The organism is Nodosilinea sp. FACHB-131 (assembly GCF_014695395.1).
Taxonomy (GTDB): domain Bacteria; phylum Cyanobacteriota; class Cyanobacteriia; order Phormidesmidales; family Phormidesmidaceae; genus Nodosilinea.
In genome coordinates this window covers 1-57,527 of record NZ_JACJOF010000016.1, presented here as the reverse complement: position 1 = coordinate 57,527, position 57,527 = coordinate 1, and the positions used below count along the sequence as shown (strand labels likewise).

Genomic DNA, 57,527 nt, shown 5'->3' with positions numbered 1-57,527 from the left:
TTCATCTCATCGAGAATGAATAGATCGGCGTAATTGCTCAGGAACAGTGTGTCGTAGCGATCGTCATCGGTAAAGAAGCGATACACCAGCAAAATACTAGGCGACTGGGCGTTTACCGTTACCCCCAGCTGGCTCACCTCCGGCGGCAGCTGGGGCTCAGCCCGAGACACTCGGTTTTGCACATTCACCTGAGCAAAATCTTTATCCTGTCCCGGCTGAAACACAACGTTGATGCTGCTCTGGCCAGTGTTAGTACTGCTGGAGGTGATGAACTCCATCCCCTCCACGCCGTTGATCTCACGCTCCAGCACCGTAGTGACGTTGTTTTCTACGGTCTCAGCATCGGCTCCCGTGTAGTTGGCCGCTACCGAGATCTGTAGGGGCGCGATTTCGGGCAATTGCTCGATGGGCAGTAGCGGAATCGCGATCGCCCCTGCCATCACAATTAGCAGGGTGCACACGGTAGTGAGCACCGGGCGACGAATAAAGTTGTCAGCAATGGAGAACAGCGCCATGGGTGAAATACCGGGGGCTTAGGGGGTAGAAGAGCTTTGATTCCTGAGAAATCGCTTTGCAAATTGCGCCACGCAGACGCCGAGCAGTCGTCAAGCAGCAAATAGTTTCGTCAATCAGGCGAGGGCGTAGCTGAAGCCTGGGCCTTAGAGTCAATCGGCCTGCCGTCTTGCAGCTGTAGAATGTTGGTCACAATTACCTCGTCTCCGGCTTCTAGACCCTCAATCACCTGGTAGTTTCCTCCCTGGATTGGCCCAAGCTGTACCGGTCGCTGAGTGGCTACCCGCAGGGTTTGACCGTCTTCCTGAGGCTGATCGGTGGCCACAAACACAAAGCTCTGCCCGGCGATGCGGGTAACTGCCACCGTGGGTACCAGCAGCGTAGCGGTAGTACTCCAGATCAGTCGCGCTCGCACAAACTGACCATCGCGCAAATTGCCCGCCTCGTTAGGAAAGCGAGCTTTGACCAAAATCGATTGACCCTCGCCATCCACCTCAGGCGAGATAAAGCTGACGCTTCCCGTAGCCAGGGGTTCACCCGTGTCAGGGCTAAGCAGCTCTACCGGAATGCCCGTTCGCAACTGGCTGGCTCGGGTAGTCGGCACCTGAATGCGCAAAAGCAGGGCGCTGTTCTGAGTAATGGTGGCCAGGGTGTCCCCTGCCTGTACATAGTCACCGACCTTGAGTGACACATCACCCAAAAAGCCCGCCACCGGAGCCACTACTTGCTTGAAGCCAACATCTGCCTGGCTGACGTCCACCTGAGCCTGGGCCTGTTCAAAGGTTGAGAGCGCCTGCTGTAGCTGAGCCTGGGCAGCTCGCACATTGTCTGAGGCCTGGCGTTGGGCAGCCTGGGCAACGTTTAGCTGGTTTCGGGCATTGTCCAACTCTTGACGGCTCAGCGCTCCGGCCCCCACCAGGCGTTCGGTGCGGCCAAAGTCAGCTGTGGCTAGCTCGACATCAGCCTGGGCACGGGCTAACTCTGCCTGAGCCGCATCGACTTGGGCCTGAGCAGCATTGCGCCCAAAACCAGCTGCCTGAGCAGCCGCCTGATTCGCCGCCACCTCAGACTGCACCTGGTTAGTGCTGAGCTGCACTATGGGCTGCCCCTTGGCAACGGCACTGCCAGAGTCGGCTAGCACCTGAGTGACGCGGCCCTCAACCTCTGGTTTGAGCTCAATGCGCTGCTCAGCCTCCAAAGCCCCAACAAAATCAGAGCTTTCCTCGAAGGTACCGGGCTGAAGCTCCTGCACCTGCACCTGCACCGCCGGGGGGCCGGTCATAGCGTCTGGTGCCGGTCGACTACAGGCCGCTACAGCTAGCGACAGGGTGAGGGCGGCCCCCAAAACCTGCCGCGATCGACGAGTATTCACTGGCAGCATAGGATAACTAAACTTTGAGTGCTGGTTAGACATCGGATGCCATTGCTTAATAGTAATTCAGAGAACTTGGAGTCATGGCGTCGTCACCGCTTGGGCTCACAGACGACGTCCCGCCCTCTCCAATGTGTCGAAAAATCAGGGTTGCTCAATTCAGCGAGCGTAGCGAACCTCCGTCGGTAAGGTAGAGCTTTAACAGGTCAATTAGCAAACGGGCATGGTCACGAAACGAGCAGCTTTGCGGTTCGTAGATGCGGTGCAGCAAAATGCCGTCTACTACGCAGCTGAGAAAACCTACCAACTTTGGATCGTCTAGTCCTAGCAGGGCAGCTACCTGCTGCTCGCTCTCTTGCCAAACCTCATGAAATACATCGGTTGGGACACCGCTCTCTCGGTGCTGATGCTGATAAAACTCAATCCAAATCAGCGTCTTCTTTCTTAAGAAGTCTTCGTTTTGAGCGACATACTCTAGGGCGGCTTCTACGCGGCCCAAGACGCACTTTTCTTGGCTCGCAACGGCGATCGCGCTTTGAATGTCTTGTAGCGTAGTTTCACGCACCAGTTGTTCAAACAGCCCTTCTTTACTGGGAAAGTAGTGATAAAGCGTACCTGTTGACACCCCTAGGCCTTGAGCGATTTGGCGCATGGTCAGCGCAGCGTAGCCCTTTTCAGCAAATAGATCAAAGCATTGGTTCAACAGCTCCCTGCGGTACTCGTCATGGTCAACGATTTTGGGCATACACGCTCAGGCGCTGCGGCCTACCTCTAAGCAGCTTCAAAAGCCTATCCCATCACCGCAAATTTTATGTTGGACGATCGGTATAAAAACAATAGCCCCTTTATTCTGCCTTGTAAACCCTTTGGACCTGGTGACCTATGGGTGTTCTTGCAGTTTTGCCGGTGGCCTGCCGCCCCCTTAACTCCGGTGCAAAACAATTTCCATAAAGCTAGGCAGTTGTGGTAAGCGGACTAGGGCAAGGTCGCATTTTTTAATGCTTAGGTGTTGCTTTTCCTTATAAATGTGTGAATTTTGTTTAGAGCCTGGACATTGGTTCAGATTTCACCTTACATGGGCATGGATTAAGGACTTACTTAATCATTCGCACACCGCTAGCTGTAGGCCTTCTAGGCCTTTTCCCAAGATTGTTGGCGGACAGCCCATTCGCTGTAGAGCATTTCTGTAGGAAGGGCAAGCTTTTGAAAGGCAAGAGTAAGTGTAGGTTCGTTCGTTAATAAGTACGGGAAAACAGTACGGTGCAAAATCTGTTGGCAAGGTCAACATTTCGCTATCAGGTCTTTTGGTTGTCTTGTCTCGATACTTTGACTGTGAGTCGTCTAGCTAGCTCAGGTTTGCTAGGACGGCTTAAAATCCAACGCCCAAAACGAAGTCGCGAGGGGTTGTCCAGTTCGTCGGCGCTCTGGGCAGGCATTTGGCCTAAAGCATTTGATGATTATGTGGGTTATGGGGAGGCAAATTGAATATTCATAGTCTTAAGCTTCAACGACCAAAACCTCGCAATGTGAGACGAGAGTGGCTATCTAACCCCAAGGCAGACATTATGGCCGGGGCAGTGGTAGGACTGGCACTGATACCGGAGGCGATCGCGTTTTCGATCATTGCTGGAGTTGACCCTAAGGTAGGGCTTTACACCTCGTTTGTTATTGCGGTCACCACTGCGTTTCTAGGTGGACGCCCGGGGTCAATCTCAGCTGCCACTGGGGCTATGGCCCTGCTGATGATTGATCTAGTGCGGGACTGGGGACTAGAGTACCTGTTGGCGGCTACTCTCCTAACCGGCATTTTCCAGGTAATTTTTGGGGTGCTGAAACTGGGGCGCCAGATGCGCTATGTGCCTCGGGCAGTGATGGTAGGCTACATTAACGCCTTAGCAGTGCTAATTTTTTTGGCCCAGCTGCCCCAGCTCACCAATGTCCCGCCGGCAGTGTATGCGATCGCGGCCCTTTCTCTAGTCATTATCTATGGCCTGCCTCGGTTCACTAAGGCAGTGCCCTCGCCCCTAGTCGCCCTGTTTGTAATGACCACAGCAGTAATTGCCCTAGGCATCGAAGTGCCTACCGTAGGCGATATGGGCGAGTTGCCCACCACCCTACCCATTTTTGCCCTACCCAAAGTACCGTTTACACTCGAAACCTTACGTATTGTGCTGCCCTACTCCCTAACTATGGCAGTAGTAGGCTTGTTAGCCTCGTTTCTCACCGCATCACTTGTAGATGAGCTAACCGATACGTCAAGCGACAAGAATCGGGAGGCTAAGGGACAGGGTATTGCCAATATCATCACCAGCTTTTTCGGCGGCATGGCTGGCTGCGGCATGATCGGCCAATCAGTGATCAACGTACAGTCAGGCGGGCGAGGGCGATTGTCTACTCTGTGCGCTGGAGTGTTTTTACTGTTTGCTATTCTCGCCCTCAGTGGTTGGGTGCGTCAGATGCCCATGGCCGCCCTAGTGGCAGTAATGATTATGGTTTCAATTGGCACCTTTCGTTGGGCTTCGTTTCGCGACATGGCGCGCATTCCGCGCAGCGAAACAGCGGTAATGCTGACCACTATGTTAGTCACCATTTTTACCCGCAACTTTGCCTTGGGGGTAGCTACAGGCATTGTGATGAGCACAGTATTTTTCTCGCGCAAAATTGCCCGGCTAGTATTTGTTGACAAGGTGCTGCACGATGATAGTAGCCACAGAATCTATAGCGTATCGGGGCAGCTTTTTTTCGTGTCTGTCGATGAGTTTGTAGAAGCCTTTGACTTTAATGAATTTGTCGATCGCATCACCATTGACCTAACCCACGCTCACCTCTGGGATCAAGGAGCTGTGGCCGCCTTAGATAAAGTGGCAAACAAATTTCGCCGGACCGGAGCGGAGGTGGAGGTGGTAGGCCTAAACGAGGCCAGCGCTACCCTATTCGAAAAGCTAACTCCCCATAATCAACTCAATCAATCTCTACTCAAATCGCAACCCGAAAGCCATTTATGAAGCGCCTCCTACTGTGTACAGACGGCTCCCTGTTTGCCCAGAGCAGCTATCACTACGGAGCCTGGTTTGCCAATCAATTAGGAGCCAGCATAGACGTCCTATATGTTAGCGACAGTCGAGGCGAAGTCATCGCAGAAACCACTGATCTCAGCGGCAGTATTGGCCTGGGAGCTTCAGACAGCTTACTTAAAAAGCTAGTAGAAGTAGAACACGAACAGGCCAAGCGCAATCACCAACAGGCCAAACTAATTCTGGCCAATGCCGAACGGACCCTCACCAACCATGGGATTAAGTCAGTACAGCTACTCCATAAAACCGGTTTTTTAGTTGACTGCTTAGAAAGCTTAGAAGCCGACGCTGAACTAATTGTGATTGGTAAGCAAGGGGAATCAGCAAACTTTACCCCAGAACATCTAGGCACCAATGTCGATCGCATCGTGCGCAGCAGCACTAAACCCTGCTTAGTCACACCCTAGGAATTTGTGCCTGTAGAACGGCTGTTAATAACCTACGACGGCAGCCCTACTGGAAAGCGCATGCTCACCTTTTTGGCTAACATTCCCAGTCTCCACTTTCTTGGAATTCATCTGCTGATGGTTTCCAAGGCTGAGTCAGACATCACCACGACCGAGTGCATGGCCGAAGCAGTGTCGCTGCTACACCAAGCTGGCATTGAGCCCGTGATAAATATTCTTGTTGGGGAACCCGAAAAGTTGATTTCTCAGTACATTCAAGAGCAAAGCATTAGCCTATTACTGATAGGTGCCCATAGTCATCGTCAAATTCTTCACGCAGCTATTGGCAGCACTATAACTCAACTACTGAAAAACAGTCAAGTTCCAGTGCTGCTATTTAGGTGAGCTGAGCGGCGTTAATTCAACTTTTGACAGGCTATGCAAACTAAAAATTAGAACTGTAGCTATTCTAGGTTTTTGAATCTATCTTCAAAAAGAAATCTTCCTTCAGAGAAGGAGTGAATAGACGGCTTATAAGCAATTTTGCTCACCGCATCAGTCGCCGTCATGTTAGACGGTTTCTAAAGCAGGCACTTTCGCCGAGATAGAATAATACGAGTTGTCGTCTATCAACTGCATGAGGTAGGCACCATAATCGCTTTTGGTCAGTGGTTTCGCCAAGCGATAGAGCTGTTCGCCAGAAATATAGCCCTTCTGATAGGCAATTTCCTCCACACAAGCAATCTTTAGGCCCTGGCGTTCCTCTAAGGTTTGAATAAAACTAGACGCTTGGTGAAGAGATTCATGAGTGCCAGTATCTAACCACGCGTAACCTCGGCCCAATAGCTCAACCTGAAGCTCTCCCTGTTCAAGATAACAACGGTTTAGGTCAGTAATCTCTAGCTCTCCCCGTGCAGAAGGCGTTAGCGTAGCCGCTAGATCGCAGGCTTGAGAGTCATAGAAATAGATACCCGGGATAGCATAAGGCGATTTGGGAAACTGAGGTTTTTCTTCAAAGCCAAGCACTCGCCCACCTTGGTCAAACTCAATTACACCATAGTGCTGTGGATTCGCAACCTGGTACCCAAAGATTAAAGCTCCCTGTTGCAGTCGAGCGGCCTGCTGCAGCAGACCTCCCAAGCCATCGCCGTAGAGAATGTTGTCGCCCAAAACCAAACAAGCTGGCTCACCATCTAGAAATGAGCGACCAAGGATGAAAGCTTCGGCAACGCCTCCGGGATAGGGTTGCTCCATATAGCTAAACTGCAAACCCCATTGACTACCATCACCAAATAACTGTTGAAACAAAGGTAGCGAGCCAGGGGTAGAAATCACCAGAATTTCTCGAATGCCAGCTAGCATCAGCACCGATAAAGGATAATAAATCATCGGCTTGTTATAAACAGGCATAAGCTGCTTATTTACAGTCAGCGTGAGGGGGTAGAGACGAGTTCCAGTTCCACCAGCCAGGATGATACCCTTCATAAGAAGTACTCCAAAAGTTTATAAGATTATTGATGGAAGTTTTTGTCAGAATTTCTGTTAGTTTTTAACCAACCGACTGAAATAGTTCTTGTGAATCCAGTTATGGTAATCATCGGATTGCACTTGTTTAACCCAGTCAATGTTCTCGAGATACCATTTAATGGTCTTTAACAGACCACTATCAAAGCTCTCTTTGGGCCCCCAACCTAATTCAGCATGAATTTTTTTACAGTCAATGGCATAGCGCTTGTCATGTCCAGGGCGATCTTTGACAAAAGTAATCAATGAAGCATGTTTAATATTAGCTTTGGGTGCCAGCTCATCTAGCAAAGTGCAGATGGATTCAACTACGGAAAGATTAGTTTTCTCATTGAGACCACCAATGTTATAGGTTTCACCTACAGTTCCTTGTTGAATAACTTGATGAATCGCATCACAGTGGTCTTCAACATAAAGCCAATCCCTAATATTTTGGCCATTTCCATAAATCGGCAGTGGTTTACCCTTAAGAGCATTAAGAATAGTCAGAGGAATTAGCTTTTCTGGAAACTGATGGGGGCCATAGTTATTCGAGCAGTTAGTGGTAAGGGTAGGTAGCCCATAGGTGTGGTGATAAGCTCGAACTAAATGATCCGATGCTGCTTTACTCGCGGAGTAAGGACTATTAGGTGCGTAGGGAGTAGTTTCACAAAAAGGTGCATCTTCAGGGCCAAGAGAACCATAAACCTCATCGGTGGAAACGTGGAGGAAACGAAACGCTCTCTGGCTCTCTAGCGACAGTTCATTCCAATAGCTGCGAGTAGCTTCTAGTAGTCGAAAAGTGCCTAGAATATTAGTCTGAATGAACGCTTCAGGCCCAACGATAGAGCGATCAACGTGGCTCTCTGCAGCAAAATTCAAAATGGCGTCAGGACGATAACGAAGCAGAATACTGGAAACCAATTCAAGATTGCCAATATCTCCGTGAATAAACTGGTAGCCCGGATCATTCTTCAAGCCGTCCAGGCTATTTGGATTACTAGCATAGGTTAGCTGATCTAAATTGATAATGTTAGCCCATTGTTCTTGTCGGGCTTTAAGAACAAAGTTAGAACCAATAAAACCACATCCACCAGTAACTAAGAAAGTTTTCATACGCTATTCACTAGCATTAAAGAACAAGGGATTTTAAAGATTTGAAAGAGGACGCGATCGCCTATACTACGCTGAAGACTGATCTGCTCAAAGCAGTTACGACATCGCCAAAATCATACTATTGCCATCTGCTTGTTAATCTTAGCCAAACTGTGGCTAGCTAGCCATTGTTGAGTACTCGGAGTTTGACTAAGCCATTGATTAGCTAAATCAGCCCATTTCACAGGCAAGCGCAGTTGATGCCAAGTCTCGTGAGAATTCTTAGAAATACGTTCATAGAGTTCCGCGTTGGTCAACACCTCCTCAATACAGCTTGACAACGCTGGAACATTACCTTCAGGAAAAATCATAGCGTTGACACCATGCTGTAGGTACCCTTCAAACATTGGATGATCAGAGGCAACGATAGGAGTACAAGCCCTTAATGCATGATGAATAACCAAAGGAAATCCTTCCGGATATGTATGGTGACTGGGAACAATGACTAAATCAGCTTGGTTCATCAAAGGCTCAACCGTATGGTTGGGAACAAAACCCAACAAATTCACACAGTCTTGTATACCAAGTTTTGAAATAAGGTCTTTAGCAAAGTTTGAATGATCCGAACCTACTATATCAAGATGGATAGGTAGGGACTTTTCTTTCAATCTCTTAACTGCTTTAAGTAAATCACCAACCCCTTTGCTTTCGCAGATATTGCCGACGTAGCATAAATTCCAGTTTTTTCTATTAAAAGACAACGGCTTAGGTGAAAAGCTTCCAGGATCAGAATCAACCAAAAAGTCCCAAGGGATAATTTTTTCCGGCCTGACTCCTAATCGCTGGAGTCTGCGCGATGAATTAATGCCATAGCTGCCAATCCACTGAATAACGGGTTTGTTCAACAGCATGACAATTTTCTGATTTTTGATTCTACGGACTGCTCTGTGCAGAACACTGGTATTTCGGGTAGGAGCTGTTCCAAGGAATGTCGTAAGTGTTGGGATATTATGACTAACGGCCCAGTTCAAAACGTCCGTATCAAATAGAGACAGGATTAGATGAGTTGGATTATACTCTTCAATAAGCTGAATTATTGTTTTGACGTCAATATCGTGGTGCTCATGAAACCCGCAGCCAATTGTTTGAACACCGTTAGGTAATACCACGTTATAGGCTTCTTGCGTTATATAAACGAGGGTTGCAACTTTATCTGCATACTTTTTAAGCCCTGCGTAGGCCTCAAGAGAATACTTTTGAGCGTAATAAGTTTCGTCACCTCCAGAAGCAAGGCGGTGAAAATCCGTGCGAATATCTCCTGCAAAGTTAACGATTAAAAGTCGCATCTAAAAATCACTCTCTTAAAAAAATTTAAAGGGTTTTCATGCAGTGCTAAGTTAGCTTTATAGCTTTCAAAGCAACGTTTGATGAACTAAGGAAATAATGGAGTCTGCTTCTTCAAAGGTCATATCGGCGAAGAGAGGCAGTCGCACGATGCGATCGCAAATATCCTCCGTAACTGTTAACTCACCTGATTGCCGACCGTACTTCTGTCCTGCTGGAGCGCTATGCAAGGGAACATAATGGAAGGTCGCCTGCACACCATAGCGTTTTAGGTTGGTAAGGATTTTAGAACGAGTTTCTAAACTATCTACTAGGAGATAGTAGATATGGGCATTATGCTGACACAACTGAGGAACGGTAGGACGCCGTACCTTGTAGTCCTTCTCAAGCGCTTCGAAAGCGTGGTGGTATCGGTTCCAGATAGCTAACCGGCGCTGAATGATGCTATCAGCATGTTGAAGTTGTGACCACAAAAAGGCGGCAAGAATGTCGCTAGGCAGATAAGAAGAACCAATATCGACCCATGTGTATTTGTCCACATCACCTCGAAAAAACTGACTGCGATTAGTACCCTTCTCCCAAATTATTTCCGCTCGCTCTACTAGCGAAGAATCATTGACGACTAGTGCTCCCCCTTCCCCTGACACAATATTTTTTGTGCCATGAAAGCTAAAGGCAGCCATGTTTCCAAAGCTTCCAACTGGCTGATTATTATATTTAGAACAGATCCCTTGGGCCGCATCCTCAACGACTTGAAGCCCGTACTGATCAGCTAGTTTTAGGATCAAGTTCATTTCACAACTTAAACCAGCATAATGTACAGGCGCGATCGCTTTTGTCCTAGTTGTGATTGCAGCCTCAAGCTTAGTTTCGTCCAAGTTCAGAGTATCTGGTCGAATATCAACAAAGACTGGCACACCTCCCCTAAGAACGACAGCATTGGCAGTGGAAACAAATGTGTAAGATGGCATGATTACTTCATCACCTGGTTCAATACCAGCCAGAATAAAAGCCATCTCTAGGGCTGCTGTGCATGAATGAGTTAGCAACACTTTCTCTGCACCGATATGCTCTTTTAGCCATGTTTGGCACAGTTTTGTGTATTGGCCGTCCCCTATGATACAACCACTGAGAATTGCCTCTTTAATATGGAGAAGCTCTTCTCCATTGGTGCTCAGCTTGCTGAAAGGGATATTTTTAATTGCTTGCTCTTGAGGTAGAGATATCATTTTGTGTAAATTCACGAGTATTTATTGAATGAAATAGGTGCTGTGAAGGAAATACGTCAAAAGAGATCTACCCAAAAGCTCGTACCTAGAAAGTACCCAAAACAAAGCGTTGATAGCATCAATCTCAAAAAATAGTTGAGAATTTCACGTATCGTGACACAGATCACTATTTTAGTTTTGCTGATGAGATTAGATTAGTAGTTTGAACTTCAAGACATTTTTTAAATCTCAGCTTTGGCTCAAAGAGAAATTTTTAATGCTTAAAAAGGATGGCAGCTAGAAGTGTTGCAGAAAAGCGCTAGTTACTTTGAAAAGAATTGATGTACAAAGTTACCTCAGCTGAAGAGAGGAATCTCCTAATCGAGTTTTGCTAAAAATCGCTTTATGAAATATGCCTGACAATACTGAATATGCACTGCCAAAGCTTCGGCCAAACTGCTTACATGAGAAACAGACAGTTCATTTATATTTCTACTTCGGCAGATAAAAGCTTTATGAAGCCTAAGCAATTTCTAGCTACTTATTTTTGTTATTGCAATCAGGAATCATGAGTAGATTTCCCATTGCCATTACTTAAACTGTTTATAAACAAAAATTAATCAGTGTATACACTTACCGACCCTGAAGAGAAAAGAAAATATCAGCCATAATAGGAGAAGCAGGATTGCGAGTAAAAGATAGTCACTCTTGACTAGGTAGAAGTCCGCAGCATGTTTTGTGGCTAGCTAGTTATTCAAAAGCCCTACAATCCCAATCGGGCGCTAATGGTAGCCAGCACCGACTCGCTAAGCGCGTTGTAGTCATAGCCACCTTCAAGGCCAAACAAAATTTTGTCGGTGACGTTTAGGCACTGGCGGGTAAAGATGCCAAAGTCTTTGGGGGAGAGGTTAACACCGGCTAGGGGGTCAGCGGCGTTAGCGTCATACCCAGCACTGACGATGAGCAAGTCGGGGGCGAAGGACTTGAGGAAGGGAATCACCTTTTGGTCAAACTTCACCTGATAGTCGTCGCTGGCACTGCCGGGGGGCATGGGTAAGTTCAAAACGTTTTGGTGAAAACCGGTTTCGCTGCTGTGGCCCGTGCCGGGGTAAGCGGGAAGCTGATGGAGAGAGCAGTAGGCGATCGCCTTGTTCTCCTCCACCAAAGCTTGGGTGCCGTTGCCGTGGTGCACATCCCAATCGAGGATAGCAACGCGATCAATCGCAGGTTGGTCTAAAGCATAGCGGGCCGCGATCGCCGCATTGGAGAACAGACAAAAGCCCATACCGCGATCGCGTACTGCATGATGCCCTGGTGGCCGCGCCAGTACAAAGGCCGAGTGCCCTGTTTCAAGCACGTAGTCGACGCCATCGAGCCAGGCGCTTACCGCCAACCGCGCCACAGCGTAGCTAGTCTCAGATACCACGGTATCGCCGTCGATATAGCCACCGCCCGAGTGAGCAATTTCCCGCAGGGCCGTGACATAGCGGGGGTTATGAATCTGGGCAATCAGGGTATCCACATCCCGCTGGTTCACTGGGGTGGGCTCGCGCCAGTCGAGGTGGTCGGCCCAGGCGGCTGTCTCTAAAACAGCCACAATCGCTTTCAATCGACCCGCATTTTCAGGATGGAAACTGCCAGTATCGTGGGCCAAAAAATCGGGCGAATAGATAACGGCAAAATCGGCCAGGGTGAGAGCGTGGTGCACGGCAAACTCAGGGGTGGTGAACTACTACGAATTAAGGATTCAGCTAGGGCGGTGAAACGTCGCTAAATCAAGCCTCTTGCGCCCCTTCATCCACCATAGCGCCTGCTGATTTGAACCGGGGAATTCGTGCTAAAATATAACTCACATGAGTCCGCAAAAAACATGCTGATTAAGCGCTATTCAGCACCGCTCGGTGCGAGGGTCTGACTAGCGCTTTGTTGTTCGCAAATTCGGAGTTTTTTAGCCTATGGCAACCCCAGAAGAGCGTATCGTCCCCACGGATCTGCGCGTTGAAATGCAAAGCTCTTACCTGGAATACGCCATGAGCGTGATCGTGGGTCGGGCACTGCCAGATGCTAGGGACGGGCTCAAGCCAGTGCATCGTCGCATTCTCTATGCTATGCACGAGCTGGGTTTGGCTGCCGATCGCCCCTTTCGTAAATGCGCCCGCGTAGTTGGAGAAGTGCTGGGTAAGTATCATCCCCACGGCGACACAGCGGTGTATGACGCCCTGGTGCGCATGGCCCAAGACTTCTCCATGCGCATGCCGCTGATTAACGGCCACGGCAACTTTGGCTCTATCGACAACGACCCGCCAGCGGCGATGCGATACACCGAGTGTCGTCTGCAATCGTTGACCAGTGACTCGCTGCTGCAAGATATTGAGTCTGACACCGTCGATTTTGCCGACAACTTCGACGGCTCCCAGCAAGAGCCGGTGGTAATGCCGTCACGGCTGCCCCAGCTGCTGCTCAATGGCTCCTCGGGTATTGCCGTGGGGATGGCGACCAACATTCCGCCCCACAACCCCGGCGAGCTGATCGACGGCGTGATTGCGCTGATCAATAACCCCGACATTTCCACCGCTGAACTGATGGAAATCATTCCCGGCCCCGACTTCCCCACGGGTGGGCAGATTCTGGGCCGCAGCGGCATTCGCGATGCCTATATGACCGGGCGGGGCTCGGTCACTATGCGCGGTGTGGCTAGCATGGAAACCATTGAGCACCGGGGACGGCCCGACCGCGAAGCCATCATCATCACCGAGCTGCCCTACCAGACCAACAAGGCGGGGATGATCGAGCGCATCGCCGAAATGGTGAACGAGCGCCGCCTGGAAGGGATTTCGGATATTCGCGACGAGAGCGATCGCGACGGCATGCGCATCGTGATCGAGTTGAAGCGTGATGCTTACCCTCGGGTGGTGCTTAACAACCTCTATAAGCAGACGCCGCTGCAAAACAACTTTGGCGTCAACATGCTGGCCCTGGTTAACAGCGAACCCCAGCTCTTGGGCCTTAAGCGCATGCTGGAGGTCTTCCTTGAGTTCCGCGAAGAGACCATTGTGCGCCGTACCCAGTACGAGCTGCGCCGGGCCCAAGAAAAAGACCACATTCTCCAAGGCTATCTGATTGCTCTGACGAATTTAGACGCCATTATCGGGCTGATTCGTAGTGCGGCCGATACCCCTGCAGCCAAGCAAGAGCTGATGGATACCTATAGTCTGTCAGACTTGCAGGCCGACGCCATTCTGCAGATGCAGCTGCGTCGCCTCACCGCGCTGGAGGCCGACAAAATTCAGCAGGAGCACGAAGAGCTGGTCGCTAAAATCACCGACCTGGAAGATATTTTGGCCCGTCGCGAGCGGGTGCTCGAAATCATCACCACCGAGCTGGGTGAGCTCAAGGCCAAGCACAACAGCCCTCGCCGCACCATCATTGAAATGGATGATGCGGAACTGACCGACATCTCCCTGATTGCCAACGAGCAGGTAGTCATTTTGGTCACCGACCAGGGCTACATCAAGCGCATGCCGGTGGCCACCTTTGAGGCCCAGAGCCGCGCCACTCGAGGCAAAGCCGGGGCCAAGATGAAGGAAGACGACGGCGTGCAGCACTTCATTACCTGCTACACCCACGACTACCTGCTGTTCTTTAGCGATCGCGGCGTCACCTACGCCCTGCGGGCTTATCAGATTGCCGAAGGTTCTCGGACCTCGCGGGGTATGCCCATTGTGCAGATGTTGCCCATTCCTAAAGAAGAGGCAATTACCTCAGTGCTAGCGGTGCGCGAGTTTACCGACGAAGAATACCTGGTGATGCTCACCCAGGGCGGCTTTGTGAAGAAAACGGCCCTATCCGCCTTCAGCAATATTCGCACCAACGGGTTAATTGCCATTTCCCTCGAAGAGGGCGACCACCTCAGGTGGGTGCGCTTGGCCCGCAACACTGACAGCATCTTGATCGGCTCACGCCGGGGCATGACGATTCACTTTAAGGCTGATGACGACCAGCTGCGGCCCTTGGGCCGCCCCACGCGTGGGGTACGGGCTATGGCTCTGCGCAACGGTGATGAGCTGATCAGCATGGATATTCTGCCCAGCCAGGTGGTGGAAGCGGTGGTGCAGGCCACGGAGGCAGGCAGCAACAGCGACGATGACGATGATATCGTGACCAACGGCAGTGAGGGTGGCCCCTGGGTGCTGGTGATTACCGCGTCGGGTCTGGGCAAGCGGGTGCCGGTGGCCAAGTTCCGCCTGCAGAACCGGGCCGGTATGGGCCTGATGGCGATTAAGTTCCGCAAGCGCGACGACGCCTTGGCCTCGCTGCTGGTGGTGGGCGAGGGCGATGAGCTAATGTTGGTGACAAATCGAGGCATTATCATTCGCCAGCGGGTGAACGATATCTCGATTCAGTCGCGTCCGGCAACCGGTGTGCGGTTGCAGCGGCTCGATGCAGAGGATGCGATCGCCGCCGTCGCTGTCGTGCCCCCTGCCTTGCAAGAAGAACCCTTCGAGGACACGGTAGAAGCGATTGTGGAAGCGATCGAGGAGGCTACTGAGGTATCCACCGAAGTGATCCTTACCGAGGCATCTACCGAAGCCACTCTTGAGGAACCCATCTAACTACTGCCCCGCCTTTGGGAAAGGAAGTCGCCATGGTGGATCTGGGGTTAACCCACATTGCCCTGCCCGTTGCTGACGTAGAACGAAGCATTGCGTTCTATAAAGCCTATGCGGCGATGGAGGTGATTCATCACCGGGTCGATCAGGCGACCGGGGTCAGGGTTGTGTGGTTGTCTGATCAAACGCGCCCGTTTGCGATCGTGCTGATTGAGCAGGCTGCGGTGCAGCCTCTGCTGACGCCCCTGGCCCACTTAGGAGTTGGCTGCAAGAGCCGCGAGGCAGTGGATACGCTGTGCAACCTGGCTCGGCAGGAGGGTTGTCTGCTGCAAGACCCTGAGGATTCTGGCTACCCGGTGGGCTACTGGGCCTTTTTGCGCGACCCCGATGGTCACACACTAGAACTCTCCTATGGGCAAGAAATCGGGCTGGCCGTGAAGCAAGACCAAATTAATGGCCATTGCCCTTAAATTCCCACAGCTTGACGAGCGTACCAGCGATGGTAGGTGCTCTTGACGGCTGAGCGTTAAGTGTAACCGGCTGCCACCTTAGGCTGCCTGTTCTACCGCTTCGGCAGTTGTGGCGAGGGGAATAACAGGGGCAGACTGAGAAGTGAAGCTGTTCCACTGGTTGAGGTATGCAGTGAGGTGGCGATCGCCCTCAGTGATGCGATCGCCCACCACCTCCCGCACTCGCTCCTCCTCCTCCAGATATTGCTCTGCACTAAAGAAGCCGGCAAACCTCGCCGTTCGCAGCCATACCAGGTAGGTACTCAGCGCATCGTACTGGTTCTGCTCCACAATGGAGCGCAGATTCCCGTCAACCCACCAGTTCACCACATCATGGGGCTCTAGCCCCACCTGTCCAGGAATGCCCATTGCCGCCGCCAGCTCATGCAGGGTAGGGGTAGCAATTCCCCAGCCGCTGAGCACGCTTTTCAAATCGATATGGGCATCGCCGTGGCGGCTAAAGTAATCGCTGCCCCAGCCTTTGTCGGCCCGGCGGCAAAAATCTACCGCTGCAATGCCTGCCACTAGCCCGCGCTGAAGCAAAGTTGGCAGGTCAGCAGTTTGAGAATTAAAGCCCACCAGCTGAGGATGGTGTTGCCCCAGATAGCCCAGAAAAGTCGAGATGAGTTCTCCTTCATCCATGGGGCGATCGGGCTGTCTGGGTAGAGTAGTCAGACGCAAATTAATCTCACCGTTGGTTTGCTGCTCTCGCACCACCGCTGAGACAGCCACCACACGGCACAGTGCTGTTTTGAGATGGGGCCGAGGTTTTTCTGCAGTGGCCCCAGCCTTAGCCCACATCACCTCAAATACCTCAGCATCCGATAGCGTTGCTGGCAGGCCATACACACGCCGTCCCGATGTTGGGTCAGGCACCCATTCCAAGTCAAAGGCGCATACGTGCCGACCAACGGATTTGAACATGGCTACCCCCTGAAAGTGCTAAAAACTTACCCAGGCTGTTGCCCGGATGCTGTTTCTAATATTCCCAAGGTGCTTAGCCTAGGGAACCTGCCAGGCGCGCTGGTGATAATCGTCGGGTTCGGGAAAAAGATCAACGGGTTCGCCATGGTGATGCCCGTGGTCATGGCCGTGCCCGTGGTTATGGCCATGACCTTGTGCGTGAGCATGCCCGTGGTCATGCCCGTGACCGGGCTGACCACCCCCGGCGGCAAGGCGAAATTTGCACATTTCGCAGTTCATTGCCACCTGGCCTAGATGAGTTTCGACTTCGCGATCGCGCAAAATCTGCATCAGTTGAGGATGGCTTCCCATCTCTGGCAAATAGCTCACCATCTGCTCTGGATAGGCTACCTGCTCCTGCTCACAGATACCCATAATTTTCTTGATCAGTACCCCTGTAAAGAGGAAGTAAGGCAGCACAATAATGCGTTTCGGCTCATACATCCGAGCGCGGCGAAATCCCTCTTCTAAGCGGGGATGGGTAATGCCGATAAAGCAGATTTCAACAGTTTTATAGCGGCTGCCCTCCCATACAATGCGGGCTAGCTTATAGACATCGCCGTTGGCATCCGGGTCGCTGGCTCCCCGGCCCACAAACAGCAGCACCGTGTCTTCGCGGGCAATGCTATTTGGGTTAAATCTAGGACTGTCTAGCTCCGCCAACCGCTCCTGCCAAAGCTGAATGATGGCCGGGGTAATGCCGAAGTGGCGACCGTAGTGAAAGGTTACCTGGGGGTGGCGCTGGCGAGCCCGATCCAATTCGTTGGTGACATCAAACTTGTTGTGGCGAGCGGCAAACAGCAAAATTGGCAGTACCGAAATGTCGGTGTAGCCCTTCTCCACACACAGATCTACTCCGTCTTGAATCGTCGGTTCTGTTAACTCTAAAAAGCAGGGAATTACGGGACGAGAGGTGTCGAGTTCTTGGTAGGCGGCAGCAAATTCTAGAACGCGATCGCGCCCCTCCGTATCTCGGCTACCATGGCCCACCAGCAGCAGCGGTCGCTGAGTCGGCAGCGGCGACCAAGTACCCATAGCGCTGGGCGAAAAATCATTGGGGGTAGTGATAATCGGTGCGATCGCCATAGGTGCTCAAAATGCCGCAGTGATACTAAATCTAACCCTCAGTCCAGCCTAACGATATCACTAGTGAAAATTTGGCCCACAGCAGCCTAGGAGCAAACGCTAACCTAGACCCAGTTCAACCCTCAAAGCCAAATTGACCGTTGGATAATTCAAAGCCAGGGGCAAAATGACTATAAAATCGCAGCCAGATAAAATTCAGTCTGCTTGGTTATCTTAGCCCAGGCCAGAGCATAGAACCATCCTGGGGGTGGGCATTACCACTATGGAAGAACTTACCAACGAAAAGCAGGAAACCTGGCGCGATCGTCTGCGCGGCCACTTAGATACCACCGACACGATGCCTGGGCGGGTAGTCAATGGCGCGATCGTGCTGCTGATCTTTCTATCAGCCGCCATTTTTGTCATTAAAAGCTACCCCATCTCTTCGGCCTTAGATGAATGGCTGGACGTTCTCGACTGGCTAATCGTGCTGGCGTTTACCCTCGAGTACGGTCTGCGCCTTTGGACAGCCCCACGCCCATGGCAGTATGCCTTTAGCCTCTACGGCCTGATCGACCTAATCGCCATTCTGCCCTCTTGGGTTGGCGTCTTTGACGTTCGCTTTCTGCGCTTTTTTAGGTCACTGCGAATTTTGCGCTTAGTGCGCATCTTCAACGACCGGCTCTGGTTCGGCCAAGTAACCAGCACCGACAGCCTAATCTTGATTCGCATTTTGCTCACCCTGGGAGCAATTATTTTTATCTACTCCGGCCTAATTTTTCAGGTCGAGCACCCCAGCAACCCCGAAGCTTTTGGCACGTTTCTAGACGCGCTCTATTTCGCCGTGGTCACGATGACTACTGTAGGCTACGGCGACGTTACCCCGATCTCAGAAACCGGGCGAGGGCTCACAGTGATGATGATTCTGACCGGCATTGCCCTCATCCCCGCTCAAATCAGCAGCTTGATTCGGCAACTGGGCAAAGTTTCCCAACCGCAGCACTTGCCCTGCCCTGGCTGCGGCCTCACCCTCCACGATGACGATGCCCAATTTTGCAAACGTTGCGGTACTCTTCTAGAGCCCTAGTTAGTTAAAGACCTTCAGTCGCGCTGTTCGCTCAGTAACAAACCATAACGATTATTGAAAAAACAAATATGCCTTTTACCGGATACGGTCTTTCCGGTACAATGACCACCCAAAAGCCCCGTCAGCCCAGTCCTCGGTGCTGGCTGCGCAGTTCATACGTTTTTGTCAGCCTCAGCCCTGAGTCTGTCTAGCCCATCTCAGTTAGGACGTTCCATGACTTCTGTGCTCCATCGCCCCACCGACGACGCCAAACTGTCCGATCTTCCTGAAGATGTCAGGGCTAGGCTGCAAGACCGCTTCAAGCTTGTAGTGCCCGCCCGCTCCGCCGCCGACCCCTCTCCTGCCCCCGTGCTCGACGCCGCTCCCCCCAAAGACCCAAATGTTCAGCCGATCGTTTCCCTCAACAACGTTGAGAAGGTCTACGCCAACGGCAGCAAGGCTCTGGCAGGTGTAAATCTAACCGTCAATCCCGGCGACTTTCTCTTCGTCACTGGCCCCTCGGGCTCAGGCAAATCGACCCTGCTCAAACTGCTCTACGGCTACGAACGCCCCACAGGCGGCAACATTCTCGTGGGCGATGAACCCATTTCTGAGCTGCGGGGCAACCGCTTAGCCATGATGCGCCGCCGTATTGGCGTCGTATTTCAAGACTATAAGCTGATTCCTAAGCGCACTGTGGCCGAGAATGTGGCCTTTGTGCTGTGGGCCCAGGGCTTTACCCGCAAAGAAATTCACCGCCGCCTCTGGCCCACTCTCAAAATGGTTGGTCTCCAGGGCAAAGCCCAGTGCTTCCCCGACGAGCTCTCTGGCGGTGAGCAGCAGCGGGTCAGCATTGCCCGTGCCGTAGTCAGCACTCCCCCGCTGCTGCTGGCCGACGAGCCCACCGGCAACCTAGATGCGGAGAACTCCCTTCAGGTGATCAAGATCCTCAAAAAGCTCAACTCCATCGGCATTACTGTCATCGTCACCACCCACGATGAGCATCTAGTCCGCATCTCAAACCACCCAGTGGTGCAGATTAAGAACGGTCGCCTGCATCACCTGCGCCGGTAGTTTACGTTCCTTAACATCAACAGGTGCGCCTTATCCAATCAATAGGATAATGATCAGAGCTAACATTCAGGCGGTTTTCAACCTAGGCCGCTGAATGACTTTGGACTCTGAGAGGAACGTGCTTTGGTCAGTACAGCCCCGTTTAAAACAGCAAAATCACAAGAAATTTTCTCCGCTGCCCAAAACCTCATGCCGGGCGGCGTTAACTCTCCGGTACGAGCCTTCAAGTCGGTGGGCGGGCAGCCCATCGTATTTGACCGCGTCAAGGGCGCCTATATTTGGGATGTCGACGGTAACCAGTACATTGACTATGTCGGCACCTGGGGACCTGCTATCTGCGGTCATGCCCACCCCGAAGTGCTGGCGGCTCTGGCAGCGGCCTTAGAGAAGGGCACCAGTTTTGGCGCCCCCTGCTACCTTGAGAACGTGCTGGCTGAAATGGTGATTCAGGCGGTGCCCAGCATTGAGATGGTGCGCTTTGTCAACTCTGGCACCGAAGCCTGTATGGCCGTGCTGCGGCTAATGCGGGCCTACACCGGCCGCAACAAAATCATTAAGTTCTCAGGTTGTTATCACGGCCATGCCGATATGTTCTTGGTGCAGGCGGGCTCTGGGGTTGCAACCTTAGGCTTGCCTGACTCTCCAGGGGTGCCCAAATCAGCCACCAGCGACACTCTTACCGCTCCCTACAATGACCTTGAAGCGGTTAAGGCCCTCTTTGCCCAAAACCCTGGGGAAATTGCTGGGGTGATTCTAGAGCCGGTGGTGGGTAACGCTGGGTTTATCACCCCCGATGGCGGCTTTCTAGAAGGGCTGCGAGAAATCACCCGCGAAAACGATGCGCTGCTGGTGTTCGACGAAGTGATGACCGGCTTCCGCATTGCCTACGGTGGGGCTCAGGCCAAATTTAACGTCACTCCCGACCTCACTACTCTAGGTAAGGTGATTGGGGGCGGTTTGCCCGTAGGTGCCTACGGCGGTCGTCGCGACATTATGGAAATGATTGCCCCTGCTGGGCCGGTCTACCAAGCGGGCACCCTATCGGGCAACCCCCTGGCCATGACGGCAGGCATCAAAACCCTGGAGCTGCTCCAGCGGCCTGGTACCTACGACGAGCTCGATCGCCTGACGAAGAAGCTCATCGATGGTCTACTTCAGGTGGCGCGGGATGCGGGCCATGCTGTGTATGGTGGTCACATCAGCGCCATGTTTGGCATGTTCTTCCATGCGGGGCCGATCAGCAATTTTGAAGATGCCAAGGGGGCTGACCTGGAGAAGTTTAGCCGCTTCCACCGGGGCATGCTGGAGCGCGGAGTTTATCTAGCACCATCGCAGTTTGAAGCTGGGTTTACCTCCTTAGCCCATACCGATGCCGATATTGACGCTACGATCGCAGCCGCTCGCGACGTGCTGACAGCTCTGTAAGCTGTTCTGTCGGTTCGTCACTCTGAGCGGTGACGAACCCCAGGACAATGAGCCTACCTAAAACTAAACCCCGAACTCCTCAAGAGTCCGGGGTTTAGTTTTTTCTAGAAAGACTTTTCTAGGGCTATGACATCGCTTGGATGATGTAGTCGAAATAGGGCTGAGCTTCAGCAGCGTCTTCGTCAGACAGCAGATTGAGGGAAGCCTCTTTCAGACAGCGAATGGCTTCAGCCATACCGGGCACGGGCACGTCTAGAGCGTTGTACATTTCGCGGACGCCTACGATGCCAATGGCCTCAATGGGGGTCTGATCACCCGCTAGCACACCGTAGGTGACTAGGCGCAAATACCAGCCGTAGTCACGAATGCAGAGGGCGCGCTGCTTTTGGCCATAGGCATTGCCGCCGGGGGCGATGAAGTCGGGCCGTCGCCGCCATAGCTCTCTGCTGGCCTGGTCAACAATCTTTTTCTCGTTCTCAGACAAGGTAGCGGCAATGCGGGTGCGCTGCTCGCCAGTCTTCAAAAATTCTTCGATGGCCTTGAGCTCGCCGGTGGTTGGGTAGCGCAGCTCGTCGTCGGCATTCAAAATAACTTGGCTAACAACAGACATAGTTAAAAATGACGGGATGACCTTTTTCCATAGATAGTTTAACGACTTGGGGGTCATCAGGGAAAGTTAAATTCTCATTTAGTTGCCAATGTCAAAGGCGCTCCAGATGGGTTAACTGAGACGACAACCAAGCTAAAACGTCCATTCTATGGGGAATTTTTAGGGATTGCTCAGTGTTCTTCTGGTGAGAATGTAGGGCGTTTTCGTAACGCTTTTGCAACAATTGGCTAGGTGAAAAGGTCAGCACGGGGGCGGAAGCGTTCGGTTTGGCGGAGCTCTTCGTAGAGGGCTTTTTCGCGCTCGCTTAGCCCCGTCGGCACCACTACCTCTAGCTCCACAATTTGGTCGCCCCGGCCTTCTTTGCCAACGGGGTAGCCCCGCCCCGGCAGCTGAAGGACTTGCCCAGTCTGCGCCCCCTGGGGCAGAGTGGTGCGCACGGGGCCATCCAGCGTGGGGATATCGATGGTGCTGCCCAGGGCAGCCTCGCTAGGGGTGATAGGCAGCCGGCAGTACACATCGTTGCCCCGAAGGGTGTAGAACGGGTGCGGATCAACCTGAATGCGCAGGTACAGGTTGCCACCGCCTACGCCCTGGCCTCGCAGGCGAATGCGCTGCCCGGTGACCATACCAGCGGGCATATTGACCTCTAGCGATCGCCCATCCTCTAAACGAATGCGCTCTCGCCCGCCCCGAAAGGCTTTTTCGAGGGGCACGGTGAGGTCGGCCTCGGCATCGCGGCGGCCGGTGCTGGTGGGCGGGCTGTAGGTAGCGGTGTTGGCAGGGTAGCCATCGTCGTCGCTAGCACTACGACGGGGCGGGCGACGGTTGAGGAGCTGGTCGACAAAGACGTTGAAGTCGGGAAATTCGCCAAAGCCAAAGTCTTCTAAGGAAATCCGCCCGCCGAAAAGATCGCTGACGACCGATTTGCCCTGGCCTTTCTTAAAGCCCTCCTGCTGCCAGTACTCGCTAAATTTCTCGTACTGAGCGCGCTTTTCGTCGTCGGAGAGCACGGTGTAGGCTTCGCTGAGCAGCTTAAATTGATCCTCTGCCGCCTGGTCGCCGGGGTTGAGGTCGGGGTGGTACTGCCGGGCTAGCTTGCGGTAGGCCTGCTTGATGTCGCTAAAGGTTGATTCTCTGGAAACCCCCAGAATGTCGTAGTAGTTCCGAAAGTTCTCCATGCAGGGTGGATGGGTGGGCGGGGTAGAAGAGTGGGGTGGGCGGGTAGGGGGTGGATGGTCTTGTTTGCCGATTCATCCCCCTACTTGGCAGGGTGAGGTGAAGGGTGGTTTAGAGCCACTCGTCGCGATCGCTCCAGTTGTCGCCGTCATAGCGGGGGGCAGGGCGGCGATTGTCTTGGCGTGGGGGCTCCGGTCTAGCAGCATCAGTCCTTCGTTCGAGGGGTGCGGACCGGGAGCGATTCTCTGGCGCTGGATTTTCAGCAGGGCGGTTCGACGTGGGCGGCCCCCAGAGGTCATCCTCCCAGCTGTTGTCTTGGCGAGGGGCAGCAGGGGCGGTATTGGATCGAGCTTCTGGTCTAGGCTCTGGCGGAGACGGGTTGCGAGCGTAAGGGTCATAGCCCTGATTGTCGTAGCTACGGTTCCCAGAGCGCTCTGCTCTGGCATCGCGATCGCCGGCATCGCCGTAGCCTGGCTCAGGGGGGCTAGGTCGGTCGTAGCGTGGGTCATCGTAGCCCGCTTGACCGTAGTCAGCATCGCTATAGCTGGGGCGAGCAGGTTCAGGGTTTTGCGTTCTGGGGGCGTCCTCTGCGGGGAATCGACCGTAGTCTTGCCCATAGTCTTGACGGCCATAGCTGGACTGGTCGTAGCCACGATAGTCGCCGGCAGCGGATTGAGTATCGCCTGATGGTCTGTAGTCTTGGCGATCGTAATCCTGGCGATCGTAGCCAGGTTGCCCATAGTCTTGGCGACCGTAGTCCGAGGCGGGGGGCTGGGGACGGCTAGGTTCTTGAGGACGGTCGTAACCATTGCCATAGCCCTGGCTGTCATAACCAGAGTTGCCGTAGCTAGAGCCGCCGCTGGGGCGTTCACTATACCCCTGACTGCCATAGCCCTGATCGCTGTAGCCTGGGCTGCCGTAGTTTGGGTTGTTGTAGCCCTGGCCGTTGTAGCCGGTCGTACCATAGGCACGGTTGTCGTAGGCTGGGCTACCGTAGCGTTGGCCGCCCGCTCCACCACGATTGTCGTAGTCCCAATCTTCATCCCAATTGCCCCAAGAGGTGGAGCCCTGGTAGCCGTAGTTGGGCCGCGCATCCAGGTCATCGTCGAAGGAGAAGGTCTTCTTCAAGGTATTGCCGATCTGGCCTAAAATACCGCCTTCAGGAGCATCTTCAGCTTCGTAGAGGTAAGCCTCGCGGTTGAGGTCGTAGAGTTCGTCTTGCAATTCGGCCTGGGCAATATCGATGCCGCGCTCGTCGCTTTTCTCGAGGTAGTCGCGCAGCTCTTGCACTAACCCTTCGATACGGCGACGGCGATCGCGGGCAAACTGCATGCCAAAGTCGAGGGCCACCTCCCGCAGCAGTCGCTCGGCCTGGAAAGTCAGCGCTTCGGCTCGGTTGCGCTTTTCAACTCGCTCGCGCTGGAGGCGATCGGTTTCAGCGAACTCCTCCGCCTCGCGGATCATCCGCTGCACTTCGCCTTCTTCTAGATTAGAAGCGCCCTGCACGGTCAGACTCTGCTCGCGTCCAGTGGTCTTATCCATCGCCGACACCTGCAGAATGCCGTTGGCGTCGATGTCAAAGGACACCAACACCTGGGGCACGCCGCGCGGCGCGGGGGGAATGCCCATCAGCTTGAAGCGCCCCAGGGACTTGTTGTCAGCCCCCATCTCGCGCTCGCCCTGGAGCACGTGTACTTCCACTGAGGTTTGGTTGTTCTCAGAGGTAGAGAAAATATCCGATCGCCGCACCGGGATCGTGGTGTTGCGCGGAATCACCTTCTTCATCACGCCGCCGATGGTCTCTAGCCCCAGGGACAGCGACGTGACATCCAGCAGCATGATGTCCTGCACTTCCTGGGTGATGATGCCCGCCTGCACGGCAGCGCCCACAGCCACAGCTTCGTCAGGGTTCACATTCTGGCTGGGCTCGAGGCCAATCAGACCGCGCACCAGGTCCTGCACCATGGGCATGCGGCTGCCGCCCCCCACTAGCACTACCTCGTCAATGTCATTGGGAGTGAGGCCTGCATCGCTGAGCGCCTGCTTGAGGGGAGCGCGCAGAGCGCTGACCAGATCGCCACAGAGGCCTTCGAACTGCGATCGGCTCAGGCGTGTCTCGATGTGCTTAGGGCCTTCAGGGCTAGCGGTAATAAACGGCAGGCTAATCTCGGTGCTGGCCACGCCCGACAGCTCAATCTTCGCTTTCTCAGCCGCCTCAGTTAGTCGCTGTAGGGCCTGGCGATCTTTACGCAGGTCAATGCCTTCTTTTTCAAGAAACTCATCGGCCAGCCAGTCGACAATTTTGGTGTCGAAGTTGGTGCCCCCTAGCTGGGTATCGCCCGAGGTCGATCGCACCTCAAATACCCCATCGCCCACATCGAGAATCGACACGTCAAAGGTGCCACCCCCTAGGTCAAATACTAGGATGGTCTCGTTTTGCACCTGGTCGAGGCCGTAGGCCAACGCCGCTGCCGTCGGTTCATTCAAAATGCGCTTGACTTCCAGCCCAGCAATCCGCCCGGCGTTGCGGGTGGCCTGGCGCTGGGCGTCGTTAAAGTAGGCGGGCACGGTGATCACCGCCCCGGTCACCGGCTGGCCCAGGTAGCGGCTGGCCTCATCTGCCAACTTGCGCAACACAATGGCCGAAATTTCTTCAGGGGCAAAGTCTTTTTCGAGGCGGGGGCAGCGAATTTTAACGTTGCCCAGATCATCGCGGCGGATAGTGTAGGGCACTCGCTTAGACGATGGGTCAAGCTCAGCGTAGCGACGCCCCATATAGCGCTTAACGCTATAGAAGGTGTTTTGGGGATTGAGCACTGCCTGCCTACGGGCCATCTGCCCCACCAGCCGCTCGCCCTCCTTGCTAAAGGCCACCACCGAAGGCGTAGTCCGCATCCCTTCGGCGTTGGCAATAACTACCGGCTTGCCGCCCTCCATTACAGAGACCACGGAGTTGGTCGTACCCAGGTCGATGCCAACTACTTTTCCCATGCGCTCTGGCGTCTCCTTATCTGTCGGACTGCGTGCTCAATGAAGGTTAGCACCGAGGGGGCATCGCTTCTGCCAACCTACTTACATCAACTTTCTTAATGATAGTCTGTCACAGGCTGGCCTAGATTCTACCGCACGGCTTTTGGAGGCTTGGTTAGGGTAGAAAGGGAGCTGAGGGGAGTGATTGGATTATCGGTATCTCTGAGCCTGGGAATGGCCTAGACTGGAGCTATCTTGAGAGCGCTTAGCCTTCTTTGGTTTATGGTGCAGACGCGGCCCAGGTTCTATAGTTTTGAAGAGTATCTGGCCTACGACGACGGCACGGAACATCTTTACGAGCTATTTAATGGAGAACTGATCGAGGTGCCGCCAGAGTCGGGCTACAACACCAGCGTTGCTTTTTTTCTATCTATTCAGCTAGCGGCTCTGGTGGGACATTTGAGAGTAAGGCTTCACGGTCTAGAGCTTGAGGTCAGGGGCGAACCGAAGAATCGTTTTCCTGACCTGACGGTGATTCAGCCTGAACACATTGAGCTGTTGGCGAAGCGCAACACCATTCGCCTGACAATGCCACCCCCAGCGCTAGTGGTCGAGGTAGTCAGCCCTGGAGAATTGCAGTGGGAGCGCGACTATGTGGCCAAGCGTGCCCAGTACGAAGACTTAGGTATTTCTGAGTACTGGATTATCAACCCCCAAGATCGCACAGTGCTGGTGCTGGCGCAGCAGGATCAGGGGTTTGCCCCGGTAGGAACCTTTGCTAGAGAGCAACGGATAGAGTCAGCCCAGTTTGCCGTCACCCTAACCGCCGCTCAGCTTTTTGCGGCGGGGTTGCCAGAATAGGACGCCATAGTTAGAGGTGCAGTTGTAGTAATCGCCGATCGCGCCCTGCCCGCAGACTTTCAAAGACAATCCTTAGGGTAACCACCCTCTATGCGCATCAACCTGAATATTCCTGACGAAGTCGCCCAGTGTCCAACCTTTTCTAGGTCCGATTGGCTGCGGGAAATGGCAATTTCCCTGTTTGAGCAGGAGCGGGTTACCTTGGGCATCGCCAGCCAGATTGCAGGCATTCACCTGATGGAGTTTCAAAAAATCATCGGCAGTCGCGGCGTTTGTGCCCACTACGATGCCGAAGAATTTGCTGACGACATTAAAAACCTGCGCAGCCGGGGTTGGCTATGACCATTGTGAGCGATGCTTCATCCCTGGGCAGCTTGGCTCTGGTTGACTATCTCTGGCTGCTGGAGGCGCTCTACGGCACTGTGGTGATTTCAGAGGTGGTGGCGCAGGAGTTGGCAACGGCTAAAAATGCTCGCATTCAAGCGGTGCTGTCGGTCAATTGGGTTAAGGTGCAGGTGCCGACAGAGAGCGCGATCGCCCAGGTTCAGCAACAGGGCAAGCAGTTCGACCTGGGCGAAACCCAAACCCTGGCCCTAGCCCTCCAACTCCACGCCGACGAGTTGTTGATCAACGAGCGCAGAGGACGGCAGGTCGCCCAAGCGCTGGAGTTGTCAGCCATTGGCATCGTCGGCATTGTTATCGTCGCCAAGCAGCGGGCGCTGATTCCCAGCGTGCGGCGGGTGATGGATGCCCTAGTGGAGCTAGCTGGTTTTCGCATCAGCCACCAGCTTTACCAAAAGGTTCTTAAGTTTGTTGATGAAATCTAAGGCGGCAGCGGATAGGGTTTAGGGTTTGAGGTTCAGGGTTCAGGGCTGCACCTTAGACCTCAGACCGGCCTTAGACCTCAGACCGGCCTTAGACCCTGGACCTGACACCTTAAACCCGTCAGCCCCTGATACCCGGCAACTCCCCAGGTTCCCCATCAAAATGACAGAATCCCTAGGTACACTGTCTTTAATGCAATAGTCCCCCCGCTCCAGGTTTTGTGATGACGGCCACCGTTCCCGCTCTCTCCGCCCAGTACGACCCCACGCAGACCGAAACCAAGTGGCAGGCCCAGTGGGAAGAGAACCAGGTCTTTAAAGCCGACCCCGACCACCCCGGCGAGCCTTACTGCGTGGTGATTCCGCCGCCGAACGTGACCGGCAGCTTGCACATGGGCCACGCCTTTGAGAATGCGCTAATTGACACCCTGGTGCGCTACCAGCGCATGGCTGGGCGCAATACCCTGTGGCTGCCGGGCACCGACCACGCCAGCATTGCGGTGAGCACGATTTTAGATCGGCAGTTCCAGGCCGAGGGGTTGAAGAAGGAGGATGTGGGGCGCGATCGCTACCTGGAGCGCGCCTGGGAATGGAAGGCTGAGTCAGGCGGCACTATCGTCAATCAGCTGCGCAAGCTGGGCGTTTCGGTGGATTGGTCGCGGGAGCGCTTCACAATGGATGAAGGGCTCAATACTGCGGTGCTGACCGCCTTTACTCAGCTCTACGACGAGGAGCTGATCTACCGGGGCAACTACATGGTCAACTGGTGCCCCGCCAGCCAGTCGGCAGTGTCTGACCTGGAGGTGGAGCAGCGGGAGGTGGACGGCCATCTGTGGCACTTCCGCTACCCCTTTACCGACGGCTCGGGCTACCTGGAAGTGGCCACTACCCGGCCCGAAACTATGTTGGGCGACACAGCGGTGGCGGTCAACCCTAACGACGATCGCTACCGGGATATGGTGGGCAAAACTTTGACGCTGCCCATTGTCAACCGCGAGATTCCGGTGATTGCTGACGAGTACGTGGATGCGGAGTTTGGCACTGGCTGTGTCAAGGTCACCCCTGCCCACGACCTCAACGACTTTGCCATGGGCCAGCGCCACAACCTGCCCATGATCACCGTCATGAACAAAGACGGCACCATGAACGAAAACACCGCCCATTTTCAGGGGCTAGACCGCTTTGAGGCCCGCAGTGCGGTGGTGCGTCAGCTCGATAACGAAGGCTTTCTGGTACGCATCGAGGACTACCACCACACGGTGCCCTATAGCGATCGCGGCAAGGTGCCCATCGAGCCGCTGCTCTCCACTCAGTGGTTCGTCAAAATTCGGCCTTTGGCAGACAAAGCGTTGGACTATCTCGACAACCGCCAAGAGCCCAAGTTTGTGCCCGAGCGCTGGACCAAGGTCTACCGCGACTGGCTGGTCAACCTCAAAGACTGGTGCATCTCGCGCCAACTGTGGTGGGGCCACCAAATTCCAGCCTGGTACGCCGTCAGCGAAACCAACGGCGAAATCACTGACGACACTCCCTTTTTCGTGGCAGCCACCGAAGCAGAGGCTAGGGAAAAGGCCACCGATCGCTACGGCGAATGGGTGGAACTGGTGCGCGACCCCGACGTACTCGACACCTGGTTTTCGTCAGGCCTGTGGCCCTTCTCAACCATGGGCTGGCCCGACGAATCGGCCCAGGATTTTCAGACCTACTACCCCACTACCACCCTGGTCACCGGCTTCGACATCATCTTTTTCTGGGTGGCCCGCATGACCCTGATGGCGGGGCACTTTACCGACACTATGCCCTTCGAGACCGTCTACATCCACGGCTTGGTGCGGGACGAAAACAACAAAAAAATGTCGAAGTCGTCCAACAACGGCATTGACCCGCTGGTGCTGATCAACAAGTACGGCACCGATGCCCTGCGCTACACCCTGATTCGCGAAGTCACTGGGGCGGGTCAGGATATTCGCCTGGAGTACGATCGCACCACCGACGAGTCAGTTTCGGTGGAAGCTTCTCGCAACTTCACCAACAAGCTGTGGAATGCCTCCCGCTTCGTGATGATGAACCTGGGCGGGCAGTCTCCCGCCAGCCTAGGCATGCCCGATGTGGCCAGTCTGGAGCTAGCCGATCGCTGGATTTTGTCTCGCTTTAACCGAGTTGTGCAGAGCGTGCGCGGCAACCTCGACCAGTACGGCATGGGCGAAGCCGCTAAAGACCTCTACGAATTTGTGTGGGGCGATTTTTGCGACTGGTACATCGAGCTGGTCAAGCCTCGTCTACAGGGGGAAGGCTCGTCGAAGTTTACTGCGGCTCAGCAGACCCTGGCCTTTGTGCTCGACGGCATTCTCAAGCTGCTGCACCCGTTTATGCCCCACATCACCGAGGAGCTGTGGCACACCCTCAACCAGGTTGGCGACGACGAGTTTTTGGCCGTGCAGCCTTACCCCACGGCGCAGCCTGGCCTCATTGATGATGCTCTAGAGCAGCAGTTTGCCCTGGTGTTTAACACCGTGCGCACCGTGCGCAACCTGCGGGCTGAGGCGGGCATCAAACCCAGCCTGCGCATCGAGACCATTCTCGAAAGTGAGAGCGACGACGAGCGCCACATTCTGCAAGCCACCGCCGACTACATCAAAGACTTAGGCAAAATCGACACTTTGGTGATTTTGGGCGGAAAGCAGCCGGTTTCTACAGCCCACAGCGGTGAAACGAGCGCTACATCGCTGAATTCCTCAACGGAGCTGAGCGACAACCCAGTGGTGGCCGAAGGGCAAGGCTTCTGGCACAACCTGCTGCCCCTGCTTGACGACCCTCTGCACTACGGCGACTTGTTTTTTACCGCTCTGCGCCGTCCCGCTTTTACCATGCTTTGGATTTTGGTGGGTTTGGTGGCCCTCAAGTTTACGGGGGCGTTGGTGAGCGCGGTTGACAGCACCCCCATCTTTGGTGCCCTGATGGAGCTGGTGGGGCTGTGGGTGACGGTTAACTTTGTGCGGCAGAACTTGCTCAGCGGGGGCGATCGCGCCCGCCTCAATCAGACCTACCAGCAGTGGCGGCACAAGGTGCTTGACCCCGATATCGCAGCGCCAGCTCCCACCCCGGGCCTGCTGCCTGCGCCCGTGCCCCAAGAAGGCAGCGACGACGGTGCCCCCACCCCCCACGATGAGGGTCGCGACACGGTTAGAGGGGATGGGGAGCAGAACCAAAAGCTGTTTGCTGGGGTCACCGGCACCGTGCAGGTACTCATTCCTCTGACGGGCGTGGTAGATGTCGATGCCCTCAGAGCCAAGGTGGAAAAAGACCTGGGCAAGGTGGAGGCGGAGATCAACTCGCTCTCGGGGCGGCTGAGCAACCCCGGCTTTGTGGATAAAGCCCCCGCCGATGTGGTGCAGGGAGCCCGCAATTCCCTAGCCGAGGCCGAGGCTCAGGCGACAATTCTCAAGGCGCGGCTGGCGATGCTGTAAGGGGCAATGGGACTCAATCCTTTGACGGCAAAATCCCCGAACGATTTCCCCTGCCCCGGAAAGCCTTACGGAAGGCGCTACCGCAAAGGACTGGGAATTTTGACTGAGCCATAGGGCATCTCACCAAACTGGGCTCAATCTTTGCATGCGTACACAGAGCAGATTCGTTGCCCGAGTCAAAACTGGCTCAGAGGTACGAGCATTTTTAACCCTGGCGGTGCCCCTGGCCGGAGCCCAAGTGGCTCAGGCTGCCGTCGGCTTCGTCGACACCCTAATGATGGGGCGGCTGGGGGCCGAGACCCTCGCCGCTGGCGGCCTGGCGGCCATTAGCTTTCAGCTACTGCTGGCGGTGATCGGCGGGTTTGTGATGACCGTGGGGCCGTTGGTGGCTCAAGCCTTTGGGGCGGGTGAAAAGGATCAGGTTGAGGCGATCGCCCGGCAGGGGTTTTGGCTCTCGCTAGGGCTGAGTCTGCCGATGATGGCGGTGCTGAGCCAGCTCGATCGGGTGCTGCTGGGGCTGGGGCAGCCCGAGGCGATAGCCACCCTCACCACCCCATACTTTCAAGGAATTCTGTGGGGCGCGTTTCCGGCCCTGGCTTTTGCCATGCTGCGGGGCTACGCGGCGGCCCTGGCCGAGGCCCAGGTGGTGATTGTGATTGTGCTAGTGGGCACGGTCTTCAACATTGTGGGCAACTATGCCCTGGGGTTTGGCAAATGGGGCTTCCCGGCTCTGGGGCTGGGAGGGTTGGGGCTGTCTAGCGGGTTAAGCTACTGGCTGATGTTTGGGCTGTTTTTGCTCTACACCCTCAGGCACCCCAATTTGAAGGCATACCGCTTTTGGCGCGGGTGGCACCGAGTGCAACCTCGGCTAGTCGGTCGGTTGATGGGCATGGGGGGCGAGATCGCCGTCACCATCGCTCTAGAATTCAGCCTGTTTGCCGTGGTGACGTTTTTGATGGGGATACTCAGCCCTGAGGTGCTGGCCGCCCACCAAACCGTATACCAAACCATTTATCTAATCTTTATGGTGCCCTTAGGCATGTCCTACGCGACGACGGCGCGGGTGGGGCTGGCGTTTGGCCAGCAGGATATGAACGCGGCAAGGCGGGCGGGGTATGTGGCGATGGCGATCGCCGCTGCCTTTATGCTGCTGGCCACCCTGGGGCTACTGCTGTTTCGCCAGTCCATCATTGGCCTATATCTAGATCTGCGCGACCCGGCCAATGGCCCGGTAGTCGCCCTGGCCCTGCCGATGCTTTTTGTCGCGGCCCTGGCCCAGGTCACCGATGGCGTTCAGCGGGTCGCCTCGGGAGCGCTCTACGGGCTGCAAGATACCCGCATGCCCATGGTGCTCAGCGGGCTAGCCTTCTGGGGTGTGGGGCTGACCACGGGCTACCTCCTGGGGTTTTGGCTTGGCCTCGACGGGGTCGGGCTGTGGATTGGTCAGTCCATTGGGGTGGCCACCGCCGGCATCATTTTTGTGGTGCGCTTCCATCGTTTGACCGGCCCCACCCGGACGGTCTGACGGTGGCGGAGCAAAAGATCCAGGGCCATGGTGAGCCAGGATCAGTAGATCACAAACACGTTTTCTTGCCATAATCCAGCCCACCCTGCGGGAAGCAAGCTACACCCTAAATCCCTCTCTCAAGCTGGGAGAGAGACTTTGAAGTCTAGTTCCGTCTCCCCTCTCCTTCCTGGGAGAGGGACTGGGGGAGAGGGTTAGCAAGGCCTTTGTGATCTACTGAGGATAGTTTATGGACGTGCGGTTTCGTAGCGAATGAGGCGACGAATGGTGTCTGTAGAAACATTCAGCCGCTGCGCCATTTCTGCCTCAATGGCCGATGGCGATCGCAGCGGTAGGTAAAAGTCGAGGGTGCGAGGCACCGGCTTCACCACAATCACCTCAACCCGAGTCGCCCGGCGATCGCCCTCAGCAGCCGGATCCTGACCATCGTTGTCGATGACAGCGCGAATGCTGAGAATGCCTTCGTCCTGCGCCGCTGCATTGGTCGCCAAGACCAGAGGAGCGATCGCCCGGCCTGCCACCCCCAGGTAGTGATGAGTCCAACCATAGCCAGCCAGCCAAAATGTGGCCCCCAACAGCCCCAGGGGTAGCCAAAACTCAAGGCCAGAGTGAGTAAGGAGACGTTTGAGCGCAGGCATAGGCGATGGGGAAAATTGGGAAGTGGGTAATGTAGGGGATGATTCTCAAGCTTAACGTCACCAGCATCACATCCACCCATCTACCCGTCCACCCGCCCACTCATCCACCTGCCCATCCACCCCTCTCCTCCTCACACTTCCCTTAGGTAAACTAATTAATGGTAAACAGCAGGTTAAGCTAGCAAAGCGAGATTTGTAGCCCTGACAACACTTGCTGCGTTATCCCAATAGGTGCCAACCCACAGCCAGCTAGAACAAGCCCTGTAGGCCCTAGGCACCGAGCCCTGACAATGCCCTCGCTAAGCTCGTGCGACACCTGACTCGCACCCATCAAAGGCAAGTGCGATCGCTTCAGCATTCGTGAACTCCGCACCTAAGCCCGTCTTATTCCATCGACTCACCTCCCATTCACTTGTCTCCCCATATCCCCATGTTTACTCGCAGCCGCAAACATCTTACCCAGTGGCTCATGCTGACTATGGGCAGCGTTTTTGTGGTGTTTGGCGGGCTGCTCTACGTGATTGAGGTAGAGCGAGAACTCAACAAACTCGACCAGCAGCTCTACCGCGAAGCGGAGCTAATGATCAGCAGCGGCGGCGCCGACTCGTCGCCTAACCCGGCCTACCCCGTGCAGTTTCAGATCAAAACGGTGCCGCTGTTGGGGGGCAGCACCCTCAGCATTACCTCGGATCTGGTCTACGCCCGCTGGTACGACACCAACAACCATCTGCTGATGTTTTTTGGACCCTTGTCGGGCGATCGCCGCGACGTTCAGCCTGGCTATAAGACTCTGATCCACGAGGGCCAACGCGTGCGCCAAATGACGGTGCCCATTGAGTCGGAGGGGCAAACCCTGGGCCACCTAGAACTGGCCACTACCCTGGTGCCGGTGGAAACCGCCCTCAACCAAGTTCGACTGGTTTTAAGCCTGGGCCTGCCGGTGGGAGTGGGCCTGATTGGGCTGCTGAGCTGGTGGTTCGCGGGCCAGGTGATGCGGCCCATTCAGTTGTCGTACCAGCGATTAGAACAGTTTAGTGCCGATGCCAGCCACGAGCTGAGGTTGCCCATGGCCGCCATTCTCAATCAGGCCGAGCTGGGGCTGATGACGGCTTCGCCCCAAGAGCAGGTGGCGCGGCTCCAGCACATTGCCGAGCTGGCCCAGTCGATGGGGCGGCTGATTAACAGCCTGCTGGTGCTGGTGTCAGCCGATCGCTGGCCGGGCACCCAGCGGTGTAACCTCACCCTCTTGGTGAAAGACCTCGCCCGCGAGTATCAGCTTCAGGCCAAGGCTAAGGGGCTTTGGTGGCGGCTAGAGCTGCCCCAGGCCCCCCTCTGGGTCAATGGAGACGCCAATTTGCTCCGGCAGGCGATCGCCAACCTGCTCAGCAATGCCTGCCGCTACACCGCTACCGGGGGAGAGGTCGCCCTCTCCCTCAGCCACCGCCTCGACCGGATTATTATTACTGTGCAAGATAGTGGCATCGGCATTCCGGCGGCCGATTTGCCCCGCGTGTTTGACCGCTTTTACCGGGTTGACAAGACGCGATCGCTCGACACCGGCGGCTTCGGGCTAGGGCTGGCGATCGCCCAGCAAATCGTTCAGGCGCACCAGGGCAAACTGACTGTAGTCAGCACCGAAAACCAGGGGTCAACCTTCACCATTACCCTGCCGTTACTCCTGCCCGCCAGCGACCAGGGGCAACCGGCTTCCCCGCAGACCTCGGGCCACAAGGCGAGGTGTTAGACCCAACCCTACACAGATCTTTCGTCGGCCAGATTACTCCGGCAAATGTCTGAAACCCTCGTTCTACCGTTGACCGTCAAAAACTGTCCGGAGTGTTGTTCCTATGATCTTTAGTCGCAAAGTAGGGCTAGCGGCGTCTCTGCCCATGGTTTTGGCGATCGCAGCCTGCAATGGCGGCTCTTCTCCTACCGCTGACACCACCCCCAAACCTGCTCCGATGTCCGCTGGCGACGGCAGCGGCACCACTATTCCGATCGGCGGTGCTGGGGCGACCTTCCCCGCGCCGATTTTTCAACGCTGGTTCGACGCCTATAGCCGACACGTGGACTTCGATGTGCAGGTTAGCTACCGGGCTGTGGGCAGTGGCGCTAGCCTGGAGCAGTACATTGCCGGCACCGTAGACTTTGGCGCGTCTGAAGCCCCTATTACCGCTTCCGCAGAGCGCACCCAGGCTTTCGTCGATGCCTTTGGCTACAGCCCCATTCAGGTGCCGATAACTGGCGGTTTTCTATCGTTCTCCTATAACCTGCCTGGGATTGGTGATCGAGAACTACGCCTTTCCCGCGAGGTCTACTGCGGCATCGTCACGGGCGAAATTACCCAGTGGAGCGACCCTGCGATCGCAGCGATCAACCCCGATCTAGAGATACCTGACCTGCCCATCACCTGGGCTCACCGCTCTGACGGTTCGGGTACCACCTTTGTCTTTGTCAACCACATTGACACCGTCTGCGACGGCTGGACAGGCGGCGTTGGCACCTCCGTTGACTGGCCCGTGGGCATTGGCGGCCAGGGCAATGAGGGGGTAGCCGCTACGATTCAGCAAACTGAGGGCGCGATTGGCTATCTGTCCTACGCCTATGCTGCCCTCAAGGGCATCGATTCAGCGCTGGTAGAAAACAACGCTGGCAACTACGTCGAGCCCTCCCCCGAAACCGCAGGCAATGCCCTGCTCGATGAAGCGATACCGGACGACTTTGCCCTGCTTGTTCCCGACCCCACTGGCGAAAACGCCTACCCCATCGTCGGTCTAACCTGGATTCTGCTCTATAAGAACTACGAAGACGCAGCCAAGTGGAACGCCATGCGCGACGTGTTTGAGTGGTCCCTCGGCCCCGAAGGCCGCGCCATTGCTGAAGAGCTGCTCTATGTGCCTCTGCCTGAGCCTTTGGTGGAGCGGATTCAAGAGGTGTTTGATACCGTTAACGCGGGCTAATTTAGACCCCATTGCCTTGGGGTACCCCGCCCAGGCGAGGCGCTCTAGCTAACGTTTGCTGCGGCCTTTTGGTCCCACGAAATCAGCCTTCGAAAAGCTGGATCAAAGGCCATCCGCCCCATTGCGTTGTAGGCCTGAGTTGTTGCGCCATGGGCGCACCGGGAGTCTAGGCCCATGTCGCTAAGTTTGGCTAAGCACCCCCAGGAAAGACGGGTTTAAAGCACAATTAATCTACTCCCCTCCTCCAAGGTCATGGTTCAGAATCTCAAGTTTGATGCGGTCAGCGATCGCCTGCCACCCCAAAACATCGAGGCCGAAGAGGCCATTCTGGGCGGTATTTTGCTCGACCCTGAAGCCATTAACCGGGTGATGGAGATTCTCACCCCCGACGCCTTCTACATCGGTGCCCACCGGGATATTTATAAGGGGGCGCTGGCCCTCCACGCCAAGGGGCAGCCTGCCGATCTGATGACGATCGCCGTGTGGCTGAAGGACAACGGCAAGCTCGAACAGGTGGGTGGCCAAACCCGCTTGGCTCAGCTGGTCGATCGCACCATTAGCGCCGCCAACATTGACCAGTACGCCACCCTGGTGATGGACAAGTACACCCGCCGCCTGCTGATTCAAACCGGGGGCGAAATTTCTCAGCTGGGCTACGACACTACACTGCCCATTGAGAATGTGATGGATCAGTCGGAGCAGCGGCTGTTTGGCATTACCCAGTCGCGGCCCCAGGGGGGGTTGACCTCCACGTCCGATATTTTGATTGAGACGTTTTCAGAGATCGAGCAGCGATCGCTCGGTGTTGTGCTGCCCGGCATCCCCTGCGGCTTCTATGACCTAGACGCCATGACCCAGGGTTTTCAGCGTTCTGACCTGATTATCGCCGCTGCCCGTCCGTCAATGGGAAAGACCAGCTTCGTGCTCAATATAGCTCGCAATATCGCTGCTTTACAGAAGCTTCCTGTAGCTATTTATAGCTTAGAAATGTCTAAAGTGCAGCTGGTCTATCGCCTGCTCTCTAGCGAAGTGGAGATGGAGAGCAGTCGCCTGCGCACCGGACGCATTGCCCAGAACGAGTGGGAAAAACTGGGCCACGCCATCAGCATTCTCTCCCAGATGCCGATTTTCATCGACGATACCCCCAGCATTTCAGTGACCGAGATTCGCTCTCGCTGCCGCCGCCTCCAGGCCGAGCAGGGCGGTGCCCTGGGGCTGATTTTGATCGACTATCTCCAGCTGATGGAGGGTGGCGGCGACAACCGGGTGCAGGAACTGTCGAAGATGACGCGATCGCTCAAGGGTCTCGCCCGCGAACTCAACGTACCGATCATCGCCCTCTCCCAGCTCAGCCGGGGCGTCGAATCGCGCACCAACAAGCGTCCAATGATGAGCGACCTACGGGAGTGCGTCACTGGCGATACCCTGGTTGTCCTCGCAGACGGTCGACGAGTACCGATTCAGGAGTTGGTAGGCAGCACCCCAGACGTGGTGAGTTTAGATGAACAGGGTAAGTTGACCCAGGCTCAGGCCGACTTAGTTTGGCAGGTGGGTACTCGCCCAATTTATGAGTTGACCACAGCCAGCGGACGCAAAATTCGCGCGACTGAAAAGCACCGACTCTATACCCTCGATGGCTGGCAGCGATTAGAGCAGTTGAAGAAGGGGAGCCGTATTGGTGTGGCTCAGCATCTGCCCGAACCTGCTGTTGCCGAGACCTGGCCTGAGTTAAGGCTGGCACTACTAGGGCAGCTAATTGGCGATGGTAGCTACCTCAAGGGGCAGCCCCTTCGATACACCACCAGCTCCGAAGACAATAGCCAGATCGTCAAATTAGCTGCTGAGCAAGAATTTGGCTGTGAGGTAAAGCGCTACAGGGGCAGAGGGCAGTGGCATCAGCTTTTGATCTCTGGTAACGGCAATCGCTGGCGCCCTGCCGGGGTAAATTGTTGGTTACGGCAGCTTGGCATCTTTAACCAGCCTTCTCGGGAGAAACGCATTCCTGCCGAAGTGTTTCAGCTCTCCAATCAGCAGGTCGGTCTTCTCCTAAAACACCTGTGGGCGACCGATGGCTGTATCTCTGTACGGAAGGGCAGAGGGGGAGATGCCGTATTCTTCTCCACCAGCAGTGAGGGCTTGGCCCGCGATGTTGCCGCTCTACTCCTAAGGCTCGGCATTTGGGCCTCCGTGTTTTGGCAGCCAAGTCAGTGCTTTACCGTCAACGTTCAGGGTAGCGTCAACCAGCTGAGGTTTTTAGCTCAGGTTGGGGCTTTTGGCCCTAGGGTAGAACCCGCTGCTGCTCTACGGCTCAAACTTGAGGGCATCGTCTCAAATCCCAACCGAGACACCTTGCCCAAGGAAGTTTTTGATCGAGTCAAAGCTGATATGAGAGCCCAGGGCATTAGTCAACGCCAAATGGCAGCCTTGCGAGGCACCTCCTACGGCGGGACATCACACTTCAAATTTGCTCCTTCTCGGCAAACACTCCTCAGCTACGCAGAGATTCTGGCCAATGAATCCCTTAAGGAAATTGCCGCAGCAGATATTTTCTGGGATGAAGTGCTTTCTATTGAGCCTGCGGGGGAAGAACCCGTGTATGACCTGACTGTACCGGGGCCTGCTTCCTGGCTAGCTGACGGCATTGTGTCCCATAACTCGGGTGCGATCGAGCAGGACGCCGACCTGATTATGATGCTCTACCGCGAAGAGTATTACGACCCCGACACCCCCGATCGCGGCATTGCCGAGATCATCATCACCAAGCACCGCAACGGCCCCACCGGCACTGTCAAGCTGCTGTTCGAGCCGCAGTTTACCCGCTTCCGCAACCTGGCTACACCGGGGATGTAGCGGTTGCCGCTGGGCTGGCCTTAAGCCGATGGAGAGCGTTGGGCGTAAACTCCACTGGGAGTTGTGGCACCCAACCTCGGGGGCTTATATTTTGCTCCTTTGAGAGGTAATGTAGCGATCGCGCAGCCTCTCTTTTAGAGAATCGCGACTCAACCTTAGGAGACCTCCCATGGGCGACATGATTAGCTTTAATCGACCCGATGGCCAATCGTGCCAGGGCTACTACGTCGAGCCAGCCAGCGGCAGCACTGCCCCCGGCATTGTCGTGATTCAGGAGTGGTGGGGTCTGAACGACCAGATTAAGGGCGTGGCCGACCAGCTGGTGCAGCAGGGCTACCGGGTGCTGGTGCCCGACCTCTACAAAGGCGAAGTCACCGTCGAAACCGCCGAGGCCGAGCACCTGATGGGCAACCTCGACTTCGGCGATGCCGCTACCCAAAACATTCGCGGTGCGGTGCAGCACCTCAAGGCCGACAGCCCCAAGGTGGCGGTGCTGGGCTACTGCATGGGCGGCGCGCTCACCGTGCTGGCCGCCGTCTATGTGCCCGAGGCCGACGTGGCGGTCTGTTGGTATGGGGTGCCGCCCGCTGAGGCCGCCGACACCCGCACGATTTCGATTCCCTTTCAGGGGCATTTTGCCGAGCAGGACGAGTTCTTTCCACCTGACCAGGTGAAGGCCTTTGAGGCGCGACTCCGGGAGGGCGGCGTGAACTATGAGTCTTACTGGTATGACGCCCACCACGCCTTTGGCAACGAAAACAACGACATCCACGACCCCGAGGCCACGAAACTAGCCTGGGAGCGATCGCTCACCTTTCTCGCCACCCACTTGGCCTAGCAGTCTGCCAAGCCAAAGGTGATGGGTGAGTAGGGGTTCAAGGTTTAGGGTCTTAGGTTCGTGACCTGCCTTGAACCCGACACCTTAAACCCTCAACCCCAGTTCCTAGGGTTGGTCTGGATCAATCCCCTGGGCACGGAGTAGGGCGGCTAGGCGATCGGCCCGCTGTCGCTCTGTCTCAGCTCGCTGGCGTTCGATCTCAGCTCGCTGGCGCTCTGTCTCGGCTTGTTCAGAACTCCAGAGCAGCAGGTTGCCCTCGGCATCCCACCAGCGCAGCCAGTTGAGGGTTTGGGCCAAGCGTTCTCCTGGCCAAACCCCTAGAAAAAGGTCTAGTGACGGAATCCAAAAGCGGCCTTGGTCATTGGGGAGTTGGGATACGTAATGCCCCGCTTCTAGGCACCGTACTTCGAGCTTGGCAACCGCTGGATCGTAGATGACGTAGGTGGGGATTCGCAAAATTTGCTCATAGATGTAGAGCTTGCCGTAGGGCTGAGTGGTTCGAATCGACAGCTCACCATTGTCTGCCGCTGAAAGAAACTCCATAACCACCGCTACGGGGTCGCCTTCCAAGTGGGGGGTGTAGCTGCGGCGAACTAACTCTGGAGGGTAGGGGTTGACCCGAGGCACGTAGAACCAGTCGGGTGCTTTGACAACAATTTCACCGTTCATTCTGACCACCAAACCGAAGTTGGAGCCAATTAGCATCTCAGACCGAATTCGCTGGGCCGCTCCTAGGGCATCGGTGAGGGCGGCGGCTAGGGGCGGCTGTTGAATGTTTTCCGCCGGATCGTCGGGCAGTACAAAGTCGGCGGGCAGGGGGGGCCAGTGCGGGGCTGAGCTTGAACCATGGTCGCTCCTCAAGCAAAACCGTTTGCGGCTGTTGTCTGTTTCTATCCTAATCTGTCGCTTCTTTGCTGCTGGATGCAGGCTGCTCCAGCCATACGAAATCCGATTTGGTAAACCCCGATTCCTGATCAGGAACTCCGTAGGTTTGCATGCTATGCCCCTACAAACCGAGGGTATTTATTCGGGATTTCGCATCAGACCGGCTATTCCATAATTAGGATTACGCCCTGCACCTGCTTTTTGGCGTTTACCAGAGGGGTGCAGGTAATGTGGCAGCTCAGGCTGCGGCCCTTGCGGTTGACGGCCTCGATGGTCAGCTCGACGGAGCCGACGCCGGCTGAGGTTAGGCAGTCGCGAATGGGCTGGCGCAGCTGCTCTACCGGCAGACCCATATCTAGGTTGAGGAAATATTGGCCGACGACTTCTTCAGGGCGCAGGCCCCAGAGGTCTTCGGCTTTGTTGTTCCAAATTTGCACTTGCAGGTCGCGGTTGACCACCGCCACGCCGCCCTTGAGGCTAGTGAATACACATTCTAAAAACGTGTTGCTTTGATTGAGGTCGCCGCTGCTGCGCTGGAGTTCTTCGTTGAGGGTTTGGAGTTCTTCGTTGGCCGATTGCAGTTCTTCGTTCATGGTTTCCAACTCTTCGTTGGTGGATTGCAGCTCTTCATTGGTGGTTTCTAGTTCTTCGTTGGTGGATTGCAGCTCTTCATTGGTGGTTTCTAGTTCTTCGTTGGTGGATTGCAGCTCTTCGTAGGCCATCTCTAGTTCTTGGTTGGCGTGCTCTAGCTCGGCCTGCAACCGTTTGAACTGGGTAATATCGACAAAGCTAATGCTGGCTCCGAGAATGGCGCTGTCGCTGCCAAACAGCGGGGTGATCTGCACCTCGAAGAAAATAGAATCACCTCGAGGATTTTGCCAGGCGACATCGGGCAGGTTGACGGTGCGGCGGCGTTCGTAGGTTTCTTCTAGGCAAGAGCGCAGCTCTACGGGGCGGTAGGAGAGTTCTAAATCTTGCAGGGGGCGGCCGATATCCTGCTGGGAGAGACCAAAGAGCACCTTGACACGCTGGTTGGCCAAGACCAACACGCCGTTGTGCTTGAGCACAATGCGGGCCACCGGGCTGACGTCAAAGGCGGTCTCTAGCAGGCGGAGCTGGTCGGTCAGGTCATCGGCAGTGCCTTCGTGACCGGTTTGAGCCATAATCAGCAGGCGATCGCGCCCGCTCAACTGAGGCACCTTGGTAAAGATGCGCCCCTTTAGCTGCACTGGGCTAAAGAGTTTGCTGTGGGTGAGCAGCATTTCGGCTTTGCCTAAGAACAGATAGCCATTGTCATTGAGGGCAAAGTGAAACCGGGTCAAAATTCGAGCCTGGGTTTCAGCGTTGAAATACATCAACGTGTTGCGGCACAGCAGCAGGTCAATCTTGGAGATCGGGGCATCTTGAACCAGGTCGTGGCGGCCAAAAATGACCGATCGCCGCAGCTCTTTGCTAAAGGTGTAGATTTCGTCTTTGTAGTCAAAAAATGTGCTGAGCTGAATCTCTGATAGGCCGTCTATCTTGTGGCCAGAGTAGGTGGCCTGGCGCGCCGTTGCCAGAGCGTCTTCGTCTAGATCGGTGGCATAGATTTTGACTCTGGCCTGAAACTGCTCAAGGCCCAGCAGCTCTGCCAGCATTATGGCAATGGAGTAGGTTTCCTCGCCGGAGGCGCAGCCAGCGCTCCAGACTCGGATGGGCTCGGTTTCTGCCTTGGAGCGAAAAATTGCCGGTAAGACGTCGGTGCGCAGGGCATCCCAGCTGGTGGAATCGCGAAAAAATGCGGTGACGTTGATCAGCAGTGTGTTGAACAACTGCTGAAATTCATCGGGATGCACCTCTAAATAGTCGATATAGTCACTAAAACCGGTGACACCGACTGTCTGCATGCGGCGGGTGACGCGCCGCATCAGGCTGGGCCGCTTGTAGCCCGTAAAGTCAAACCCCCGAGTGCTGCGAACGTAGTCTAATAAAGTTCTAAAGGCGGCATCGTCAGAATTTTCTAAATTTGAGACCACAGACTACATCCTTGCTTGCTGCACCAGGTTGATCAGGGTTTGGGGAATGGTCTCTAGGGGCAAAACCCAGTCTACCTGGCCGGTATCAATGGCCGTTTGGGGCATGCTGGCCACATTGGCGGTGGCCGGATCTTGCACAATCACCCGACCGCCGTGCTGCTTAATGGCCTGAATGCCGGCAGCGCCATCCCGACCATAGCCGGTTAGAACGACGGCGATCGCCCGCTCCCCAAAGCGCTCTGCCACCGATACTAGAGTACAGTCGGCGGCGGGCCGAGAGTAATTTACTTTGGCGGTGTGGGTCAGGCGCAGGGTGCGACCGGCCCCAATCAGCAGATGGTGGTCGGGGGGGGCTGTGTAAATCGTCCCGGCCTGCAACAACTCTCCGGTTTTGGCGTCTTTGACGGTGAGCGACGTCATAGGCTTTAAGACTTGGGGCAGCAGGCTAGCCATGTTGGGGTCAAGGTGAATGACCAGGACAATGGCGGCGGCAAAATCGGCGGGTAGCTGGGGCAGCAGTTGCGCCAACGCTTTGATGCCCCCAGCGGAGGCCGCGATCGCCACGATGTCAAACCGCGCCGCTGAAGATGGCACCGAGGACGGCGAAGCGTTCATAGGGTTTTAGGCCAATAGCCCAGTGTCTGGTCTAGCATGACGGCGAAATGACGACCTAGGCCTAACCAGGGCAAACAATAGACTGTGGTAAGGCACGGCTCAACTTCGAAAGGGTTGGAGCGCGATCGCCAGTTCCGCCAAGCAGCTAGCAAAGGGGTACAGATGCCCACCTCTGAATCAGTTTAGACTCGTTCTGCCGCCAGAGACAGCGCTCTAATTTTAGTTAATTAAATGAAATAAACAGTCACGTTGATTTCGTCTCTCTTCTATCCAGAGGTCGATGATTCCAGCGGCTTATTTAGAAAAAGTTCTGCTTCCCAAACGAAAGTAAAGATTTCCTTAACCTCTCTTAAAAGAAAGACTTTTAACTGTCTCTTTGACAGGAGTAGGAAGAATTAGTCGGCAGTTAAAGCTACAGAAAATCGCTGTTAAAACGCCCGCTTAGATGCTTAGAAAACGTGTTTACCCCGTCTAAAAAGGCTCAGGAATAGTGTCTCCTTGAAGATGAATTTCTTTCTGATTGAGAATTAGCTGCCTGACGAGGCGAGCGTCTTCTTCAGCCTCCCGAGCCCGTTTTAAAAACTGTTCGGCTGATTGGGTTCGATTTTGCTGATGGGCGTGGGCCATCAGCCGGCGAGACAGGGCGGCTCGCTCTTCGATCGCCCGCACCGCCGTCCACAGGGCGCGCTCTAGGTTTTCACCGTGGAGCGTCATCAAACTGTCGAGGGAGTAGGCGTGGCCGATGTGGCAGCGAAACCGCAGCAGACTGTAGGCGTCCCGCAGTTCCCACAGCACGCCACCACAGTCGGGGCAGGTGAATGGAGAGGCAGCGTTGGGTCGCTGGCCCTCTTCGGCGGCGGCTTTCTCTTCGGCAACAATTTTCTCTTCGGGTACGAGTGGATTACTGGTCATAGGAGATTCCTGCGTAATAGGAGATTCCTGCGTAATAGGAGATTCCTGCGTAATAGGAGATTCCTGCCTGGCGTCTGCCACTAAATCCACAATGTGGTTGGCTAGAGCGGTAATTGGCAGCACTTGATCGACGGCGACATGGGCGATCGCATTTTCAGGCATGCTTCTAAACATCGCCTCGTCAGGGTCTTGCACGAGGGCGACCCCGCCCTCGGCCTTAATCACCTGTAGACCATTTGTGCCGTCGTCTAACATGCCCGTGAGCACCACCCCCACGGTGTAGGGGCCATGGGCCTGAGCCGCCGAACGAAACAGCACGTCGATGGCGGGGCGATGGCCGTTTTCCCTAGGGCCTCGGTTCAGCTCTATGGTGCCGCGATGAACCAGCAGGTGATAGTCGGGCGGGGCCACATAGATGCGCCCTGGCTGAATGGTTTCGCCGCTGTGGGGATGGGCGGCGGGCAGGGTTTTGGCACGGCTAAGAATATCAGGCAAAAAGCTCACACTACCAGCCGGAAAATGGACTGCTACAAAAACCGCGGCGTTGAGCTGAGGGGGTAGTTGTTCAACTAGCTGCATCAACGCTTCAACTCCACCGGCTGAAGCACCAATGACAACAACACGACAATTGGTCATAATCTGCTCCTACCAGCGGCGTCCACAAACAACTAGTTCAACAGTTTCTCCAAATTCAAAGCTTAACTAAACCGTCGCAGATCAGCATCTCCCCTGGGCCTGTATATGGTTAGACCGCTAGCCTTTGAGGGCCGCCGTTTTGCCGAGGGCGCGATCGCCCAAAATCACCCTCTGGAGAGATAAAAATTGTCAACCCGTGCCCGCAGCATTAGCATTAACAGGAGCGAGCAACCTTGACCTGACGCGCTAAAACGCCGAAATTTGGAGAATTTATGAAAGTTTTGGTCGTCTACTATTCTATGTATGGCCACACCCTGAAGCTGGCCCAGGCGGTGGCCGAGGGCGCGGGGCAGGTGGCCGGGGTAGAGGTGGTGTTGCGCCGGGTGCAGGAGTTCGACGCTGTCAACCAAATCATTGACCAAAACGAGGCCGCCCGCGCGGTGCGAGAGCAGCAGCAGCAGATTCCGGTATGCACCGTAGACGACCTCAAACAAGCTGACGGCGTGGTGTTTGGCTCGCCCACCCGCTACGGCAACATGACCGCCCAGATGAAGCAGCTGTTTGACTCAACCGCCAGCCTCTGGCTCAACGGCGACATGGAGGGCAAACCTGCCGGGGTCTTCACCGCCACCGCCTCGACCCACGGCGGCCAGGAAACCACCCTGCTCACCATGATGGTGCCCCTGCTGCACCTGGGCATGCTCGTGGTGGGCGTGCCCTACTCAACCGCCGGCATGATTCACACCGAGGCCCGAGGCGGCACCCCCTATGGGGCCAGCACCATCACCGGTGGCCAGGGCGAACTCCAGCCCCAGCCAGAAGATTTGGCGATCGCCCGCACCCTGGGGCAGCGGGTAGCCGAAGTCACCACAAAAGTGCGCGGCTAGCGCTCAGCGGCAGATGGCGGGGGTCTCTTGGCTGGGGCTGACGCTCTGCGGTAGTTCAATGGTGAACTCACTGCCCTGGTCTAGCTCGCTGTTGACGGTAATCGTGCCCTGCATGACCTGCACCAACGCATAGACAATGGCCAGCCCCAAGCCGGTGCCTTTGGCGGCGCTGCGAGCGTCGTGCACCTGCCAAAACTCTTGAAAAATGTGGGGCTGATCTTCTAGGCTGATGCCGCAGCCCGTGTCTTTGACCTGTAGCAGCAGTCGGTCGGCGGGCAGGGGGTCCAGGCTCACCACAATTCGCCCGGCATCGGTAAACTTAATGGCGTTGGAGATCAGGTTGGTCAAAATTTGCCGCAGCCGGTTGCGATCGTTGACCACCACCACGGGGCGATCGGGCAGGTCTGCCTCTAGAGTCAGGGCCTTTTGGTCGGCCAACGTGTCCAGTTCGTCTATGGTGGTCACAATCAGGTCGGTCAGGTCAAAGCGTTCGAGCTTTAGCTCAACCTGGTCTGCCCGCAGCCGCGAAAAATTGAGCATGTCTTCAATCATGCCGAGCAGGTGCTGCCCGTTGTGAAAGATGCGCTGCACCATCCTGACGGTTTTAGAGTCGCGCTTGGGGTCAAACTGCGCCATCAACACCTGAGAAAACCCCAAAATGGCGTTCATCGGCGTTTTGAGCTCGTGGGAAACCGTGGCTAGCAGCTGCGCTCTCAGGCGATCGGCCTCTAACAGTTCTAGATTTTCAACTTGCAGCTGGCGCAGGGTGGCTTCGGCTCTTTTGCGATCGCTAATATCCCGCATTTGCCATCGCAGCCCAACCCCATTGCCTTCGATATCTTTGACGATCTCAACCGTTGTCGAGACGGTGATGGTGGCGGCTTTCCGCCTCTGTAGCGTCAGCTCCCAGCCCTCGATGCGATGCGACGTCGCAATCTGGCTCAGCAGCGTGCGAAAGGACACCCGTTCAGCCGGGGGCACATGGGTAACCAGGGGTTTGCCAATCAGGTAGGGCTGCTCCAGATTCAACAACGCAACGGCAGCATGATTTGCCTCCTGCACCACCCCGTTCATATCGGTTACGAGGTAGCCATCGGGGGCAAAATTGAACAGATCTTGGTAGCGCTGGCGCTCGGCCTCAGCAATGTGGTTAGCGGCAGCGAGCTGTTCGTTTTGGGCCAACAGCTCTTCTTCGGCAATGTGGAGTTCTTCTACCGCTAGGCCCAGTTCTTCTAATAGAGCTGTGGTTAATTGCTGAGATTCGTTTGAAGGAAGCTGCCGGGTTTCTTCATAGAGCGCTGTCACCCGAGTCTGAACGTTCTCAATATAGCGAGTAAACACCTCGTCCCTTGCCACACTCACAAAGCCCCCTCTCAGCTATTCGCTCAGTCTGCCGCCATTGCCCTATCACCGCATCCACCCCACGAAATATCGGCTGAGGGCTCGAGGGGCAGAGCGCAGACGCACCCTAAGTTTTAGTTCGAAACAAGAGGGCTGATCCACGCTATTGACAGCCGCTAGCACTAGCATTACATATTTTTACTGAGGCCAAGGTAATAACCTTGACCCCAGTTGACAGATTAGCGCAGGCGTCTACTGCACCGCCGCCGAGACTCGCACCCGTTGCAGACTCTCGGCCAGCTGGCGCACCACGGCAACCATAGCCAGAGAATTGTCGAGCCGGTTGACGGCAGAGCCCACGCCAACGCCAGCCGCACCGGCGGCGATCGCCATCGGTGCGGTCACATCTGACAGGCCCGATGCGCAGAGCACCGGCACCGACACAGCCCGAGCGATCGCGTGAGCGGCAGCTAGCGTCGGCGCCGCCTTCTCAATCAACCCCAGGGTGCCGGGGTGAGTCGGCTGGCTAGAGGTGCCCCCCTCAGTCTGAATAATGTCGGCCCCAGCATCCACCAAAGCTTCGGCCAGGCTCACCTGCTCATCCAGCGCCAAAATGTGGGGCACCGTGACTGACAGCGTAATCTGGGGCAGCAGAGCGCGGGTGCGGCGGGTCAGTTCGAGCACCTCGGGCGCTTCAAACCGCCGACCCTGAGCGTAAAAAGCATCAAAGTTGCCAATTTCGATCAGGTCGGCCCCAGCCGCCACAGGGGCGAGAAACACCTCGGCCTCGACGGCAGAAACACAGATGGGCAGAGTCGTGGCGGCCTTGGCCAAGCGAACCAACTCGGCATCGGCGGCGATATCCACAAAGGTGGCACCGCCCTGGTCGGCGGCCTTCACCACGGCCACCACCCGCTCGGGGTCAAAGTTAGTGAGACCGCTAATAATTTTAAGGGCGCTGCGGGTATCGAGGGCGCGTTGTAAGTCAGAGCGCATAGGTCTATCTCTCAAGATTGGGCAGTGACCCGCCCAGGACATAGCTGGGCGGGCGCTAGTTTGACCTATTGTTGCACTGTTGGCCGAATTGCGGATAGCCCCATGTTTGGAGTTCTTAGTTCTCAGTTTTGAGTTCACCAGTCAACTCAAAACTCAAGATTTAGAACTCCACCGCATCCACCGCTGCCGCCACAGCCGCTGGGTAATATAAAACGGGCTGATCAAACTGTAGAGATAGAGCCGCATTTCGCAGGCGGTCACCGTATCGCTGACCACCTCGCCCTGGTATTTGACCAAGTGGCGCACAATTTTGCGAATATCGTTGACCAGATAGGCATGGGCCGCCAGCGGACGCTGCCACAGGGGCACGCTGAGCATGCGCGTGCGATGGCGGCTGAGGCCAATGCCCCGAAACATTTGCAGCAGATAGTCGCGCTCAAACCGACTGGCCGGAATCTCGTGCTGCATCCGCATGGCCGGGTTATACCAGATCTCCCAGCCGTGGCGCTGCATGTGGAGCACCACCTCCAGATCCTCCCCAGCAGCCCGAAAGCCAATGGCATCGGCCAGCGACAGTTGATCGGGCACACTGCCCAGCCAGGCCTGCCGCCGCACCACTAGCCCCGCCGCTGGCGGCAACACCTTCTGTTTGGGGGCATAGAGCAGAGGGGCAGAGCCGCGCTCGGTCAATGCCAACAGCGACCCAATGCGGCCAAAGTTTGGCGGTGGGGTCACTTCAAAATCTCCCCGAATGCGGCTGCCAAAGGCCCCCGCCTGGGGGTGAATCTGGCCAAAGCGGTGGGCCGCAACCACCCAGCCCAGAGCCGGGTGGTTGTCGTCGTCTAGAAACCCGATTAGGGGGCTGCGGGCGAGGGTGATGGCCGACTGGCGAGCATAGCCAGCCCCCTGGCGGGGCTCAAAGGCATAGCGCAGGGGAATGTCTTGGGGCCACTGCTGCTGATAGGTTTTGAATACCTGGGCGGTGCCGTCGGTGCTGTTGTTGTCAACCACAATCACCTCCCAGGCCAGGTGCTCGGTGCCCAGCTGGGCCAGCAAGCAGTCGAGCACCTTGGGCAGGCGGTGCTCACCGTTGTAGGTGCAGATCACCACCGATAGGTCGAGAACTTCTTTGCCAGGGGCCGCATTGGCCAGCTTTAGCCGCAGGCGCCGCAGCAGGCGTTGGGTGTAGCTGGGCAGCGGTCGGTGGGCCATCGCCCGCCGCTGAAGGTCTGAGGCGCCCAGTCGTTTAGCGGGGGGAGAGCCTACACCGGCAGAGAACGAGTCAGCGATCGCCAAAAAAGACTCAGCCATCGGTACCAAACCCTTTGCGCTACTGGGTGACATTCCCCAGTGTGCCCGTGGGGAAAGGCCCAATATCTCGGCTGGTAGCTGAGTCTAGCCGCAATGGCCGCTGGCTTAGTGCAGCCCCGGCTCGATCTGGCTGATGGGGACAAAGCACTCGGTGGGCAGCAGCACGGGGCGATCGCCAAAAATCAGCTTGCCGCGATGGGTTTTAGTGCTAATGGCAATGCCGATGGGGCGCTGCACATCCTCGGGGTGCACTTCGTAATAGGTGCGGTAAATTTGCCGGGCCGACTTGAGCAGGGCCGGGTTAAGCGCCATAGGCAGGGCACCAGCCCCCGATAGCTGACTGGGCAATGGGCTAGAAGAAGGGGGTTGCTGTAGACCGTACACGGCTCACCTGTGCGCTTATGAACAGACTTTAACTCGACTTTTCAGGGGCAGCACATTCTAGAAAGACTTCTAGAAAGAACTTTATGACAGGGCACTCAATAGGGCTTCGCCCATGGCCTTGCAACCCACCTGGGTCATAGTCTCAGACATGATATCGCCAGTTCGATAACCCTGATCTAAAACTGTGGTGACAGCTTGCTCAATGCGATCGGCGGCGGCGGGCTGATCGAGGGCGTAGCGCAGCATCATAGCGGCGCTCAGCACCTGAGCCAGGGGGTTGGCCTTGTCTTGGCCAGCAATGTCGGGGGCCGACCCGTGGACGGGTTCATAGACCCCTGGGCCGCTGGCCCCCAGGCTGGCCGAGGGCAGCATGCCAATGCTGCCGGTGAGCATCGCCGCCGCATCGGAGAGAATGTCGCCGAACAGGTTGCCAGTCACAATCGTGTCAAACTGCTTGGGCCAGCGGATCAGCTGCATGGCGGCGTTGTCTACATACATATGCGTCAGGGCAACGTCGGGGTAGTCGGCGGCCAGGGCGGTGATGCGATCGCGCCACAGCTGCGACACCTCCAGCACGTTGGCCTTGTCTACTGAGCACAGCTGACCTTTGCGCTTCTGGGCAGTCTCAAAGGCGACCTTGCCGATGCGATCGATCTCGCGATCGGTATAGGCCATGGTGTTGACCCCCCGCTTTTCCCCCGTCTCGGTTTCAAACACCCCCTTAGGGCTACCAAAGTAAATACCCCCAGTCAGCTCCCGCACCACCATAATATCGACCCCTTCCACCACCTCTCGCTTGAGCGAAGAGGCGTCGATTAGCTGCGGCAGAATGGTAGCCGGGCGCAGGTTGGCGAAAAGTTCTAACCCCGATCGCAAACCCAGCAGCCCGGTCTCAGGTCGCTGGTGGCGGGGCAACGTATCCCACTTATAGCCGCCGATCGCCGCCAGCAGCACCGCATCGCTGGCCTTGCAGGTCTTCAGCGTTTCCTCCGGCAGCGGCTCCCCGGTTTCATCGATCGCGGCTCCCCCAATCAGCGCTTCCTCAAACTCAAAAGCCAGATCCATCTGGCGGCCCACGGTGTTGAGCACGTCCACCGCCACCGCCATAATCTCAGGGCCAATGCCGTCGCCGGGCAGCAGGGTAATGCGATAGGTCGAAGTCATAGCGTTTGCAAAAGATGGATCGAAAATAGGGCCGGCACCACCCCCCAGCCAGCCTGGAAAGCGCACCGATTCAATATCATACCCCCAGGGACCAACCCCGCCCCGCCCGCTTTTCCCCAACTCACCCGTCCCCAATCCGACCCACCCAGCCCTCAGCTGATGGTCGATACTCTACACGGGCCAACAACCGTTTGCCCCTACAAAATTCCTGCTCTGATCAAAGTCCCAGTCTCCCAATAAAACCCCACCGCCCCTCATCCACCCATCTACCCGCCCACCCTCCTACCCATCCACCCCCTATGCCCCAATACCTCTACCTGCACGGCTTCGCCTCCAGCCCCCAGTCGGCCAAAGCCCAGGCGATGAAAGCCCGCTTCGCCACCCTCGGCCTCGATCTCACAATCCCCGACCTCAACCAGGACGACTTTGGCCACCTCACCCTCAGCCGCCAAATTCAACAGGTCAGCACCCTGATTCAGTCTCAGTCTGAGTCCACGGTGCTAATCGGCTCCAGCTTAGGCGGCCTCACCGCCGCCTGGGTTGCCCAGCAGAGCACCATTACAGCTCGCATCGAAAAATTGGTGCTCCTTGCCCCCGCCTTTGACTTTCTCCAGCAGTGGCTGCCCCGCCTCGGCCCCGATCAACTCAATACCTGGCGCACCGAGGGCACCCTCCCCGTCTACCACTACACCGAGCAGCGCACCCTACCCTTGGCCTATGACTTTATTACCGACGCCCAAGGCTACAGCGACGATGCCCTAAACGCCCCGATCCCGACCCTGATTCTCCACGGCACCAATGACGAGACTATATCTATAGAAGCCAGCCGCGCCTATGCGGCCCCTCGCCCCTGGGTGCGCCTAGTAGAACTTTTCAGCGACCACGCCCTGACAGATGTGGAGAAAGAGATTTGGCAGCACACTCAGGGATTCTTGGGACTTTGAAGGGGCGATCGCAATTAAAGGCTGACGAGCAAATCTATCAGCAGTTACTCGTAGTGAGTCCACATCCGCAGAATTTTGACGGTGTGCTCAGCCTCAATCACTTCGTAAACTAGCCGATGCTGAATATTAATGCGTCGAGAATAGGCTCCGGCCAAGTCCCCCATCAATTTTTCGTAGGGCGGAGGGTTCTGAAACGGATCAGCTTGAAGCACATCCAGGAGGCCCTGGGCCTTTTGTTTAAGGTTGCTAGCCACCAGCTTTTTGGCATCTTTTTGAGCTTGTTTTGTGAAAACTAGCCGCCAACTCACCAGTCAAGCTCCTCATCGCAGGCGTCGGTAGGGGTAGCCAGTCCTGTTTTAATCGATTCCCGCATACCGGGCACCGACAGTAAATAGAGCGTTTCTTGAATGCTTGCCCAGTCTTCTTCAGACAGCAGCACAGCATTACTATCAGCCCCAGTAATCACAATCGGCTGGTGAGACTGGGTTACTTGATCGATTAGGTGCTGTAAGTTGCTTTGAGCCTCGGTCAACGGCCACTGCGCCATCAGGTTTCTGCCTCGCTGGGTTTCTTCTAGTCTAGCGATCGCAGCCTATCCACAAACTCGTTTCAAGAACTGCAACCCCCGTGCCACAATTAGCCCAATCCTCTACGTTAGTAACAGGGCAGCCCGGTGGAACCGTCTTCCCTCAGTGCGTCAAACAGTGAGCCCAACCCAGGCTCAACCCAGGGGCCACCAACCCCACGGCAGTTGAGCAGCATTAAAGCGCAGCTCGACCTGGTGCTGCTGGCCCTAGAAGCCCTCACGGGCCTGGGGTCAGACGCCATGCTGGCAGCGGCAAACGATCTAGGAGTATCAGATTTGCTCAGCGATCGCGTCAACCTGTGGCGACTGCGCCAGGCCAGTCCGCTGCGCAAGGGACAGGGCCGCAAAAAGCTCGATGTTGACGAAGCCCGCGCCCTGGTGCTGGTGAGTTGTCATTTAGCGATCGCCCATCGCGACCCCATTCGGCAGGCCGTGGCGCGGCTGGAGAAAGCCCTCGAACAGGGGCAGCTTCCACACCGCACCGCGCAGCTAGGCGATTACCTCGACGCCTTTAGCAATGCCTACCAAGACCGTATGGAGGGCGACCAAACCGCTACCACCGACGAGATCAACGCCCTAGGGCTGAAGCTGCTGGTCGATCTATTGTTCTACAGCGGGTCTGGCGGCAGCCGTAAGCTGTGGGTGGCGCTGCTAGAGCGGGCTGGCCAGTGACGAGACGTTTGAATTTTGGATTGGTTAAGGTGTTCTTGAGCTGAGTGCTATGGCTGCGATCGCCACTGTCACCTCCTATGAATATGCAGCGGGCACCTGTACTCTGCGGCTGGTGGGAGAGCTTTCACCCCTGAGTCAGGTGACGGGCCGCCCGGTACTGGGGCGATCGCGGTTTCACCTGCAAGTGCAGGGAGACGATCCGCTCAGAGAAGCTAGAACCCTCGCTAGCCAGGCCATGATTTTGGAGATCGGTGGCCGAGAGCCGCAGTTTTCAGCCCTGGCAGATTTGGTGCAAACCTATGTTCAGAATTATCTCAATGCCGATGCGCTAGCCGCTGGAGGAGCGGTTGCTCGGGGGGAAAATTCGCTTCAACCCGTCGGGCTCACCCGCCATCGACTCACCCTGACTGTGCCCCCAGAGCCACCTCGGGTAGTGGAACTTTCTACCCTGCAACTGTCCGATCTGGCCGATGCCCTAGAGCAGGCCGACAGCAACCTTCAAATCCTGCCCGACACGGCGACGCCCAAGGCTCGTCGCGTGCGCCCCAAACTGCCGCTTTGGCTGGGGTCCGTAGCGGCGGTGGGCATTGCGGCGCTGCTGGGTAACCAACTGCTTACCACCGCCCCTAGCTCCGTAGTGCTTTCCCCTAGCGAGTCTCAACCTACCGATGAGTTAGCAGGTCAGAATTCTGCCGATAACCCACCGCTCACCCAAGCAGAACCTGTGCCCCCCGCCGCCAATGCTCCTACGGCGGAAGACTCTGCCCCTGCTGCCACAGGCGAGGCTTTGCCAGCACCCATTACAACAGCTCCGACCAATCCAGCGGTCCCCTCTGCGACTGGACCAGGGGCCTCCTCAGGCAGCGCACCTGAGCCTGGAACTCCCAAGGCATCGCCCCCGCCCTCTACTGCCACTGCCCCAGCTCAACCCTCCCAAACCGAAACTGCTCCGGCCCCTGCCTACCCAGCCCAGGCCGGGGGGCAAGCCGCACCTGACGCAGGTATAGTCGCCGAACAGGCTCCCAATGCTGCCCCGCCCGAGGCCCGAACGGCCCCGGCCAGCCCCGAAGCCTTCGACACTGGCCCCAGCATTGCCGCCACGACCGCCCCCGACTCTGCGATCGCCTGGATTAGCAACCTCACCCAGGCCCTTGAGCAGCAGTGGCGCCCCCCGGCAAACCTAGCCGCGCCCCTGCGCTACCGCCTTGCCCTTGAGCCCGACGGCACCGTAACCGCCCTAGAGCCTCTCAATGACTTCTCGGCTAATTACCAAAACAATCCCACCCTGCCTCAAGTTGGTGACACCATCCCTGGAGTCATCAAAGACGCAGCAACCACGGTAGAAGTGCAGTTTCTGCCCAGCGGAGCAGTCGTCGTGGTGCCGCCCGAAGCTTCTAACCCTTAGGACTACTGGGGAGTTGCCCCTTGGGAACCAGCCTCTGGCCGGCGCTGGCTCCTACGCTTGGCCTTGCGCATTTGCAGAGTTGACATGGCTTTATCTACCGGAAACCCGGCGACGGGAATGACCTGGTGCTTGCGATCGCGCTCTAGCTCCTTGAGCTCTGTGTAGTCAAGCCAGTGGATGCAGTCTACCGGGCAGGTGTCGATCGCCTCTTGAATGAGTTCCTCAGAGTCGCCATCCTGGCGGTAAACGCGCGACCTGCCGTGGTCAGGCTCAATATAAAAGGTATTGCGGGCCACATGGGCACAGTGCTTACAGCCAATGCAGGTAATTTCGTCAACATAGACGCCCTTTTGGCGCAGTTGACCGCCCAGCTCGGGTTCATAGCCGGTGCGGTCTTCTGTCTGGCGCAGGTGGCCACCGAGTTCGGGTTCAAAGCCGGTCGCACTAGGTTGCCCATCAAACTGTGTCATTGTGGTTGCTACTCGTGCTTTAGAACGCCCAAATGCTGGGCTGATACAAAGAAAGGGGCCAAGTAGCCCCTTTCCAAGATTCAAAAGGTCAATAGGTTAGCCGTTCCAGCGCTGCACTACTAGCCGCACAGAACCATCTTCCCGCACCTGCTCCTCAGACAGCTGAAAGCCCTGGCGAGAGGTCTCAGCGACTACGGTGTTATAGGCGTAGCGCTGGGTCACCCGGCTGAGGAACCCTTCAACGGTTAGCGGTTGCTGCCAATATTGCAGATCAGCCACCAGCTCGTAGTCACTGGTTTCGGGGTTACGGCGAAAGCCAATATCGTAGCCATTGTCTTGGGCGATTACCACATCTGCGGATTGGGTTTGGCCTTGGTAGCCACGCACATCACATGGGCCAGACTTCCAGTCAGTGCCCATGTCATTCAAAGCCAGCTTTAGGGAATCTAGATTGCGAATTTTGGTTTTGATTTGGCTAAAGTGTGACATTTGCTAGGGGTGATAGTAGGGGACTCTAGAATCGAAAAATTACCACTGACTGTAGGCAGTTTGGGCAGCCACAGTTTCGGTAGCCGTCTGCTCATTCCGCTGAGCGAAATACTCAGAGGTTTGCTGCTGCGCCACCACGGTACCTAGCTGAGCTTCAATAGCCGCAGTTACCTCAGCACAGGAGGCCCCCACGATGCCAGTCACCGTCTCTTTAACCCGGCCGTCAGGGTAAATAATGAACTCTAACGTTTCCATAGGACTGCTCGTTTCAACACCATTGATGGTGATACTCGTGACCTTTAAACATCGTGGGTGTTAACATCTTCCTCAGCGATCTGTCAGGTTGGCAGGCGCCAAATTAGTAACCCGATCTTAATCAGCAGGGGTAGTGTAATTCGCCACTGTTCATTACGAAACTCAATCTAATGCATTGATCCCGGAAGTGGGCACATCCATTAGACGTAGTGTCGCGTAACTTTTAGAGAGCGTCAAGGCAACTTTTGTTACATATCGCAGCGCTTTTGACGACTTACAAACGATAAACAGCCGTTTCAGCCCCATCTCAAGTTGCAGCATGTATTAAGAAAGTTAAAGATCAGACTTTCGGTTCGATTGCAAAGGTCGCAGGAAAGCAGTTGTTTCACTATCCCATCGCTGTCGCCGAGTTCAGTCCATAACTCCTGAGCTGCACAATCCTAGAGACTTATGCTAATACATGGCTCTGACACTTTTAAGCAGCAGTAAAAGCAGCTAGCTGCCGCGTTGTGCGCCTGCCACAGTGTTTAGAACGACCAAGTCGTTGGTGGGACACGGTAGATTCTATCGCCAGTCACAACGTCGGCAAATTGCTCATGGAGCATCGTGACTGTAGAAACCTGGTAGTTAGCATCTGGCATGGGTTCAGATAACGTCTAGCTCTGTCATACCAGGCTGCTGTCTCAACTAGGCTATCAGCTCCAAACTGATGAAGCTCTGCTCCTTTCCTTGATCAAGCACAGCCAAGACTCTAAAGAGTTGTTTACCCAAAATGCCGTTGGCTGGATGCTGCGGGAATATTCCAAAACTGCTTCAGAAGCCGTACAAGTGTTTGTAGTGGAAACGCTCTTAGTTCCCTCAATTAGCAAGAAGCTCTGAGATGGCGAAAGACTAATGGAAAACTACAACCAAGCTAACAGCTGAAAGCCAGGGGAAGCGACAACGACAAGTTCGATAACACTTTGAGTAACTGCGATCGCCCCCTAAACCGACGTAGCTATCCTGCACCCTGACCTACCAAATCTGCACCACTTGGTAGGCATACAAAAAGCGCCCCCCATGCGGGGAGCGCTCTTTGCTTAATCAATCAGCGGAGTAGTCAGTCAAGACTAGCCGATGATCTCAGGCGCCTCAGCAGTCGCCAAGTCGAGGGGGAAGTTGTGAGCATTGCGCTCGTGCATCACTTCCATACCCAGGTTCGCCCGGTTGATCACATCCGCCCAGGTGCCAATCACACGACCCTGTGAGTCAAGGATGGACTGGTTGAAGTTGAACCCGTTGAGGTTGAACGCCATGGTGCTGATGCCCAAGGAGGTGAACCAGATACCAATCACCGGCCACGCACCCAAGAAGAAGTGCAACGAACGGCTGTTGTTGAAGCTGGCGTATTGGAAGATGAGACGACCGAAGTAGCCGTGAGCCGCAACGATGTTGTAGGTCTCTTCTTCTTGACCAAACTTGTAGCCGTAGTTCTGCGACTCGGTCTCGGTGGTCTCACGCACCAGAGAGGAGGTCACCAGCGAACCGTGCATGGCGGAGAACAGAGAGCCACCAAACACACCCGCGACACCCAGCATGTGGAAGGGGTGCATCAGAATGTTGTGCTCAGCCTGGAACACCAGCATGAAGTTGAA

General features: G+C 55.8%; 49 protein-coding genes and 1 pseudogene (1 of these 50 running past the window's edge). 21 read left to right on the top strand and 29 right to left on the bottom strand.

Annotated features, from left to right (window positions below):
* The 3 genes from H6F75_RS10400 to H6F75_RS10390 all read right to left on the bottom strand — a co-directional run.
* Positions 1 to 515 carry the start of an efflux RND transporter permease subunit gene (locus tag H6F75_RS10400; RefSeq protein WP_190751860.1) on the bottom strand. Its footprint begins 2,758 nt before the window's first position, so only the first 515 of its 3,273 coding nucleotides appear in the window; it begins with the start codon at positions 513 to 515; the stop codon falls past the left edge of the window.
* Between the two features lie 110 nt (positions 516 to 625).
* Positions 626 to 1,894, bottom strand: coding sequence for an efflux RND transporter periplasmic adaptor subunit (locus H6F75_RS10395; RefSeq protein WP_190751858.1), 1,269 nt, complete (start codon positions 1,892 to 1,894; stop codon positions 626 to 628).
* A 145-nt stretch (positions 1,895 to 2,039) separates the two neighbouring features.
* On the bottom strand, positions 2,040 to 2,630 hold the full coding sequence (locus tag H6F75_RS10390; protein ID WP_190751856.1) for a TetR/AcrR family transcriptional regulator: 591 nt from the start codon (positions 2,628 to 2,630) through the stop codon (positions 2,040 to 2,042).
* 820 nt (positions 2,631 to 3,450) lie between these two features.
* Between H6F75_RS10390 and H6F75_RS10385 the strand changes: the two genes are divergently transcribed.
* From H6F75_RS10385 to H6F75_RS29000, 3 genes are read left to right on the top strand one after another with little or no spacing between them, the layout of a single operon-like run.
* Complete coding sequence (locus tag H6F75_RS10385) at positions 3,451 to 4,890, top strand: SulP family inorganic anion transporter (RefSeq protein ID WP_190752266.1); 1,440 nt, start codon at positions 3,451 to 3,453, stop codon at positions 4,888 to 4,890.
* Complete coding sequence (locus H6F75_RS29005) at positions 4,887 to 5,366, top strand: universal stress protein (RefSeq protein ID WP_242019874.1); 480 nt, start codon at positions 4,887 to 4,889, stop codon at positions 5,364 to 5,366. The genes H6F75_RS10385 and H6F75_RS29005 overlap by 4 nt, the downstream gene beginning before the upstream one ends.
* 60 nt (positions 5,367 to 5,426) lie before the next feature.
* A complete protein-coding gene (locus tag H6F75_RS29000) occupies positions 5,427 to 5,750 on the top strand; it encodes a universal stress protein (protein ID WP_242019872.1) in 324 nt (107 codons plus the stop codon).
* Positions 5,751 to 5,915: 165 nt separating this feature from the next.
* Here the strand turns inward: H6F75_RS29000 and rfbA are convergent, their stop codons facing one another.
* The 5 genes from rfbA to H6F75_RS10355 form a co-directional block, all read right to left on the bottom strand.
* Complete coding sequence (rfbA, locus tag H6F75_RS10375) at positions 5,916 to 6,830, bottom strand: glucose-1-phosphate thymidylyltransferase RfbA (protein ID WP_190751854.1); 915 nt, start codon at positions 6,828 to 6,830, stop codon at positions 5,916 to 5,918.
* 57 nt (positions 6,831 to 6,887) lie between these two features.
* Positions 6,888 to 7,964: a dTDP-glucose 4,6-dehydratase gene (rfbB, locus tag H6F75_RS10370; RefSeq protein ID WP_190751852.1), complete on the bottom strand. Its 1,077-nt coding sequence runs from the start codon at positions 7,962 to 7,964 to the stop codon at positions 6,888 to 6,890.
* Positions 7,965 to 8,077: 113 nt separating this feature from the next.
* Positions 8,078 to 9,289 (bottom strand): glycosyltransferase, encoded by a 1,212-nt coding sequence (locus H6F75_RS10365; protein WP_190751850.1) that lies wholly within the window; start codon positions 9,287 to 9,289, stop codon positions 8,078 to 8,080.
* A 66-nt stretch (positions 9,290 to 9,355) separates the two neighbouring features.
* Entirely contained in the window at positions 9,356 to 10,516 is a 1,161-nt protein-coding gene (gene rffA / locus H6F75_RS10360; RefSeq protein WP_190752264.1) for a dTDP-4-amino-4,6-dideoxygalactose transaminase, read from the bottom strand.
* A gap of 742 nt (positions 10,517 to 11,258) precedes the next feature.
* On the bottom strand, positions 11,259 to 12,203 hold the full coding sequence (locus tag H6F75_RS10355) for a histone deacetylase (protein WP_190751848.1): 945 nt from the start codon (positions 12,201 to 12,203) through the stop codon (positions 11,259 to 11,261).
* A gap of 247 nt (positions 12,204 to 12,450) precedes the next feature.
* Here H6F75_RS10355 and gyrA point away from each other — a divergent pair, with 247 nt between their 5' ends.
* Both gyrA and H6F75_RS10345 read left to right on the top strand, forming a co-directional pair.
* On the top strand, positions 12,451 to 15,108 hold the full coding sequence (gene gyrA, locus H6F75_RS10350; RefSeq protein WP_190751846.1) for a DNA gyrase subunit A: 2,658 nt from the start codon (positions 12,451 to 12,453) through the stop codon (positions 15,106 to 15,108).
* Positions 15,109 to 15,140: 32 nt separating this feature from the next.
* Positions 15,141 to 15,575 carry a VOC family protein gene (locus H6F75_RS10345; protein ID WP_190752262.1) on the top strand — a complete coding sequence of 145 codons (435 nt, stop codon included), beginning with the start codon at positions 15,141 to 15,143 and terminating at the stop codon, positions 15,573 to 15,575.
* Between the two features lie 78 nt (positions 15,576 to 15,653).
* On the opposite strand, the gene H6F75_RS10340 is transcribed toward H6F75_RS10345, so the two are convergent.
* Together H6F75_RS10340 and H6F75_RS10335 are read right to left on the bottom strand one after the other, a co-directional pair.
* A complete protein-coding gene (locus H6F75_RS10340) occupies positions 15,654 to 16,538 on the bottom strand; it encodes a hypothetical protein (protein WP_190751844.1) in 885 nt (294 codons plus the stop codon).
* 78 nt (positions 16,539 to 16,616) lie between these two features.
* Positions 16,617 to 17,612 carry a sirohydrochlorin chelatase gene (locus H6F75_RS10335; protein WP_347710640.1) on the bottom strand — a complete coding sequence of 332 codons (996 nt, stop codon included), beginning with the start codon at positions 17,610 to 17,612 and terminating at the stop codon, positions 16,617 to 16,619.
* Positions 17,613 to 17,925: 313 nt separating this feature from the next.
* Here H6F75_RS10335 and H6F75_RS10330 point away from each other — a divergent pair, with 313 nt between their 5' ends.
* The 3 genes from H6F75_RS10330 to hemL all read left to right on the top strand — a co-directional run bounded on the left by H6F75_RS10330 (position 17,926) and on the right by hemL (position 21,207).
* Positions 17,926 to 18,729, top strand: coding sequence for an ion transporter (locus tag H6F75_RS10330; RefSeq protein WP_190751840.1), 804 nt, complete (start codon positions 17,926 to 17,928; stop codon positions 18,727 to 18,729).
* Between the two features lie 213 nt (positions 18,730 to 18,942).
* Positions 18,943 to 19,782, top strand: a complete 840-nt coding sequence (gene ftsE / locus H6F75_RS10325) for a cell division ATP-binding protein FtsE (protein WP_190751838.1) — start codon at positions 18,943 to 18,945, stop codon at positions 19,780 to 19,782.
* Between the two features lie 123 nt (positions 19,783 to 19,905).
* The gene (gene hemL, locus H6F75_RS10320) at positions 19,906 to 21,207 is read left to right on the top strand and encodes a glutamate-1-semialdehyde 2,1-aminomutase (RefSeq protein WP_190751836.1); all 1,302 of its coding nucleotides are present in this window, start codon (positions 19,906 to 19,908) and stop codon (positions 21,205 to 21,207) included.
* A gap of 124 nt (positions 21,208 to 21,331) precedes the next feature.
* Here hemL and apcD read toward each other — a convergent pair whose 3' ends face one another.
* From apcD to dnaK, 3 genes are all read right to left on the bottom strand, one after another.
* The gene (gene apcD, locus H6F75_RS10315; protein ID WP_073608745.1) at positions 21,332 to 21,817 is read right to left on the bottom strand and encodes an allophycocyanin subunit alpha-B; all 486 of its coding nucleotides are present in this window, start codon (positions 21,815 to 21,817) and stop codon (positions 21,332 to 21,334) included.
* Between the two features lie 227 nt (positions 21,818 to 22,044).
* Positions 22,045 to 22,995, bottom strand: coding sequence for a J domain-containing protein (locus tag H6F75_RS10310; protein WP_190751834.1), 951 nt, complete (start codon positions 22,993 to 22,995; stop codon positions 22,045 to 22,047).
* A gap of 109 nt (positions 22,996 to 23,104) precedes the next feature.
* Positions 23,105 to 25,984, bottom strand: a complete 2,880-nt coding sequence (gene dnaK / locus H6F75_RS10305; RefSeq protein WP_190751832.1) for a molecular chaperone DnaK — start codon at positions 25,982 to 25,984, stop codon at positions 23,105 to 23,107.
* A gap of 261 nt (positions 25,985 to 26,245) precedes the next feature.
* On the opposite strand from dnaK, the gene H6F75_RS10300 reads away from it, so the two are divergent.
* From H6F75_RS10300 to H6F75_RS10280, 5 genes are all read left to right on the top strand, one after another.
* A complete protein-coding gene (locus H6F75_RS10300; protein ID WP_190751829.1) occupies positions 26,246 to 26,824 on the top strand; it encodes a Uma2 family endonuclease in 579 nt (192 codons plus the stop codon).
* Positions 26,825 to 26,914: 90 nt separating this feature from the next.
* Positions 26,915 to 27,166 carry a UPF0175 family protein gene (locus H6F75_RS10295; RefSeq protein ID WP_190751828.1) on the top strand — a complete coding sequence of 84 codons (252 nt, stop codon included), beginning with the start codon at positions 26,915 to 26,917 and terminating at the stop codon, positions 27,164 to 27,166.
* Positions 27,163 to 27,651, top strand: coding sequence for a DUF3368 domain-containing protein (locus H6F75_RS10290; RefSeq protein WP_190751825.1), 489 nt, complete (start codon positions 27,163 to 27,165; stop codon positions 27,649 to 27,651). Before H6F75_RS10295 ends, H6F75_RS10290 begins: the two co-directional genes overlap by 4 nt.
* A gap of 221 nt (positions 27,652 to 27,872) precedes the next feature.
* On the top strand, positions 27,873 to 31,115 hold the full coding sequence (locus tag H6F75_RS10285) for a valine--tRNA ligase (protein ID WP_190751824.1): 3,243 nt from the start codon (positions 27,873 to 27,875) through the stop codon (positions 31,113 to 31,115).
* Positions 31,116 to 31,260: 145 nt separating this feature from the next.
* The gene (locus H6F75_RS10280) at positions 31,261 to 32,640 is read left to right on the top strand and encodes an MATE family efflux transporter (RefSeq protein WP_190751818.1); all 1,380 of its coding nucleotides are present in this window, start codon (positions 31,261 to 31,263) and stop codon (positions 32,638 to 32,640) included.
* Positions 32,641 to 32,867: 227 nt separating this feature from the next.
* On the opposite strand, the gene H6F75_RS10275 is transcribed toward H6F75_RS10280, so the two are convergent.
* A complete protein-coding gene (locus tag H6F75_RS10275; RefSeq protein WP_190751816.1) occupies positions 32,868 to 33,278 on the bottom strand; it encodes a hypothetical protein in 411 nt (136 codons plus the stop codon).
* 430 nt (positions 33,279 to 33,708) lie between these two features.
* On the opposite strand from H6F75_RS10275, the gene H6F75_RS10270 reads away from it, so the two are divergent.
* From H6F75_RS10270 to H6F75_RS10255, 4 genes are all read left to right on the top strand, one after another.
* Positions 33,709 to 35,022, top strand: coding sequence for a HAMP domain-containing sensor histidine kinase (locus tag H6F75_RS10270; protein ID WP_190751814.1), 1,314 nt, complete (start codon positions 33,709 to 33,711; stop codon positions 35,020 to 35,022).
* Between the two features lie 103 nt (positions 35,023 to 35,125).
* The gene (pstS, locus tag H6F75_RS10265; RefSeq protein WP_190751812.1) at positions 35,126 to 36,238 is read left to right on the top strand and encodes a phosphate ABC transporter substrate-binding protein PstS; all 1,113 of its coding nucleotides are present in this window, start codon (positions 35,126 to 35,128) and stop codon (positions 36,236 to 36,238) included.
* 252 nt (positions 36,239 to 36,490) lie between these two features.
* Positions 36,491 to 39,088 (top strand): replicative DNA helicase, encoded by a 2,598-nt coding sequence (locus H6F75_RS10260; protein WP_190751810.1) that lies wholly within the window; start codon positions 36,491 to 36,493, stop codon positions 39,086 to 39,088.
* 169 nt (positions 39,089 to 39,257) lie between these two features.
* Positions 39,258 to 39,926: a dienelactone hydrolase family protein gene (locus tag H6F75_RS10255; protein WP_190751808.1), complete on the top strand. Its 669-nt coding sequence runs from the start codon at positions 39,258 to 39,260 to the stop codon at positions 39,924 to 39,926.
* 105 nt (positions 39,927 to 40,031) lie between these two features.
* Here the strand turns inward: H6F75_RS10255 and H6F75_RS10250 are convergent, their stop codons facing one another.
* The 4 genes from H6F75_RS10250 to H6F75_RS10235 all read right to left on the bottom strand — a co-directional run bounded on the left by H6F75_RS10250 (position 40,032) and on the right by H6F75_RS10235 (position 44,989).
* On the bottom strand, positions 40,032 to 40,787 hold the full coding sequence (locus H6F75_RS10250; RefSeq protein ID WP_190751806.1) for a Uma2 family endonuclease: 756 nt from the start codon (positions 40,785 to 40,787) through the stop codon (positions 40,032 to 40,034).
* 188 nt (positions 40,788 to 40,975) lie between these two features.
* On the bottom strand, positions 40,976 to 42,826 hold the full coding sequence (locus H6F75_RS28065) for a CheR family methyltransferase (protein WP_190751803.1): 1,851 nt from the start codon (positions 42,824 to 42,826) through the stop codon (positions 40,976 to 40,978).
* Positions 42,827 to 42,829: 3 nt separating this feature from the next.
* Positions 42,830 to 43,441, bottom strand: a complete 612-nt coding sequence (locus H6F75_RS10240) for a chemotaxis protein CheB (protein ID WP_190751801.1) — start codon at positions 43,439 to 43,441, stop codon at positions 42,830 to 42,832.
* Positions 43,442 to 43,912: 471 nt separating this feature from the next.
* Positions 43,913 to 44,989, bottom strand: a complete 1,077-nt coding sequence (locus H6F75_RS10235) for a chemotaxis protein CheB (RefSeq protein ID WP_190751799.1) — start codon at positions 44,987 to 44,989, stop codon at positions 43,913 to 43,915.
* A gap of 272 nt (positions 44,990 to 45,261) precedes the next feature.
* On the opposite strand from H6F75_RS10235, the gene wrbA reads away from it, so the two are divergent.
* Positions 45,262 to 45,876 (top strand): NAD(P)H:quinone oxidoreductase, encoded by a 615-nt coding sequence (wrbA, locus tag H6F75_RS10230; RefSeq protein WP_190519604.1) that lies wholly within the window; start codon positions 45,262 to 45,264, stop codon positions 45,874 to 45,876.
* Positions 45,877 to 45,879: 3 nt separating this feature from the next.
* Here the strand turns inward: wrbA and H6F75_RS10225 are convergent, their stop codons facing one another.
* From H6F75_RS10225 to leuB, 5 genes are all read right to left on the bottom strand, one after another.
* Complete coding sequence (locus H6F75_RS10225; protein WP_347710635.1) at positions 45,880 to 47,238, bottom strand: HAMP domain-containing sensor histidine kinase; 1,359 nt, start codon at positions 47,236 to 47,238, stop codon at positions 45,880 to 45,882.
* 231 nt (positions 47,239 to 47,469) lie between these two features.
* Positions 47,470 to 48,213, bottom strand: a complete 744-nt coding sequence (locus H6F75_RS10220) for a DUF561 domain-containing protein (protein WP_190751797.1) — start codon at positions 48,211 to 48,213, stop codon at positions 47,470 to 47,472.
* A 153-nt stretch (positions 48,214 to 48,366) separates the two neighbouring features.
* Positions 48,367 to 49,524 carry a hormogonium polysaccharide biosynthesis glycosyltransferase HpsE gene (gene hpsE, locus H6F75_RS10215; RefSeq protein WP_206754677.1) on the bottom strand — a complete coding sequence of 386 codons (1,158 nt, stop codon included), beginning with the start codon at positions 49,522 to 49,524 and terminating at the stop codon, positions 48,367 to 48,369.
* Between the two features lie 105 nt (positions 49,525 to 49,629).
* Complete coding sequence (locus H6F75_RS10210; RefSeq protein ID WP_190519675.1) at positions 49,630 to 49,836, bottom strand: hypothetical protein; 207 nt, start codon at positions 49,834 to 49,836, stop codon at positions 49,630 to 49,632.
* A gap of 153 nt (positions 49,837 to 49,989) precedes the next feature.
* On the bottom strand, positions 49,990 to 51,072 hold the full coding sequence (gene leuB, locus H6F75_RS10205) for a 3-isopropylmalate dehydrogenase (protein ID WP_190751795.1): 1,083 nt from the start codon (positions 51,070 to 51,072) through the stop codon (positions 49,990 to 49,992).
* Between the two features lie 299 nt (positions 51,073 to 51,371).
* Between leuB and H6F75_RS10200 the strand changes: the two genes are divergently transcribed.
* Positions 51,372 to 52,016: a YqiA/YcfP family alpha/beta fold hydrolase gene (locus H6F75_RS10200; protein ID WP_190751793.1), complete on the top strand. Its 645-nt coding sequence runs from the start codon at positions 51,372 to 51,374 to the stop codon at positions 52,014 to 52,016.
* A 44-nt stretch (positions 52,017 to 52,060) separates the two neighbouring features.
* On the opposite strand, the gene H6F75_RS10195 is transcribed toward H6F75_RS10200, so the two are convergent.
* Positions 52,061 to 52,324, bottom strand: coding sequence for a Txe/YoeB family addiction module toxin (locus H6F75_RS10195; protein ID WP_190751791.1), 264 nt, complete (start codon positions 52,322 to 52,324; stop codon positions 52,061 to 52,063).
* Positions 52,321 to 52,563, bottom strand: a complete 243-nt coding sequence (locus H6F75_RS10190; protein WP_190751789.1) for a type II toxin-antitoxin system Phd/YefM family antitoxin — start codon at positions 52,561 to 52,563, stop codon at positions 52,321 to 52,323. Before H6F75_RS10190 ends, H6F75_RS10195 begins: the two co-directional genes overlap by 4 nt.
* Positions 52,564 to 52,689: 126 nt before the next feature.
* On the opposite strand from H6F75_RS10190, the gene H6F75_RS10185 reads away from it, so the two are divergent.
* A complete protein-coding gene (locus tag H6F75_RS10185; protein ID WP_190751787.1) occupies positions 52,690 to 53,274 on the top strand; it encodes a DUF3038 domain-containing protein in 585 nt (194 codons plus the stop codon).
* A gap of 49 nt (positions 53,275 to 53,323) precedes the next feature.
* Entirely contained in the window at positions 53,324 to 54,679 is a 1,356-nt protein-coding gene (locus H6F75_RS10180) for a DUF4335 domain-containing protein (protein ID WP_190751785.1), read from the top strand.
* A gap of 2 nt (positions 54,680 to 54,681) precedes the next feature.
* Here H6F75_RS10180 and H6F75_RS10175 read toward each other — a convergent pair whose 3' ends face one another.
* From H6F75_RS10175 to H6F75_RS10155, 4 genes and pseudogenes are all read right to left on the bottom strand, one after another.
* Positions 54,682 to 55,149 carry a ferredoxin gene (locus H6F75_RS10175; RefSeq protein WP_190751783.1) on the bottom strand — a complete coding sequence of 156 codons (468 nt, stop codon included), beginning with the start codon at positions 55,147 to 55,149 and terminating at the stop codon, positions 54,682 to 54,684.
* A gap of 96 nt (positions 55,150 to 55,245) precedes the next feature.
* Complete coding sequence (locus H6F75_RS10170; RefSeq protein WP_190751781.1) at positions 55,246 to 55,638, bottom strand: DUF1257 domain-containing protein; 393 nt, start codon at positions 55,636 to 55,638, stop codon at positions 55,246 to 55,248.
* Between the two features lie 39 nt (positions 55,639 to 55,677).
* Positions 55,678 to 55,893, bottom strand: coding sequence for a DUF2997 domain-containing protein (locus H6F75_RS10165; RefSeq protein ID WP_190519618.1), 216 nt, complete (start codon positions 55,891 to 55,893; stop codon positions 55,678 to 55,680).
* A gap of 1,109 nt (positions 55,894 to 57,002) precedes the next feature.
* Positions 57,003 to 57,527: pseudogene (locus H6F75_RS10155) on the bottom strand (photosystem II q(b) protein); the annotation flags it as partial.

What these genes read in the sequence shown, in the direction of transcription:
- H6F75_RS10395 (WP_190751858.1), bottom strand. Translation starts at nt 1,894, where the DNA reads ATGCTGCCAGTGAATACTCGTCGATCGCGGCAGGTTTTGGGGGCCGCC.
- H6F75_RS10390 (WP_190751856.1), bottom strand. Translation starts at nt 2,630, where the DNA reads ATGCCCAAAATCGTTGACCATGACGAGTACCGCAGGGAGCTGTTGAAC.
- H6F75_RS10385 (WP_190752266.1), top strand. Translation starts at nt 3,451, where the DNA reads ATGGCCGGGGCAGTGGTAGGACTGGCACTGATACCGGAGGCGATCGCG.
- H6F75_RS29005 (WP_242019874.1), top strand. Translation starts at nt 4,887, where the DNA reads ATGAAGCGCCTCCTACTGTGTACAGACGGCTCCCTGTTTGCCCAGAGC.
- H6F75_RS29000 (WP_242019872.1), top strand. Translation starts at nt 5,427, where the DNA reads ATGCTCACCTTTTTGGCTAACATTCCCAGTCTCCACTTTCTTGGAATT.
- rfbA (WP_190751854.1), bottom strand. Translation starts at nt 6,830, where the DNA reads ATGAAGGGTATCATCCTGGCTGGTGGAACTGGAACTCGTCTCTACCCC.
- rfbB (WP_190751852.1), bottom strand. Translation starts at nt 7,964, where the DNA reads ATGAAAACTTTCTTAGTTACTGGTGGATGTGGTTTTATTGGTTCTAAC.
- H6F75_RS10365 (WP_190751850.1), bottom strand. Translation starts at nt 9,289, where the DNA reads ATGCGACTTTTAATCGTTAACTTTGCAGGAGATATTCGCACGGATTTT.
- rffA (WP_190752264.1), bottom strand. Translation starts at nt 10,516, where the DNA reads ATGATATCTCTACCTCAAGAGCAAGCAATTAAAAATATCCCTTTCAGC.
- gyrA (WP_190751846.1), top strand. Translation starts at nt 12,451, where the DNA reads ATGGCAACCCCAGAAGAGCGTATCGTCCCCACGGATCTGCGCGTTGAA.
- H6F75_RS10345 (WP_190752262.1), top strand. Translation starts at nt 15,141, where the DNA reads ATGGTGGATCTGGGGTTAACCCACATTGCCCTGCCCGTTGCTGACGTA.
- H6F75_RS10340 (WP_190751844.1), bottom strand. Translation starts at nt 16,538, where the DNA reads ATGTTCAAATCCGTTGGTCGGCACGTATGCGCCTTTGACTTGGAATGG.
- H6F75_RS10335 (WP_347710640.1), bottom strand. Translation starts at nt 17,612, where the DNA reads ATGGGTACTTGGTCGCCGCTGCCGACTCAGCGACCGCTGCTGCTGGTG.
- H6F75_RS10330 (WP_190751840.1), top strand. Translation starts at nt 17,926, where the DNA reads ATGGAAGAACTTACCAACGAAAAGCAGGAAACCTGGCGCGATCGTCTG.
- ftsE (WP_190751838.1), top strand. Translation starts at nt 18,943, where the DNA reads ATGACTTCTGTGCTCCATCGCCCCACCGACGACGCCAAACTGTCCGAT.
- apcD (WP_073608745.1), bottom strand. Translation starts at nt 21,817, where the DNA reads ATGTCTGTTGTTAGCCAAGTTATTTTGAATGCCGACGACGAGCTGCGC.
- H6F75_RS10310 (WP_190751834.1), bottom strand. Translation starts at nt 22,995, where the DNA reads ATGGAGAACTTTCGGAACTACTACGACATTCTGGGGGTTTCCAGAGAA.
- dnaK (WP_190751832.1), bottom strand. Translation starts at nt 25,984, where the DNA reads ATGGGAAAAGTAGTTGGCATCGACCTGGGTACGACCAACTCCGTGGTC.
- H6F75_RS10300 (WP_190751829.1), top strand. Translation starts at nt 26,246, where the DNA reads ATGGTGCAGACGCGGCCCAGGTTCTATAGTTTTGAAGAGTATCTGGCC.
- H6F75_RS10295 (WP_190751828.1), top strand. Translation starts at nt 26,915, where the DNA reads ATGCGCATCAACCTGAATATTCCTGACGAAGTCGCCCAGTGTCCAACC.
- H6F75_RS10290 (WP_190751825.1), top strand. Translation starts at nt 27,163, where the DNA reads ATGACCATTGTGAGCGATGCTTCATCCCTGGGCAGCTTGGCTCTGGTT.
- H6F75_RS10285 (WP_190751824.1), top strand. Translation starts at nt 27,873, where the DNA reads ATGACGGCCACCGTTCCCGCTCTCTCCGCCCAGTACGACCCCACGCAG.
- H6F75_RS10280 (WP_190751818.1), top strand. Translation starts at nt 31,261, where the DNA reads ATGCGTACACAGAGCAGATTCGTTGCCCGAGTCAAAACTGGCTCAGAG.
- H6F75_RS10275 (WP_190751816.1), bottom strand. Translation starts at nt 33,278, where the DNA reads ATGCCTGCGCTCAAACGTCTCCTTACTCACTCTGGCCTTGAGTTTTGG.
- H6F75_RS10270 (WP_190751814.1), top strand. Translation starts at nt 33,709, where the DNA reads ATGTTTACTCGCAGCCGCAAACATCTTACCCAGTGGCTCATGCTGACT.
- pstS (WP_190751812.1), top strand. Translation starts at nt 35,126, where the DNA reads ATGATCTTTAGTCGCAAAGTAGGGCTAGCGGCGTCTCTGCCCATGGTT.
- H6F75_RS10260 (WP_190751810.1), top strand. Translation starts at nt 36,491, where the DNA reads ATGGTTCAGAATCTCAAGTTTGATGCGGTCAGCGATCGCCTGCCACCC.
- H6F75_RS10255 (WP_190751808.1), top strand. Translation starts at nt 39,258, where the DNA reads ATGGGCGACATGATTAGCTTTAATCGACCCGATGGCCAATCGTGCCAG.
- H6F75_RS10240 (WP_190751801.1), bottom strand. Translation starts at nt 43,441, where the DNA reads ATGAACGCTTCGCCGTCCTCGGTGCCATCTTCAGCGGCGCGGTTTGAC.
- H6F75_RS10235 (WP_190751799.1), bottom strand. Translation starts at nt 44,989, where the DNA reads ATGACCAATTGTCGTGTTGTTGTCATTGGTGCTTCAGCCGGTGGAGTT.
- wrbA (WP_190519604.1), top strand. Translation starts at nt 45,262, where the DNA reads ATGAAAGTTTTGGTCGTCTACTATTCTATGTATGGCCACACCCTGAAG.
- H6F75_RS10220 (WP_190751797.1), bottom strand. Translation starts at nt 48,213, where the DNA reads ATGCGCTCTGACTTACAACGCGCCCTCGATACCCGCAGCGCCCTTAAA.
- hpsE (WP_206754677.1), bottom strand. Translation starts at nt 49,524, where the DNA reads ATGGCTGAGTCTTTTTTGGCGATCGCTGACTCGTTCTCTGCCGGTGTA.
- H6F75_RS10210 (WP_190519675.1), bottom strand. Translation starts at nt 49,836, where the DNA reads ATGGCGCTTAACCCGGCCCTGCTCAAGTCGGCCCGGCAAATTTACCGC.
- leuB (WP_190751795.1), bottom strand. Translation starts at nt 51,072, where the DNA reads ATGACTTCGACCTATCGCATTACCCTGCTGCCCGGCGACGGCATTGGC.
- H6F75_RS10200 (WP_190751793.1), top strand. Translation starts at nt 51,372, where the DNA reads ATGCCCCAATACCTCTACCTGCACGGCTTCGCCTCCAGCCCCCAGTCG.
- H6F75_RS10190 (WP_190751789.1), bottom strand. Translation starts at nt 52,563, where the DNA reads ATGGCGCAGTGGCCGTTGACCGAGGCTCAAAGCAACTTACAGCACCTA.
- H6F75_RS10180 (WP_190751785.1), top strand. Translation starts at nt 53,324, where the DNA reads ATGGCTGCGATCGCCACTGTCACCTCCTATGAATATGCAGCGGGCACC.
- H6F75_RS10175 (WP_190751783.1), bottom strand. Translation starts at nt 55,149, where the DNA reads ATGACACAGTTTGATGGGCAACCTAGTGCGACCGGCTTTGAACCCGAA.
- H6F75_RS10170 (WP_190751781.1), bottom strand. Translation starts at nt 55,638, where the DNA reads ATGTCACACTTTAGCCAAATCAAAACCAAAATTCGCAATCTAGATTCC.
- H6F75_RS10165 (WP_190519618.1), bottom strand. Translation starts at nt 55,893, where the DNA reads ATGGAAACGTTAGAGTTCATTATTTACCCTGACGGCCGGGTTAAAGAG.